This window comes from Verrucomicrobiia bacterium, from assembly GCA_019634635.1.
GTDB lineage: Bacteria > Verrucomicrobiota > Verrucomicrobiia > Limisphaerales > UBA9464 > UBA9464.
The window spans coordinates 172,089-229,759 of record JAHCBB010000002.1; the positions used below are offsets into that span (position 1 = coordinate 172,089).

Annotated in this window: 45 protein-coding genes (1 of these 45 only partly in view); 27 read left to right on the forward strand and 18 right to left on the reverse strand. The window is 66.3% G+C overall.

Annotation, left to right across the window (positions count from 1 at the left end; translation table 11 throughout):
* Positions 1 to 1,695, reverse strand: the 5' end (the start) of a protein-coding gene (locus tag KF791_02095) for a hypothetical protein (protein ID MBX3731367.1). 2,283 nt of this gene lie to the left of the window's left edge; the window shows 1,695 of its 3,978 coding nt (coding positions 1-1,695); its start codon is at positions 1,693 to 1,695; its stop codon lies off the left edge, out of view.
* Positions 1,696 to 2,104: 409 nt separating this feature from the next.
* Between KF791_02095 and KF791_02100 the strand changes: the two genes are divergently transcribed.
* From KF791_02100 to KF791_02125, 6 genes are all read left to right on the forward strand, one after another.
* Positions 2,105 to 4,435, forward strand: a complete 2,331-nt coding sequence (locus tag KF791_02100) for an ATP-dependent helicase (GenBank protein MBX3731368.1) — start codon at positions 2,105 to 2,107, stop codon at positions 4,433 to 4,435.
* A gap of 85 nt (positions 4,436 to 4,520) precedes the next feature.
* Positions 4,521 to 5,627 carry a tRNA-dihydrouridine synthase family protein gene (locus KF791_02105; protein ID MBX3731369.1) on the forward strand — a complete coding sequence of 369 codons (1,107 nt, stop codon included), beginning with the start codon at positions 4,521 to 4,523 and terminating at the stop codon, positions 5,625 to 5,627.
* 322 nt (positions 5,628 to 5,949) lie between these two features.
* Positions 5,950 to 6,513, forward strand: a complete 564-nt coding sequence (locus tag KF791_02110) for a flavodoxin domain-containing protein (GenBank protein MBX3731370.1) — start codon at positions 5,950 to 5,952, stop codon at positions 6,511 to 6,513.
* A gap of 125 nt (positions 6,514 to 6,638) precedes the next feature.
* On the forward strand, positions 6,639 to 7,322 hold the full coding sequence (locus KF791_02115) for a TIGR00730 family Rossman fold protein (protein ID MBX3731371.1): 684 nt from the start codon (positions 6,639 to 6,641) through the stop codon (positions 7,320 to 7,322).
* A 38-nt stretch (positions 7,323 to 7,360) separates the two neighbouring features.
* Positions 7,361 to 8,623 (forward strand): insulinase family protein, encoded by a 1,263-nt coding sequence (locus tag KF791_02120; GenBank protein ID MBX3731372.1) that lies wholly within the window; start codon positions 7,361 to 7,363, stop codon positions 8,621 to 8,623.
* 155 nt (positions 8,624 to 8,778) lie between these two features.
* A complete protein-coding gene (locus tag KF791_02125) occupies positions 8,779 to 10,119 on the forward strand; it encodes a PQQ-like beta-propeller repeat protein (GenBank protein MBX3731373.1) in 1,341 nt (446 codons plus the stop codon).
* A gap of 258 nt (positions 10,120 to 10,377) precedes the next feature.
* On the opposite strand, the gene KF791_02130 is transcribed toward KF791_02125, so the two are convergent.
* Complete coding sequence (locus KF791_02130; GenBank protein ID MBX3731374.1) at positions 10,378 to 11,241, reverse strand: ABC transporter substrate-binding protein; 864 nt, start codon at positions 11,239 to 11,241, stop codon at positions 10,378 to 10,380.
* A gap of 104 nt (positions 11,242 to 11,345) precedes the next feature.
* Here KF791_02130 and KF791_02135 point away from each other — a divergent pair, with 104 nt between their 5' ends.
* Positions 11,346 to 12,539 (forward strand): NAD(P)/FAD-dependent oxidoreductase, encoded by a 1,194-nt coding sequence (locus KF791_02135; GenBank protein MBX3731375.1) that lies wholly within the window; start codon positions 11,346 to 11,348, stop codon positions 12,537 to 12,539.
* A gap of 11 nt (positions 12,540 to 12,550) precedes the next feature.
* Here the strand turns inward: KF791_02135 and KF791_02140 are convergent, their stop codons facing one another.
* Positions 12,551 to 13,444, reverse strand: coding sequence for a hypothetical protein (locus tag KF791_02140; protein ID MBX3731376.1), 894 nt, complete (start codon positions 13,442 to 13,444; stop codon positions 12,551 to 12,553).
* Between the two features lie 132 nt (positions 13,445 to 13,576).
* Between KF791_02140 and KF791_02145 the strand changes: the two genes are divergently transcribed.
* Positions 13,577 to 14,479 carry an SUMF1/EgtB/PvdO family nonheme iron enzyme gene (locus KF791_02145; GenBank protein ID MBX3731377.1) on the forward strand — a complete coding sequence of 301 codons (903 nt, stop codon included), beginning with the start codon at positions 13,577 to 13,579 and terminating at the stop codon, positions 14,477 to 14,479.
* Positions 14,480 to 14,494: 15 nt separating this feature from the next.
* Here the strand turns inward: KF791_02145 and KF791_02150 are convergent, their stop codons facing one another.
* Entirely contained in the window at positions 14,495 to 16,345 is a 1,851-nt protein-coding gene (locus KF791_02150) for an ABC transporter permease subunit (GenBank protein MBX3731378.1), read from the reverse strand.
* 327 nt (positions 16,346 to 16,672) lie between these two features.
* Between KF791_02150 and KF791_02155 the strand changes: the two genes are divergently transcribed.
* A complete protein-coding gene (locus KF791_02155) occupies positions 16,673 to 17,458 on the forward strand; it encodes a threonine/serine exporter family protein (GenBank protein MBX3731379.1) in 786 nt (261 codons plus the stop codon).
* A complete protein-coding gene (locus KF791_02160) occupies positions 17,455 to 17,973 on the forward strand; it encodes a threonine/serine exporter family protein (protein MBX3731380.1) in 519 nt (172 codons plus the stop codon). The genes KF791_02155 and KF791_02160 overlap by 4 nt, the downstream gene beginning before the upstream one ends.
* Positions 17,974 to 18,016: 43 nt before the next feature.
* Here KF791_02160 and KF791_02165 read toward each other — a convergent pair whose 3' ends face one another.
* The 9 genes from KF791_02165 to pheA form a co-directional block, all read right to left on the reverse strand.
* On the reverse strand, positions 18,017 to 18,703 hold the full coding sequence (locus KF791_02165) for a sulfite exporter TauE/SafE family protein (GenBank protein MBX3731381.1): 687 nt from the start codon (positions 18,701 to 18,703) through the stop codon (positions 18,017 to 18,019).
* Between the two features lies 1 nt (position 18,704).
* Positions 18,705 to 19,202, reverse strand: coding sequence for a FixH family protein (locus tag KF791_02170; GenBank protein ID MBX3731382.1), 498 nt, complete (start codon positions 19,200 to 19,202; stop codon positions 18,705 to 18,707).
* Positions 19,203 to 19,211: 9 nt separating this feature from the next.
* Positions 19,212 to 20,705 carry a cytochrome c oxidase accessory protein CcoG gene (ccoG, locus tag KF791_02175; GenBank protein ID MBX3731383.1) on the reverse strand — a complete coding sequence of 498 codons (1,494 nt, stop codon included), beginning with the start codon at positions 20,703 to 20,705 and terminating at the stop codon, positions 19,212 to 19,214.
* Positions 20,698 to 21,291, reverse strand: coding sequence for a c-type cytochrome (locus tag KF791_02180; GenBank protein MBX3731384.1), 594 nt, complete (start codon positions 21,289 to 21,291; stop codon positions 20,698 to 20,700). Before KF791_02180 ends, ccoG begins: the two co-directional genes overlap by 8 nt.
* Positions 21,284 to 21,484 carry a hypothetical protein gene (locus tag KF791_02185; protein MBX3731385.1) on the reverse strand — a complete coding sequence of 67 codons (201 nt, stop codon included), beginning with the start codon at positions 21,482 to 21,484 and terminating at the stop codon, positions 21,284 to 21,286. Before KF791_02185 ends, KF791_02180 begins: the two co-directional genes overlap by 8 nt.
* 7 nt (positions 21,485 to 21,491) lie before the next feature.
* Positions 21,492 to 23,633: a cytochrome-c oxidase, cbb3-type subunit I gene (gene ccoN / locus KF791_02190; GenBank protein MBX3731386.1), complete on the reverse strand. Its 2,142-nt coding sequence runs from the start codon at positions 23,631 to 23,633 to the stop codon at positions 21,492 to 21,494.
* The gene (ccoS, locus tag KF791_02195; protein MBX3731387.1) at positions 23,623 to 23,820 is read right to left on the reverse strand and encodes a cbb3-type cytochrome oxidase assembly protein CcoS; all 198 of its coding nucleotides are present in this window, start codon (positions 23,818 to 23,820) and stop codon (positions 23,623 to 23,625) included. Before ccoS ends, ccoN begins: the two co-directional genes overlap by 11 nt.
* Entirely contained in the window at positions 23,817 to 26,288 is a 2,472-nt protein-coding gene (locus KF791_02200; GenBank protein MBX3731388.1) for a heavy metal translocating P-type ATPase metal-binding domain-containing protein, read from the reverse strand. The genes ccoS and KF791_02200 overlap by 4 nt, the downstream gene beginning before the upstream one ends.
* Before the next feature lie 213 nt (positions 26,289 to 26,501).
* Positions 26,502 to 27,563, reverse strand: coding sequence for a prephenate dehydratase (gene pheA / locus KF791_02205; protein ID MBX3731389.1), 1,062 nt, complete (start codon positions 27,561 to 27,563; stop codon positions 26,502 to 26,504).
* A 122-nt stretch (positions 27,564 to 27,685) separates the two neighbouring features.
* On the opposite strand from pheA, the gene KF791_02210 reads away from it, so the two are divergent.
* Both KF791_02210 and KF791_02215 read left to right on the forward strand, forming a co-directional pair.
* Entirely contained in the window at positions 27,686 to 29,269 is a 1,584-nt protein-coding gene (locus KF791_02210; protein ID MBX3731390.1) for a beta-lactamase family protein, read from the forward strand.
* Positions 29,270 to 29,525: 256 nt separating this feature from the next.
* Positions 29,526 to 30,482: a CPBP family intramembrane metalloprotease gene (locus tag KF791_02215; protein ID MBX3731391.1), complete on the forward strand. Its 957-nt coding sequence runs from the start codon at positions 29,526 to 29,528 to the stop codon at positions 30,480 to 30,482.
* Between the two features lie 170 nt (positions 30,483 to 30,652).
* On the opposite strand, the gene KF791_02220 is transcribed toward KF791_02215, so the two are convergent.
* Both KF791_02220 and KF791_02225 read right to left on the reverse strand, forming a co-directional pair.
* Entirely contained in the window at positions 30,653 to 30,835 is a 183-nt protein-coding gene (locus KF791_02220) for a hypothetical protein (protein ID MBX3731392.1), read from the reverse strand.
* The gene (locus tag KF791_02225; protein MBX3731393.1) at positions 30,805 to 30,972 is read right to left on the reverse strand and encodes a hypothetical protein; all 168 of its coding nucleotides are present in this window, start codon (positions 30,970 to 30,972) and stop codon (positions 30,805 to 30,807) included. The genes KF791_02220 and KF791_02225 overlap by 31 nt, the downstream gene beginning before the upstream one ends.
* A 382-nt stretch (positions 30,973 to 31,354) precedes the next feature.
* On the opposite strand from KF791_02225, the gene KF791_02230 reads away from it, so the two are divergent.
* Together KF791_02230 and KF791_02235 are read left to right on the forward strand one after the other, a co-directional pair.
* Entirely contained in the window at positions 31,355 to 32,101 is a 747-nt protein-coding gene (locus KF791_02230) for a glycosyltransferase family 25 protein (GenBank protein MBX3731394.1), read from the forward strand.
* A 61-nt stretch (positions 32,102 to 32,162) separates the two neighbouring features.
* Positions 32,163 to 34,499, forward strand: coding sequence for a c-type cytochrome (locus tag KF791_02235; GenBank protein MBX3731395.1), 2,337 nt, complete (start codon positions 32,163 to 32,165; stop codon positions 34,497 to 34,499).
* A 154-nt stretch (positions 34,500 to 34,653) separates the two neighbouring features.
* Here the strand turns inward: KF791_02235 and KF791_02240 are convergent, their stop codons facing one another.
* The 3 genes from KF791_02240 to KF791_02250 form a co-directional block, all read right to left on the reverse strand.
* Positions 34,654 to 35,619: an ATP-binding cassette domain-containing protein gene (locus KF791_02240; protein MBX3731396.1), complete on the reverse strand. Its 966-nt coding sequence runs from the start codon at positions 35,617 to 35,619 to the stop codon at positions 34,654 to 34,656.
* Between the two features lie 6 nt (positions 35,620 to 35,625).
* Positions 35,626 to 36,573 (reverse strand): ABC transporter ATP-binding protein, encoded by a 948-nt coding sequence (locus tag KF791_02245; GenBank protein ID MBX3731397.1) that lies wholly within the window; start codon positions 36,571 to 36,573, stop codon positions 35,626 to 35,628.
* 161 nt (positions 36,574 to 36,734) lie between these two features.
* Positions 36,735 to 38,105, reverse strand: a complete 1,371-nt coding sequence (locus KF791_02250) for a hypothetical protein (GenBank protein ID MBX3731398.1) — start codon at positions 38,103 to 38,105, stop codon at positions 36,735 to 36,737.
* A gap of 194 nt (positions 38,106 to 38,299) precedes the next feature.
* On the opposite strand from KF791_02250, the gene KF791_02255 reads away from it, so the two are divergent.
* The 13 genes from KF791_02255 to KF791_02315 all read left to right on the forward strand — a co-directional run bounded on the left by KF791_02255 (position 38,300) and on the right by KF791_02315 (position 57,620).
* Positions 38,300 to 40,765: a DUF1549 domain-containing protein gene (locus tag KF791_02255; GenBank protein MBX3731399.1), complete on the forward strand. Its 2,466-nt coding sequence runs from the start codon at positions 38,300 to 38,302 to the stop codon at positions 40,763 to 40,765.
* Positions 40,766 to 40,789: 24 nt separating this feature from the next.
* Positions 40,790 to 42,292 carry a DUF1501 domain-containing protein gene (locus KF791_02260; protein MBX3731400.1) on the forward strand — a complete coding sequence of 501 codons (1,503 nt, stop codon included), beginning with the start codon at positions 40,790 to 40,792 and terminating at the stop codon, positions 42,290 to 42,292.
* A gap of 92 nt (positions 42,293 to 42,384) precedes the next feature.
* Entirely contained in the window at positions 42,385 to 43,128 is a 744-nt protein-coding gene (locus tag KF791_02265) for a hypothetical protein (protein ID MBX3731401.1), read from the forward strand.
* 84 nt (positions 43,129 to 43,212) lie between these two features.
* Entirely contained in the window at positions 43,213 to 44,202 is a 990-nt protein-coding gene (locus tag KF791_02270; protein MBX3731402.1) for a TerC family protein, read from the forward strand.
* Complete coding sequence (locus tag KF791_02275) at positions 44,199 to 44,888, forward strand: exopolysaccharide biosynthesis protein (GenBank protein MBX3731403.1); 690 nt, start codon at positions 44,199 to 44,201, stop codon at positions 44,886 to 44,888. The genes KF791_02270 and KF791_02275 overlap by 4 nt, the downstream gene beginning before the upstream one ends.
* The gene (gene recJ / locus KF791_02280; GenBank protein ID MBX3731404.1) at positions 44,885 to 46,612 is read left to right on the forward strand and encodes a single-stranded-DNA-specific exonuclease RecJ; all 1,728 of its coding nucleotides are present in this window, start codon (positions 44,885 to 44,887) and stop codon (positions 46,610 to 46,612) included. The genes KF791_02275 and recJ overlap by 4 nt, the downstream gene beginning before the upstream one ends.
* A 182-nt stretch (positions 46,613 to 46,794) precedes the next feature.
* Complete coding sequence (locus KF791_02285) at positions 46,795 to 48,363, forward strand: MFS transporter (GenBank protein ID MBX3731405.1); 1,569 nt, start codon at positions 46,795 to 46,797, stop codon at positions 48,361 to 48,363.
* Positions 48,364 to 48,621: 258 nt separating this feature from the next.
* The gene (locus KF791_02290) at positions 48,622 to 49,881 is read left to right on the forward strand and encodes a formylglycine-generating enzyme family protein (GenBank protein ID MBX3731406.1); all 1,260 of its coding nucleotides are present in this window, start codon (positions 48,622 to 48,624) and stop codon (positions 49,879 to 49,881) included.
* Positions 49,882 to 50,020: 139 nt separating this feature from the next.
* Positions 50,021 to 50,179, forward strand: a complete 159-nt coding sequence (locus KF791_02295; GenBank protein ID MBX3731407.1) for a hypothetical protein — start codon at positions 50,021 to 50,023, stop codon at positions 50,177 to 50,179.
* A gap of 3 nt (positions 50,180 to 50,182) precedes the next feature.
* On the forward strand, positions 50,183 to 54,229 hold the full coding sequence (locus tag KF791_02300) for a hypothetical protein (GenBank protein ID MBX3731408.1): 4,047 nt from the start codon (positions 50,183 to 50,185) through the stop codon (positions 54,227 to 54,229).
* A gap of 285 nt (positions 54,230 to 54,514) precedes the next feature.
* Positions 54,515 to 55,150 (forward strand): hypothetical protein, encoded by a 636-nt coding sequence (locus tag KF791_02305; protein ID MBX3731409.1) that lies wholly within the window; start codon positions 54,515 to 54,517, stop codon positions 55,148 to 55,150.
* Between the two features lie 340 nt (positions 55,151 to 55,490).
* A complete protein-coding gene (locus tag KF791_02310; GenBank protein ID MBX3731410.1) occupies positions 55,491 to 57,398 on the forward strand; it encodes a leucine-rich repeat domain-containing protein in 1,908 nt (635 codons plus the stop codon).
* A gap of 60 nt (positions 57,399 to 57,458) precedes the next feature.
* Complete coding sequence (locus KF791_02315) at positions 57,459 to 57,620, forward strand: hypothetical protein (protein MBX3731411.1); 162 nt, start codon at positions 57,459 to 57,461, stop codon at positions 57,618 to 57,620.
* Positions 57,621 to 57,671 lie beyond the last annotated feature (51 nt).

The window sequence follows — 57,671 nt, forward strand, 5'->3', positions numbered from 1 at the left end:
GCCCCCGGTGGCCAACAGCAGGCCGTCGTCAAGCAATAGGTGATAGGCGGTTTCGGTCCCGGGAATGGTCCCGATTCTCGCCGGCCGTGCGGGGTCCCGGATATCGAAAACATCTACATCGTTTCCGTACCGGGCCACGAATGCATGGCCGTTCGTGACGACCAGCGACGAAGCGCGACCACCAATCGGAATTCGCCCGACGATGTGGGACTCAATCTCGGTGGCGTTGACGACGCGTCGGGCGGTGACCGGTGAGATTTCGGAAGTTCCCTGCTGACGGGCCAACAGCACCACTGGCCCTTGGTTCGTCACGAACAATTGGCCGTCCTCCCACCGCGCCGGTCCTGACTCGACGGCGATGTCCACGGGCAGGCCACTGGTCGCGCGGATTTTGAACCCGCCGGCGGTGCCGGGCCGCACCCGGTCGAGATCGGGCGATTCCCAATGCAGATGCTGGGGAATCCGGCGCTGGACTTGCAGCGTGTGCACACCCCTCCCGGTACCCACGGCCACCAAACGGTCGCCATCAGACGAAATCCATAGTGGCCCGGATGCAGCCGCCGCATGCTGAAGCCAGTTTTCATGTCGGCCAAGCACCTCGGGCACCGCAGGCTCCCTGAGACCAAGCACTTCGATGTTTCCATAGACATCGGCAAGGTAAAGGAGTCCGCCGACCCAACGCATTGTTGAGATGCCCGTTGCCCCTCCGCGAAAACGATGGCTGCCGATTTCGTGGATCCTGGTCGGATTTTGGACATCAAAGACCCTCAGGACGTTCCGGTGGGCGGCCACCAGGCGGCTGGACGAAATTCCGATCAACTGGGAGATCCCGCGAAACGTCAGGGCTCCAATCCGCCTCGGGTCGCGGGGATTCGAAATATCCAGCACATGAATGCCACCGCCGATGGCCAGATAAAGGCGGTTGCCGACGACGGCGACCGATCGCACCTCGGAGAACTCCCACGAGACCCAGGGAATCTCGTAACGCCCGATAATGGACACGTTCGCTGGGTTTCCAGCGTCAATCAGGACCACCTGGTTGAACTGAAAGGCGGCGATGACCAGGCTGCCGGACCGGGCGAATTCCACGACACGGTCCGGAGCGGAGAATCCGGCAAGGAATCGAGGGTTCCCGGGGTCCTCAAGGTTCACCATCCGGAGCCCTGAAGATGCAAACCCGGCAAAGGCTGGGTATCCGGAGGCCTCGAGCGTCAGGAGCCGGTCGGTCCGAATCTCGCCCATCCGGTCCATGAAGCCGTTACGAGGGTAGGTCGTGAGGCGGAACCCACCGAGGGCGTCGGACACCACCAAAAACCTGCCGGCATCGAGGACCGCATTGACGTCGCGACCAAATCCGGAACCCGGCATCGGTCGAAGTTCCACGCGAAACTCATTAAAGGTCCGCATCACCAACGCTTTGTCGAAGTCACCGTTGCCGGGTTGCTCGGCAACCACCGTGACGACATCCACATTCGTCACCCAAAGCATCCCGTCGCGGATGACGGCAGGCCCTTTGACGACGCGGAATTCGACCGGCAGGCCGCTGGACGCCTCCGCTTCCAAACGATGCCCGGTCCCCAGCGGAAGGACCGGCTGGTTCGGACTCCCCCATTGGAGCATTTGGGGAATACTTGCAATCCCAGTCCCCGTGACCAGCAAGCCCGTCGCCAGGGAGAAGAGGAATCGGAGCATCATTGTCTCAGGGTCCTTTCAGCAGTGAATACCGAGCCAATAGAGGTTTCGCAAATGCAAACTTGCCAAGCCGAGAGGACCCGGCCAAAAACGCATCTGAGGCACTGTTGGCACTCGGGAGCTTGGTTGTGTTGCGGACTTCCGGAACAGCCAAAGGACGGCCTGTTCCTCAGCGCAGACGTCAGGGGAGTCAGTGGGGATCTGTATCATTGACAGTTCAGCGAGGTGTCGCCGGTTTTGCTGCAGCTCGGGCTAAAACGGCGGAGGGCCGCGCGTACTCCAGGGCGCTTCGCGCACACCGACGCGAGGCCGCGCCATCCGGGTTGGGCGACACCGGGGCGGTCCTGGTGACCCGGACCACGTCACCGGGAAGCCGGAAGGCCCTCGGTAATCGGACGGCTTGGGCACCTCCATGTCGAACGAGTTTGGCTGTCAGGCGTCTTCAGCATTCAGCGGAAGGCTTGCGCCGGGAACGGGACTCCAGGCGGTACACTTTTTTTTGTTCTGCACACCGGGACGCTTGCGGTTGACTGGAGCTCCTGTGCCGCGCGAATACGCCCTTCGAGCCCCGGAGGCCTCTGCCGAGCTTCGGATAGACTACGCTCGTGAGCTGAACCCCCAGCAACTGGCGGCGGTCACCGCCCCGCCGGGGCCGGCCCTGGTCCTGGCCGGGGCCGGGGCCGGCAAGACGCGCACGCTCACCTACCGGGTCGCCTGGCTTTTGGAGCAGGGGGTTCCCCCGGAGCGGATCCTCCTGCTCACGTTCACCAACAAGTCGGCGCGCGAGATGATGCAGCGGGTCGGCGAACGGGTCGGGGGCGATCTGACGCGGTTGTGGGGCGGCACCTTCCATTCGGTCGGACTGCGCATCCTGCGGCGTCACGCCGACCGGTTGGGGTACCGTCCGGACTTCACCGTGGCCGACCGGGAGGATTCCCGGGACCTGATCGCCGCGTGCATCGAGGATGCCGGTGTGGACGTGAAGGCCCGTCGCTTCCCGAAAGCGGAGGTGCTTGGGGAGATCTTCTCGATGGCCCTCAATACGGCGCGGCCGCTCGCGGCGTTTATCGAGGCGGAGTACGCGGATTTCGTCCCGTTCACCGATGTCCTTGCCGAAGTGGCCCGCCGGTACACCGCGCGGAAGCGCGACACGGGACTGATGGATTTTGACGACCTGCAGGTGCTCTGGCTGCGGTTGCTCCAGGAGCACGAGGACCTGCGGGAGCTTTACGGGCGCCGGTTCCAGCACCTGCTGGTGGACGAGTATCAGGACACCAACCATCTGCAGTCGGCGCTGTTGGACGTGCTGACCGCAGGTCATGGCAACCTGATGGCGGTGGGGGACGACGCCCAGAGCATCTATTCATGGCGGGGCGCCAACTTTGCCAACATCCTGGGATTTCCCGAGCGGCACGCGGGCGCCCGGGTGTTCCGCATCGAGACCAACTACCGGAGCACCCCCGAGATCCTGTCCGTGGCCAATGCCGCACTGGCGGCGAACACGCGCCAGTTCCCGAAGCGGCTGCAGCCGGTGCGTCCCAGCGGACCAAAGCCTGCGCTGGTGGTCTGCAATGACGGGTCCGAGCAGGCGGCCTTTGTGGCGCAGCGGGTGCTGGAGCTGCGGGACGAGGGGCGGCGTCTCGATGACCTTTGCGTGCTGTACCGGTCGCACTTCCACGCGCTGGAGCTGCAGCTCGAGCTGACCCGGCGGAACATCCCGTTCCTCATCACCAGCGGCCTCCGGTTCTTTGAACAGGCGCATGTCAAGGACGTGGCGGCGTATCTCAAGCTCGTGACCAATCCCCGGGACGAACTGGCGTTCAAGCGGCTGGTGCGGATGCTGCCGGGGATTGGCGGCAAGGGGGCGGACAAGCTTTGGCGTCGGTTTGCCGCGGAGCTGGGACCCCTTCCGGAACCCGCGGCGAGTCCGGTGGTGTCCGACAACGACGGTGGTGCGGATCCGGTTGCCGGGGACGCCCCGCCGGTTCCCGTGGCACCCGCCCTGGCGAAGATTTCCGACGCCGTGCCGAAGCGCACCGCCGCGGCTTGGGCGCAGTTCGCCGCCACCCTGTCGCAGTGCGAGGCGCCGTCCGTCCGGCGCTCACCGGCAGCGCTCATCCGGTTGGCGGTTGAGGCGGATTACGCCGACTACCTCAAGGCGACGTACGAGAATGCCCGCAGCCGCCTTGAGGATCTCGATCAACTCGCCAACTACGCGGGACAGTTCCAAGGCTGCACCGAGTTTCTGTCCCAGCTGGCCCTGCAGACGAATCTCGAAGCCGGGGAGGAGGGAGGTCGTTCCGGACGCGACGATGAGGAGCGCCTGCGCCTCTCCACCGTCCATCAGGCCAAGGGACTCGAGTTTGGGGTGATCTTCGTGATCATGCTCTGCGACGGGATGTTTCCCGGTTCGAGGTCGCTCGATTTTCCCGATGCGCTGGAGGAGGAACGCCGCCTGTTTTACGTGGCGACGACCCGGGCCCGCGATGAACTGTATCTGCTGTACCCGCTGATCCGGATGGTGCAGGGCGGGATGACCCTCCAACAGCGGTCCCGCTTCCTTGGAGAGGTTCCCCAAGATCTCATCGAGGAGTGGCAGCTGCGGCCCGGCATTGCCCGGAGCCCGGGCAGGGCCGCGTTTGAGCCGGACCCCAACCCCGATCCCGATCCCGATCCCGACCCTGATCCTGATCCTGAACTGCAGCCGGATGCCGGGCCGTCGTCCGGGGACGACCCGTTCTGACGCCGACGTGTCCCACGACTCCCCACCGGCCGGCGGCCTCGACGCCTTGCTGCGGCGTCCGGCCCCCTTGCTGGCCCTGGCGCCGATGCAGGACGTCACGAACCTGCCCTTCTGGCGCCTCCTGTCCCGTCGCGGCGGGCCCGACGTGTACTGGACCGAGTACTTCCGGGTGACCGACACGTGGCGTCCGGAGAAATGGATTCTCGAAAGCATTACCCGCAATCCAACCGGGCGGCCCTGCATTGCGCAGTTGATCGGCAATGATCCCGGGGCGCTCGCGCGGGCGGCGCGGGAGTTGCAACGGCATCCGGTGGCCGCCATTGACCTCAACCTCGGCTGTCCGGCGCCCGTGGTGTATCGCAAATGTGCCGGAGGGGGGCTGCTGCGCGACCCGCAGCGTCTGGACGCCATCCTGGGCGCGCTTCGCGACGCGGTGACGGCGCCTGGCGTGCGATTCACCGTGAAGACACGGCTGGGCTTTGACCGGCCGGACGGGTTCGAGGCCCTGCTGGGCCTCTTTGCCCGGCATGCGCCGGACCTGGTGACCGTCCACGGCCGCACCGTCTCCGACGGCTATCGGGGCGATGTGCGGCAGGAATGGATCCGGCTGGCGGTGCGGGCGTTGAAATGCCCGGTTCTGGCCAACGGCAATGTGGATTCGGCGGCGCGGGCGCGTTCCCTCCTCGCATTCACCGGGGCCCGTGGGTTGATGATCGGGCGCGGCTGCATTCGGAATCCGTGGCTGTTCGAGCAGATCCGGGCGGATATTGCGGGGCGACCGGGTCCCCGGCCCACCGGCCGGGACGTCTTTGGGTATATTCAGGAACTTTGGGAGGCGACCGAGCCTCCAGGCTCGAAGGAACGGCTCCAGGTGGAGCAGATGAAGCGTTACCTGAACTTCATCGGGCAGGCGGTGGGTGCGGACGCCGGTGCTGCGGCTGCGTTCCTGCACCGGATCCGTCGAAGCACCTCGCGGGTGGAGTTCTTCGAACTGTGCCGGGGCGCGCTGGACCATGACGAACCCATCGCCCTGGTTCCGCATGCCGGGGTGGTCGCGGCACGCAATGAGGAGTCGGGTTCCCCTATGGGGATGGAGCGGGTGGGCGAACGAGTGGCTGACCCGGCGGCTGACCCGGTGGCTGACCCGGCGGCTGACCCGGTGGCTGACCCGGTGGCTGACCCGGTGGGGTGAGGCTCCCGCCGAACCGTGCGTGTCGCTTGGAAGTCGGGCCTGCGGGGACTCCACGCGCGGACGGCTCGCCGGAGTCTCGCCCCACCGGGAGGGGGGGCCATGTGGGTGGATCGAGTGGGGTGAGGCTCCCCATGATCCGTGCGTGTCGCTTGGAAGTCGGGCCCGCGGGGACTCCGCGCGCGGACGGCTCGCCGGAGTCTCACCCCACCGGGAGAAGAGGACGGGCTGAGGGGTCTCCAAGTACGAACAGCCCGGGCGGCCTCCCATTCGCAGAACCTGCTGCTGGCCTTTGGGGCCCGGGAATGCTGGCATCGGGGCTGCGATGAACCGAATTCTCGTCCTGTTCGATTCCAAGACCGGCAACGTGGCCCGCATGGCAGCGCTCATCGCCGAAGGGGCGCAGTCCGTTCCGGACACCGAGGTGCGTGTCCGTTCGGTGGAGGATGCGGCCGCCGCCGCCGCGGATGTGCTGTGGTGTGACGGACTGGCGGTGGGCAGCCCGACGAACATGGGAATCCTGTCGTGGCAGATGAAGCGCTTCTGGGATGAAACGATGGGGGAGCACTGGATGGCTGTGGACGGCAAGATTGCCTGTGCCTTCAGCAGCGCTGGCGGCTGGGGTGGAGGGATGGAGTTGGCCTGCCAGTCCCTGCTGACGGTCCTGATGAATTTCGGCTTTCTGGTGTTCGGGGTGACGGATTATTCGGGACGTCACATGACCCTTCATTACGGTGCCGTTGCGGCGAAGGAGCCCCGCGAGGAGGAGACCCGCGAGTCCTGCCGGATCCTCGGCCGGCGCCTCGCCGAATGGACGGCGGCGCTGGTGCATGGGCGCCAGGACCAGCACCCGCTGCGCAAGTCCACCCCGCGCATGCCCCCGGGGTGAGCGGCTCCGCCCCGGGGCGCCGCGGGCCGGTTCAATCCCGAGGTTGACCCGGCCCCTCGAATCCGAGATCGGCGGCCGAAATTTCCCGGGTCGCCCGGCGGCGGCTCCCGCGATAGGGTTGGCGGATGTCTGAAACCAAGGCGGCCCGCCTGGCTGAGGATCCGTGGAGGGTCTTCAAAATCATGTCCGAGTTTGTGGATTCCTTCGACACCCTGTCGCACCTCGGCGCGGCGGTCACCGTGTTCGGGAGTGCGCGGACACGTCCGGACGACCCCTACTACAAGGCCACCGTAGCCCTGACGGAGGGGTTGGCGCGGCAGGGGGTCGCCACCATCACCGGCGGCGGCCCGGGCATCATGGAGGCCGCGAACCGCGGAACCTCGCATGTCAAGGGCGTGCCCAGCGTGGGCCTGAACATCGAGCTGCCCTTCGAGCAGAAGGGCAACCGCTACGCCAATGTCTCGATCAACTTTCACTACTTCTTCACCCGCAAGGTCTCCCTGGTGAAGTACAGCATGGGTTTTGTGTTCATGCCCGGTGGATTCGGAACGCTCGACGAACTCTTCGAGGTCGTGACCCTGGTCCAGACGCACCGCATCCCGTCCTTTCCCCTGATCCTGTTTGGAAAAGGCTACTGGCAGGGGCTGCTGGACTGGATGCGGGAGGTGCTGGAGCCCGGGCAGTTGATCTCGCCTGGAGATTTGTCGCTGTTGCGGGTGACTGACGATTCAGCCGAGGCGGTGGGATGGATCCTGGAGTACCGACGCAGCGTGGGCGTACCCGAGCAGGTGCCTGCGGCGTTTCGCTGAAGCGGCACGCGCCTTCCCGTTTCATACGCCCTGATTGAATGTACCGGTCCACGCGCTTCGAAAACGGATTGACCCTCCTGAGTGCCCGGCTGCCCCGCCGTGCCAGTGTCGCCCTCGGCATCTGGGTGGGGGTGGGCGGCCGTCATGAACCGGCGGCGGCCAACGGCATCTCCCATTTCATCGAGCACCTCCTGTTCAAGGGGACGGCACGCCGGAGTGCCGCGGAGATCTCCCAGGCGGTCGAGGGGATCGGCGGCTACCTCAATGCCTTCACGGACGAGGAGCACACCTGCTTCTACGCACGTGCGCAGGCTGCCCGCATGCCCGCGCTCCTTGATGTGCTGCTCGACCTGTTCCTCGACTCGCGATTCGCGCCGCGCGAGATCGCGAGGGAACGCGATGTCATCCGGGAGGAAATCGCCATGTATCTTGACCAGCCGGCCGAGCGGGTGCACGACCTCCTCAATGCCCTTCAGTTCCCCGATCATCCGCTCGGACGCCCGGTGATCGGAACTCCGGAGACGCTCGGAAGCCTGCGTCGGCCGGAGGTTCTGGACTACCTGAGAACCCGTTACGTCACGGGTGCCACGGTGATCGCCGCCGCCGGCGAGGTGGACCACGGCGATCTGGTGCGCCGGGTGCGCCGGCATCTGCGCCGGTTCCGGCCGGGTCCGCGCCCGGAGTTTTTGCCGGCGCCACCCCAAGCGTCCGGTCCGCGCGTTGGTGCGGTGGCGATGCCGATCGAGCAGGCCAACTTCAGCCTGGGCATCCGCACCTGCTCGCGTCACGACCCCCGGCGCTTCGCGGTCCGCCTGCTGAGCGTCGTGCTCGGCGAGAACATGAGTTCGCGTCTGTTTCAGGTGATCCGCGAGCGGCATGGGCTCACCTACAACATCCAGTCCAGCATCAGCCTCTGGGAGGACTGCGGCGACCTGGTGATCTCGGCCGGGCTGGATCCCGACGACCTGGAGCGGACCCTGCGTCTGGTCCGCCGGGAGGTGAACCGGATGACCGCGCAGGCGCCGGATCGCGCGGAGTTTCGCCGGGCGCGGGACTATCTGCTTGGCCAGCAGGACCTGCTGCTGGAGGGCACCGAGCACCAGATGATGACCCTGGGCGAGCAGTGGCTGGCGTATGGGCGCATCTTTTCGCCCGGACAGATCCGGGACCGGCTCGCCGCGGTGACGCCTTCGGAGGTGCTCCACGCGGCCCGCGAGTATCTGCGCCCGGAGCACTGCAGCCTCGCTCTGGTGGGTCCCCGGACGCAGACCGCCGGCCTGGAGCGGTTGCTCCCGGGCTGACCCTTGGGCTTGCCGCCACGAGGATCCATCGTGGTTTTGGTCCTGCGAATGCTCATCCGCCTTCACGCACCGTATGCTGACCCGTCGCTTTCAGCCCTCGAATTGAACGTGGCGGTTCCGGCGCGCCCGCGGTAGGCATCCCCTCGAGTTTCTCCATGCAGAATTTCCGGTTCCATCTCACACGGATCATTTTATGGGGCTCCGCGACCGTCGCTGCGATTGCGGCGTCCAACAGCCCGGTGGACCTGTCCCGATCATGGGCGCAATGGCGTGGCCCGCTGGCCAACGGGGTCGCGCCGCATGCAAGCCCGCCATCGGAATGGAGCGAAACCCGGAACATCCGATGGAAAATCCCGCTGCCGGGGCAGGGGCACGCGTCGCCCATCGTGGTTGGGGGGCGGGTCTTTGTTCTGGCGGCAGTGCCGGTTGGGGAAGCGCAGACCCCCGTCTTCGATTCAGCCCCGGGCGTTCATGACAGCGTGCCGGTCACGCACCGGCACGCGTTCGTTGTGCTGGCCGTCAATCGTCGGGACGGGGACATCCTTTGGCGCACACCGGTGACCGAAGCCTGGCCCCACGAGGGAGGACACACCACCGGCAGTCTCGCCTCGAACTCACCGACGACGGATGGCGAACGCTGCTATGCCTTCTTTGGTTCGCGCGGCCTCTACTGCCTGGATCTCACGGGTCGTGTGCTGTGGCAGAAGCACCTCGGCACAATGCAGACGTTGCATGCCCATGGGGAGGGAAGTTCCCCCGTGCTGCATGGCGACTGGCTGATTGTGAACTGGGACCACGAAGGCGACTCGTTTCTTCACGCCTTCGACAAACACACCGGCGAACCCAGGTGGAAGGTTGCCCGTGATGAACCCACCTCCTGGTCCACGCCCCTGGTGATTGAGCATGCGGGCAAACCCCAGGTTGTCATCAGCGCGACGCGGCGGGTGCGCGGTTACGATCTGGCCACGGGGTCCCTCCTCTGGGAGTGCGCCGGCCTGACCGACAACGTGGTGTCCTCACCGGTGCATCACGACGGACTCGTCATCGCGGGCAACAGCTACTACCAGCAGGCCATGCTTGCCGTCCGGCTCGACGGCGCGAAGGGCGATGTCACCGGAACGGATCGCGTGGTCTGGCGGCTGAACCGGTTGACACCCTACGTCTCCTCGCCGCTGCTCTATGGCGACACGCTGTATCACCTGCGCCACAATCAGAATGTCCTGGTGCGCCTCGATCCGGGGAGCGGGCGATTCCGGGGCGATCCGCTCCGGCTCGAGGGACTCCACGACTTTATCTTTGCGTCGCCGGTGGGCGCGGCGGGCCGCGTCTATGTCACGGCGCGCGACGGGCGAACCGTGGTGTTGCGGCATGATCGTGAGAACGCCGTCCTCGCGGTCAACGTGCTGGAGGACCGCTTCAGCGCGTCGGCCGCCCTGGTGGACGGAGAGCTGTTCCTGCGCGGGGAACAGTTCCTCTATTGTGTGGCCGAGGAATAGACGGGGTTTGGATTTGGTGCTTCGCCCGGGGCAAGATTCGGGGCTTCCGGCGTCGCGACTTGCAGGGTACCCGATTTGGAAATCATCACCTGATGCGTGACCGGCAAATCCTTCCGCCCGTTCCTTCGTGGCCCTGCAGCACGGAAGAACCCTGATGCGGAATTGCTGTAGCGACGGGTGCGTTGGAAGGGAAGCGGTCCGGATTGTCCCGGCCCGCTGCGGAAATCCGGCGTGTGGCCCCGGGGCTTCCCCGGCCACTCAGCCGGACCCGGAGTCCACGAATTCCAACGGCGGCGCCTTGGGCAGGACGCCGAGGGCCTGGCCGCGGGCGAGGAAGCGGCGGATGCTCTCGCGGCCGCGTTCGCCGTAGTCGAGGGTCCAGTGGTTCACATACATGCCGACGAAGCGGTCCGCGAGGTCCCCGCCCATGTCGCGGGCCCATTGGAGCGAGTGGGCGACGGCGTCCGCGCGATGCTCCAGACCGTGACGGATGCTGGCCGTCAGGATGTCGCTGACCCGGCGGCGGAGGTCAGGCGCATGCCGTTTGTGAATTACATTGCCGCCCAGGGGCAGCGGCAGTCCCTCGTTGGTGCGTCCCCACCACACCCCGAGATCCTCGCAGAGAACGAGTCCCTCGTTCCGGTAGGTGAGTTGTCCTTCGTGGATGATCAATCCCACGTCGGCCGCGCCCGAGCGGACCGTTTCGAAGATTTTGTCGAAGGGAACAACGACGTGCTGGATCTCCCGGGCGGGGCGGTCGAGCCAGAGTTGGAGGGCCAGAAAGGCGCTGGTCATGGTGCCGGGCACCGCGATCCGCCTGCGGGCCATTTCCTCGCGGGTAAAGGACTGCCTGGCGACCAGCATGGGTCCATAGCCATCGCCCATGCTCGCACCGCTGGGCAGGAGCGCGTAGGAGTCGCTGACGTGGGCGTAGGCGTGAATGCTGATGGCGGAGATGTCGAGTTCCCCGCGCGTGGCGCGCTCGTTCAGCGTCTGGATGTCCTGGAGGATGTGCTCGAAGCGGAGGCCGGGCGTTGGCAGCAGGTTCTTCGCGAGGGCGTAGAACATGAAGGCGTCGTCGGGATCCGGGGAGTGACCGAGCGTCAGGGTCTGCGTCTGCATCCGACCCCGACGCTACGACGAACCGCCCGCAAGTCGAGTCACGGACATGCCTTCGGGATCCGCGTGACCTCGCGCCCGCCCGGGTGCGAGGCTGCCGGCAGCGCGTGGAACCGTTTGACGTCATTGTGCTGGGCGCAGGGGCCGCGGGCCTGTTCTGCGCGGCGACGGCGGGTGCCCGCGGACGCCGGGTCCTCGTGTTGGAACATGCCGCGCGACCGGGCAGCAAGATCCTCATCTCCGGGGGCGGCCGGTGCAATTTCACGAACCTCCACGCGGCGCCCATCCACTTCCGGACCTCCGGCAGCCCGCATTTCGTCAAGTCCGCCCTCGCCCGGTACTCCCCCGCAGACTTCGTGGCCCGGGTGGAGCGCCACGGCATCGCCTGGCATGAGAAGAAGCTGGGTCAGTTGTTCTGCGACCGCAGTTCACGAGACATTGTTGCGATGCTGGAGGCGGACTGCGCGGTGGCGGGAGTGGACCTCCGGTTGGAGTGTGGGGCGCTGGAGGTCCGCCGTGACCCCGGCCCGCCAGGCCTGCGCTTCGGGGTCCGGTCACGCCTGGGCCACTTTGGTTCCCGTTCGGTCGTTGTGGCCACCGGGGGGCTGTCGTTTCCGAAGCTCGGGGCAACCCCCTTCGGTTATACGCTGGCAGAACAGTTTGGGATCCGGGTGGTCCCTCCAAGGCCGGGCCTGGTGCCACTTTGTTTCCCGCCGGCGGAGCAGGCGGTGTTTTCGGGCCTCAGTGGCGTGTCGCTGGATTGTGAGACCCGGGCGGGTCCCGGGGCGCCCCGGTTCCGCGAACACCTGCTGTTCACCCATCGCGGCCTGAGCGGGCCGGCCATTCTCCAGATTTCAAGCCACCTGGATCCCGAGGCGGGGTTGGCGGTGGATCTGCTCCCCGGGCAGCCGGCCCTGGAGTGGCTGCGGGATCCCTCCCGGCGAACCCAGACGCTCCGGCAGGCGTTACGCGGAATCTGGCCGGAGCGGTTCGCGCAGCTGTGGACCGAACGTCTTGCGGGGACGCGTCCGCTGGCTCAATGGCCCCGACGCGACCTGGAAGCGCTGGCGGAACAAATCCACGGCTGGAGACCTCTCATCTCCGGGGATGAGGGGTATGCCAAGGCGGAGGTGACGCTGGGCGGTGTGGACACCGCCGAATTGTCGTCCAAGACGATGGAGTCCCGCCAAGTCCCGGGTCTCCACTTCATCGGAGAGGTCGTGGACGTCACGGGCTGGCTGGGTGGGTTCAATTTCCAGTGGGCCTGGGCCAGCGCCCATGCGGCCGGAATGGCGGTGTAGCCCGGCGGGGATCAGCGCAATCCGGCGATCCCGTTTGGCAACGTGTACAGCGTGTTGACCTCTTCGGGCGCAAGGGCCCGATTGAAGACGGCCAGTTCATCCCAGAGGCCGAGGTAGCCAAGGCCAAGCATCATCAGGCTGCGTCCCTCCTCCCAGGTGTAGGTCTGGCGGCGCGGTCCGATCACGCCTGCCGGCCGCCCGTCCAGATAGAGGCGCGCGATGCCATCGTCGCGCCCGGTGTTGAAGTGCTCGAAGGTGAACACCACGTGGGTCCAGTGCCCGCCGCCGAACGGAGGCTCGGCGACCGTCACCAGGGGTTTTTCTGCTGGCGTCAGGTCCTCCCACTTGCGGTTCTCCGGATTCCAGACCGCAAGGTCCGCGTACGCCCCGAGGCGGAACGGGATGTCATTGGTCCGCCTCTCAAACTCCACGAAGAAGGCTGCGTCGTTCCAGGCGCGTGGGGTGATCTGGATCGGATCGCAGTAGCCGGAGGCCAGTTCGACCGCGGGGTTCACCCGCAGCCAGAAGGAGACGGTGCCGCTCCAGTTCTCGGCGCGGTAGCCCATGTTTTTCTCGGCGGAAAAGAACACGAGCGGACTCTCCCGGCGGGTGAACCGGAGGGCATTCCCGAACCGTCCCTCGCCCACGGCCAGTTGCACCCCGCCACCGGCGGGGAGACCCGGCCGGGCGTCGTCGCGCTGCTGCATCGAGGGAGCATTGGAGAGTCCGCGCGGGCCCGCGGCGACGTCGGCGTCCAGACCACGGTCGAAGGAGGCGTGGAACAGCAGCGAACGTCGCAGGGAGTCCGGGCGCCCGGAGTCGGTGGCACACCCGGCGGCGGTCACGAGGATCGCGAGCGCCAGGACTGCGGGCCGGAAGGGACCTGGGGATTCGGGGGAGTTCATGGGCATTGCGGATGGCTCTGATGCGACACCGATGTGGGGATTCTGACAACCCCTGAGCCGGCGAATTTTGGGCTGCCACAGACCGGATCCCGGGCGGTTGCGCGATGATGTTCCCTTCGCAAGACTGGGTGCATGTTTTCCAAAGCTCCTTTCGATGACGGCCGGCGTTCCGCCGGATGGCTGCTGGTTGCGATGCTGGGCCTTGGGGTCCACGTGTCCGGTACCGGGGCGCCGGTGACGGCGTCACGGGATCAGCCGTTTGTGAACTCGCTGGGCATGAAGTTCGTTCCGGTGCCGGGCACCCCGGTCCTGTTCTCGGTCTGGGAGACCCGGGTCCAGGATTTCGAGGTGTTTGTGGCGGAGACGAGCCACGAGGCAACCGAGGGCACGTATTCGCTGGGCACCAACCGATGGAAACAGACGGGCGACCACTGGCGTTCTCCTGGCTTTCCTCAGACCGGACGGCATCCGGTGTGCGGCGTCAGCTGGAAGGATGCGAATGCCTTCTGCGAATGGCTTTCAAACAAGGAGGGACGCACGTACCGGCTGCCCACGGACTCGGAGTGGAGCCTGGCCGCGGGCATCCCGGGCGAGTTCGGCGCGACCCCGAAGGAGCGCAGCGGCAAGATCCCCGGTCTGTACCCGTGGGGCGAGGCGCTGCCCCCGAATGTGAGCGGACTGCCGGCCGGCAACTACCCCGGCGCCGAGGCGGCGGAGACCCAATGGCCGGAGTCCTTCCGGGTCATCGAGAACTTCCGTGATCCGTTTCCCCGGACCGCACCGGTGGGCAGCTTTGATCCGAATGCCCACGGGCTCTACGACATCGGGGGCAATGTCTGGGAGTGGTGCATGGATCCGTTCGAGCCGGGAAAGGAGCATCGCACGGTGCGCGGTGCGTCGTGGGTGGACAACCTCCCGGACATCCTACTGAGCACCTACCGGCACTACGGGCGCCCGGAGTTGCGCAACACCAGCGTCGGATTTCGCATCGTCCTGGCGCCGGAACCTCCGCAGGATCCGCCGTCGGAGCCCTGAGTTCCCGGAGGGGCCTCAGCGGGCCTGCGGGGGTGCGAGACGCGGTGGGGGCATCACGGCGGGAGTCCCCTGGACCTGCAACGCCCGCTCCCGAAACCCGGAGGTCAGCTGGCGGCGGGACCATCCGATGAACGCGAGGTCTTTCAGCAACGCCAGGAGTCCATGGAAGCCGGTGACCAGGATCGGCATCCAGGCGATGGATGACGCGAGGAAACCCGCCGCGGGCCCGGCACCGCGGTTCATTCCGGTTGCGAAGAAAACCAGGGGAATGGAGATGGCGGTGAGAAATCCGATTCCAAGTGCCGGAAGCACCTGGACGAACAGGAGGGTTTTCAGAGCCGCTCCGGTAAAGTTTCGGGACGTGAGGCCCATCCACATGCCAAACCAACCGAGGGCAATGAGGTTGACGGCCGAGCCGACCAGCCCAACGGCGACGATTGCGATCACCCCTCCGGTCGCCATGGGCCCGCCCGGGGCGCCCGGGCCACCTGGCGTGACCGACATGGAAACGGTCACCGACCCGGTTCCGAGGACCACGCTGCCGCCGTTCGTGGCGGTTCCTCCTGTCGTGTTGGTTGTCCCGGCCGGTGCCGGGAGAACTACCGGAGGGGTCATGACGTTGAACTGCTCCCGCATGAGGACCCCGGATCCGGCGGCATTGACCAGCAGGATGATCAGAATCGGCGGCGCGAAGAGGCGCTTCCAGGCCGCCCAATGACCGGACACAATCGCGGGACCGGTGAGCGGTGTGGCGAGCAGAAGTTCCAACAGGCCGCTCCGGCGGGACTCGACGAGAAACCGGACGGCCTGGGTTGCCACCCCGATGTAGAGCAGCGGCACCGTGATCCCCGACACCACCTGCCATGCGATTCTCCCGATGGACAGGGCGCCTTCGCCGTCACCGAACCATCGCCAGAGTGCGGCCGACCCGGCGAGCGCGATCGCCATGGCCCAGAGAATTCGGGCAATCCAGGAATCGCGAACAACGAGCCAGGCGGCCGGGTTTTCTTCGAGCAATCGGCGGTGCCTTGACGGAAGCCCCAGGTTTCGTGAGGGCGCCCGGAACCCCGGCCATGGTGTCCGCCCGGACCGTCCTGATTGGCGATCCTGCCAGACCCTGGGAAGGATGCGCCCGGACAAAGCGATCATGGAACCGGCCACGGCCAGATTGAGCAACCACCCCGGCCAGAACGGGGCTGATCCGGTGCCCTGGGCATTGACCAGGAGGTTCGCGGGGCTGGTTTGGCGAAGGAGGTTGGTCATCCACGAAGCGCTCGTTCCTGCGAGGGAGTCCAGCATCGGGCCGCCGGCGACGAGGGTGACCAGCAGGACCAACGTCAGGCCCAGCGCCCGCTGGGCATCGCGCGACATGGAGGAAACCAGCAGCCCGGCCGCGAGTGAAACGGCCAGGGTGCTCCCGAGCGCGAGCGCAGACTTCCAGAATTGTTCGCCGCTGACCCCGCCCAACAGCAGGCTGCTGGCGATCACCGGCAGGAGGGCGAGCATGGCAGCGCCGGCACGCAGGGACGTGGACGCCAGCTTTCCGAACACGACATCATCCCCGCGCAGATCGGTCAGGAACAGCAGGCCCAGGGTGCCCTCCCGCTTTTCACCGCTGAGGCAGTCCGCAGTCAGGAAGGGTCCCGCCATCAGGGCCACGACAAACGTCTGCCAGGTGAGGACCTTGAAGAGCCCCGATCCGAGGACGGCCATTGGAAACATCGTGCGACTCGAGAGTGTGGCCAGGAGGAGAAATCCGGCACTGATCACGATCGCCGTCAGCGCCACCAGCAACCGCAGGCGTACCGTGACCGGCTGGCGCGCCGCAACGCGAAGTTCGCGGGAGGCCAGCGGGAGAAACGTCACGCCTTCCGGAGTATCAGGACGAACTTCGAGCGGCAAAGGGATAGCCACATGACAAAGCGATGAATGGCGCTCTTGTGCATCTGCCATGCCCGGGACCCTGGACTTCCCGCTCTCATCCCCCGTCCCGCAGCCTTGACAGGTGGCGGGGTCTCCGGAGCCTGAAACGGTGATTGTTGAGGGAGGAGGTGCGTGGAAAGGGCGAACCGGTGCCGGAAGCGGGCGCCAGCCGGATTCGGGTTCCGGTCCCCTGTTCCGGGCCCGCAACCGTCTGATGGCGCGCGGCGGGATTCATCTGCAGCCGCGTTCCTCCGGACCCCGGAGCCGCGAATGAATGAACCTTCTGAGAAAGCCGGTGTGGATCCCGCCGTTCTGGGCGGTCTGCTGCTGACCGTTGGCGGTATTCTTCAGGGGGCCGGTGCGAGCAGCGGACGGGTCCGGATCACCCTGGCTCGCATGGCCTCGGCGTATGGTTTTGAGTCCAGGATCGCCATCACGCCACGGTCCGTCGTCCTGGCGCTGCAGTCCTCCGACGGCAGAACGGTCTTCAACGGGACCGGGGGCACAGACCAGCAGGGAGTGGATTTTGAGAAGGTTTCCGGGATCAGCGAATTGAGCTGGGCCGTCGCCGGTGATTCCCGGCCCCTCGATCAACTGCGGGAGGCATTGGATGCCTTGAATCAGGCGCGTCCGTATCCGCGTCCGGTCGTACTCGCCGGCGCCGGCTGCGCCGGTGCGGCCTTTTGTTTTACCTTTGGTGGCGGGGCGGTCGAGATGGGCATCTGTTTCATTGCCACGGTCTGCGGGTTGTATGCGCGTCAGCAAATGCATCGCTGTCGGTTCAACCAGTATTTGTGCGTTTACGGCGGCTCGGCGGTGGCTTCGATCGTGGCGGGAGCCTTCCTGAAGTCGGCGCTCGATGTGAAACCGGAGATCGCCTTCGCCACCTCCGTGCTGTTCCTCGTCCCCGGGGTGCCGTTGATCAATGCGTTCACCGACCTTCTGGACGGGAACACCCTCAACGGCATGGTTCGGAGTGTGCATGCGGTTGTGGTCTCCGTGGCCATTGCCTTCGGCATCCTGACCGCGTTGCTGATCTACCGGCTGCCCTTGTGATGTCCGGTCTCGCCAGCGTGTTCTTCAAGGCGGTGTGGTGCGGGGTGGGCGCCACCGGGTTCGGCATCCTCTTCAATGTGCCGCGTCGGGCGCTGGTCGCGCTGGCCTGTGGCGGGTGCCTGGCCGGAGGCGTCAAGTTCGGCGTGCTGTTCCTCTTCGACGGCGGGCAGATGGTGCTGGCGGCATTCCTCGCGTCGGTGGTCGTCGGTGCCGCCAGCCTGCCCGCAGCCCATTGGCGGCATGTACCCCCCATGGTCCTTGCCATCCCCTCGGTCATCCCCCTGGTGCCCGGTCTCTATTCCTATCGCACCATCCTGGGTCTCATGAAGCTGACCGGCCCCGTCGGCGCCGACTACCCGGACCTTCTCGCCTCCACGGCGCAGAGTGCGGCGCGGACCGTGTTCCTCGTCATGGCAATCGCCATCGGGGTGTCCATTCCGCTGCAGTTGTTGCGCAAGGATTCCGTGAAGCACCTGCGCCTGGGGCGCACGGTTCGGGATGCGGCTTCGGATTGATCGAAGGTCCGCGGAGCGCCGGGGGACACGGGTGCGACCGGGCTCAATGGCAGGACGCGGCCGCCGCGGCTGCCGGAGATGGCCCCGGGCTGACGTAGGGAATGCCCAAGGCCAGTCCCCGGAGAACGAGGAGGACCCCCACTGTCGCGACCGTGGCGGGGACCAGTCGGGTGAGCCGCAGCCGCAAGGCCATTGGAATCGCGTGACCCGAAAGGCCAATGCCAAGCATGACCGGGATCGTCCCGGCACCGAAAAGCGCCATGTAGGCAACGCCGTGGAGGACATTCCCGGTGGCGGCGGCCCCCGCGCACGCCGCGTACACGAGGCCGCATGGCAGGAGCCCGTTGAGGAGGCCCAGGATGCCCATGGACACCGCGGAGCGCTGAATCAGCACCTGCTGGAACACCGACTTCAGCCCTTGAACACCCCACGTGATCGCGACGCCAAAAAAGGGCCGGGAGGACAGCGCCAGTCCGACGAGCATCAGGACGCCACCGGTGACGGAGATCCACCGTTGAATCCCCGTGAGTGCGAGTGATTGCCCGAGCAACCCGAACAGCAAACCCATCAGGGCATAGGTGATCACCCGGCCTCCCTGATAGCAGAGGCGGCCCGTGGTGAAGCCGATCCGCCCGCTGCCGGTGGAGGGCAGGGCCAGCGCGAGGGGCCCGCACATGCCCGCGCAGTGCAGGCTCCCAGCAAGGCCAAGGGCAAAGGCGGTCCAGAGCATGTCAGGGAGCCGGTGGCGCAACGATCAGCGCCGATTCGTGGTAGTAGTCGCCGCCTCCCGAGGTCCAGGCGGCACGCACCCGCCACAGCCCCGGCTTCAAATGCCGGGTGTCCACCCTCTGGCGTCCGGACGCATCCGGCGCCAGCGGCACTTCATGGTCCAGGGAGGCGTCGCTGGGGCGGTAGAACTGCAGGCTGCCGGTGACTCCCTGCCGGGCGTGGGCGAACGGGAGCTCCAGCCGGACCGCTCCATCGCGACCATCAATCCGGACTCCCTCCGTCAGGGCCCGCGTGCGTTGCTCCCGCGCCATCTGCGCCTCATGCCGGAGTTCCTGCTCGTAGTAGTCGCGACGCACGAGGTCGGTGTTCAGTCGCAGGGCGAACACGGTGAAACCGGCAATGGTGGTCAGCAGGGTGGCGAAGAAGAGGCCCAGGGCGACCGGCCAGGGATTGATGGAGCCGGGGGAGGCGGTCGGGTCGGGCGTGATGGATGGGTTCATAAAACGGGATCAGGAACGAGGCCCGACGAACGAGGTCTTGATTGTTTCGATATGGCGTCCGCCGGCGTAAACGCCGATTCGAAGGGGGGTGTTTGGGCCGGGTAACAGCCCGGGATCGAGCTCCACCAGCACCGAGGTTTGCACAAGCCGGTCGCCGGGGGCGATCAGTTGAGGCGCCCCGGGAACCACCACCCGGGCCGGAAGATTCTCCACCCGGAATTCGACCGGAAGATCGCGGTGGGTCTTGTTGATCACCTTGACGGTGTAAAGGTTGCTGATGCGTCCGGCGGCCGTGGTCTGGAAGAGGGAGCCCGGGGCGCGAAGGAATGTGGTTTGCAGGTCGGTTCGCGTGAGGACCAGGAAGACAAAGAGTCCGATCAGGCCGCACAGAACGGTCGCATAGAGCTTCATGCGCGCGGTGAACCGGAGTGGCTCCCCACGCTGGATGCCGTTGAGCGAGGCGTACCGGACCAGGCCGCGGGGGAGATGCAGACGGTCCATGACGGCGTCGCAGGCGTCCATGCACGCGGTGCAGTTCACGCACTCCATCTGGATCCCGTTGCGGATGTCTATGCCCGTGGGGCAGACCACGACGCACTGGTGGCAGTTGACGCAGTCGCCATGTCCGGCGGCACGCCGCTGGTCCGGGGTTTCGTCACGACGCCACGGTGCCCGGACCTCGCCACGCCGGTGGTCGTAGGCCACCACCATGGTGTTCTCATCGAGGAGCGCCGACTGGAACCGGCCGTACGGGCAGATGAACGTGCAGGCCTGTTCACGAAACCGGGCAAAGATGGCGTAGAACACCAGCGTGAACCCCAGCATGAAGCCAAGGCCGATCCAGTGCTGGCGCGGGTCGTCGGTGATGATCTGCAGCAGGGCGTCGCTGCCAATAATGTACGCGAGCAGGGTGTTCCCGATCAGGAACGAGAGGGCGAAGAAGATCCCGTGCTTGAACAGCTTGATCCGCAGCTTGCGTGCGGACCACGGGGCCGCGTCGAGCGCCCGCTGCGCCACGGAATCCCCCTCGATCCAGTACTCCAGCTTCCGGAAGACCATTTCCATCAGGATTGTCTGGGGACAGGTCCACCCGCACCACAGGCGTCCGAAGGCGGTCGTGAAAATCATGATGCCGGCAAAGAAGGCCAGCATGGCCACCGCGAAGAGGATCATGTCCTGCGGCCAGAAGATGCGCCCGAGGATCGAGAAGCGGCGCTCGACCATGTTGAGCATCAGCAGGGGGTTGCCCTGGATGCGGATGAACGGTCCGGTGAACAGGACGATGAGCAGCACCCAGCTCAGCCAGGTGCGCCAGCGGTACCAGCGTCCGGACGGCTGTCTGGGATACAGCCAGCGACGGCTTCCGTCGCGGGTTGCCGTCGCCAGATGCTCCCGGAAATCGTCCCAGTCCACCGGACGCGTGACGCTTCGCGGGGGCGCCCCGGGGTCGTCCCCGCCGTTGCCCGGGGTGTTCACGGGATCCAGGGGCAGGCGGTCACTCATATTCCTCCGCCGGGACTGCTGGGGCGAGGTCCTCGCGCTGCTTCGGATTGGGCGGCGAGGTCCCGCGCAGGGTATAAATGAAGCTGGCGACGGCCTGGATGTCGCCGGGGGTGAGCACGCCCTTCCATGTGAGCATCCCCTTCTCCGGAACGCCGTTGATGATGATCTTCAGGCTGTCGCCATAGGTGTCGCCGTGGATCCAGTAGTCATCGCAGAGGTTGGGGCCCACAAGACCGCCGCCGTCGTCCCGGTGGCACGGGGCGCAGTAGGTCGTGTACACCTGGCCGCCCCGCGCGAGGATCGCGGCGTCGGAGGACGGCTCCAGGGAGTCCAGCGAGGCTTCGAAGCCGGCCTGTGCGGCGTTCTTGATGGCGTCCCCGCGGATCATCGCCTTGTGGTAGGCGGCGATCTGGAGGTCGCCCCGTCCGAACACATGGTAATATCCGAGGTAAACTGCCGAGAACACAATGGTGAGATAGAACAACCACACCCACCAGCGGGGGAGATTGTTGTCGAGCTCCTGGATGCCATCGGCGTCGTGGTCCAGCAGCAGCGGATCTTTCGGGGGGTCCTTGGGGTCATTCATGGCGGGAGCCTTCTTGCCTGGGGTCCTGCGGTTCGCCGTCGTCGAGGGGCAGGCGGCCCATGGCGGCCATCAGCGAGCGCCGTTGGAGCAGCGCCCAGAGGAGGGCGCCGCAGAAGACGGCGAAGAACAGGCCGATGGAAAGGACGCCATAGAGGCCGATGCCTCCAACATGGCTGAGCACGTTGCGGATCATGGGATGTTCAGGGCGCGGTGTTGGGGGCGGCGGCGACGGCGGGCTCCGAGCGGATGTCGGTTCCGAGGCGCTGGAGGTACGCGATCATGCCGAGGATCTCGGCGTCGGGGACCGCATTGGTGATGGAGCCGAGCCGCAGGTTGGTGATGATCCTGGCGGCCTGAACCTGCAGGTCGCGCTGGGCGTCGCCGTGTTCGTATCCCTGCGGGTAGGGTACGCCAACCTTGCGCAGCGCGGCGATGCGTGCCGGGAGCGCATTGGTGTCGAGGCGTTGTGTGAGGAGCCAGGGATAGGGGGGCATGATGGACCCGGGCGACGTGGATCGCGGATCCTCCATGTGGTTGTAATGCCACGCATCCGGATACTTGCCGCCCTGGCGGTGGAGGTCGGGACCCGTGCGTTTGGATCCCCAGAGGAAGGGGTGATCGAACACGAACTCGCCGGCCTTTGAATAGTCGCCGTACCGTTCGGTTTCGAACCGGAACGGACGGATCATCTGTGAGTGGCAACCGACACAGCCCTCGCGGATGTAGAGGTCGCGCCCCAGAACCTCGAGCGGCGTGTAGGGCTTCACACTGGAGAGGGTCGGCACGTTGCTCCGGATGAGATACATCGGCACGATCTCGACCGCCCCGCCGATCAGGATCGCCACAAGGGTCAGCCCCGTGAACAGCGCGGCCCTGGACTCGAGCGAACGGTGTCCGTGCTCGGGTTTCGGCGGCGCCTCCTCCACGACGGCCTGGGCGGCGGTCTCGGGCTCGAAGCTGCCCTGGCGGGCCGTCCGCCACAGATTGTATACGCCCACCAACGTCCCCGCGAGGTAGATGCTGCCGCCCAGCGCCCTCAGGCGGTACATCGGGATGAGTTGCAGGACGGTTTCCAGGAAGTTTGGGTACTGGAGGAATCCGTCCGGTGTGAACTGCCGCCACATCAACCCCTGGGTCACGCCGGCCCAGTACATGGGGATGGCGTAAAACATGATCCCAAGCAGGCCGAGCCAGAAGTGCCAGTTGGCCAGCTTCACGGAATAGAGGGGCGTCCTCCAAAGCTTCGGGAACAGCCAGTAGAGCATGGAGAAAATCAGGAACCCGTTCCAGCCGAGGGCTCCGGTGTGGACGTGGGCGATCGTCCAGTCGGTGTAGTGGGACAGCGAATTCACCGACTTGATGGAGAGCATCGGACCTTCGAGGGTGGCCATGCCATAGGCCGTAACGGCGACCACCATGAACTTGAGCACCGGTTCCTGGCGCACCTTGTCCCACGCCCCGCGGAGGGTCAGGAGCCCGTTCAGCATGCCGCCCCAGCTTGGCGCCACCAGCATCACGCTGAACACCATGCCCAGCGACTGGGCCCAGTCGGGCAGCGCCGTGTACAGCAGGTGATGGGGTCCCGCCCAGATGTAGAGGAAGATCAGCGACCAGAAATGGATGATCGAAAGCCGGTAGCTGAAGACCGGCCGGTTGGCCGCCTTCGGCAGGAAATAATACATCAGCCCGAGAAATGGCGTTGTGAGGAAGAACGCCACGGCGTTGTGGCCGTACCACCACTGCACCAGGGCATCCTGCACCCCGGCATAGATCGAATAGCTCTTGAAGGCCCCCGCCGGCACCTCCAGGGAGTTGACAATGTGGAGCACCGCGACGGTGACCGCGGTGGCGATGTAGAACCAGATGGCGACGTACAGATGGCGCTCACGGCGCCGCACGATGGTCCCGAGCAGGTTGATGGTGAAGACCACCCATACCAGGGTGATGGCCATGTCAATCGGCCACTCCAGCTCCGCGTACTCCTTGCTGGTGGTGAACCCCAGCGGGAGGGTGAGGGCGGCCGCGACAATGATGCCGTTCCAGCCCCAGAAGTTGATCCAGCTGAGGCGGTCGCTGAACATCCGCGCCTTGCACAGCCGCTGGAGCGAATAATAGACGCCCATGAACATCCCGTTGCCCACGAAGGCGAAGATCACGGCGTTCGTGTGCAACGGGCGCAGGCGTCCGAACGTCACATATTGGAGGTTTAGATTCGCCTCGGGCCAGAACAGCTGGACTGCGGCGAGGAGCCCGGCCGCCATGCCCACCACGCCCCAGACCAGGGTGGCGATGGCGAAGGCCCGCACGATGCGGTTGTCATATTGGAACGTCTCAGTCTTCATGTGGAATGGGTTTTCCGGGTCTCGCCGGCGCCGCGGGTGGTGGCACGGGGGCGTCGTCTCCAAGGACCCGCAGCGCCGGCGTGCCGGTGTCCTCATACTGGCCGGATCGGACGGCCCAGAAGAACGCGCCGAGAAATGCCGCGGCAAACAGCAGACTCAGGGGAATGAGGAGGAGGATCACACTCATGCGGGCTCCTCCGGCCGGCCCAGCCCGGCCCGACGTCCGAGCCAGTGGGTGGCCCCCACGGCAAACACCGCGACGGTGACCGAGCTCACCGGCATGAGCACGGCGCAGACGACCGGCGAGAGGTTGCCCGACGCGGCGACCGCCACGCCCGCGACGTTGTACAGCGCGGAGATCAGGAAGCTCATCCGCACCACTCCAACCGAGCGGCGGCTGAAGCGCAGGAGTTCGCGGGTGCGCACCACCTGGCGGGCATCGAGGATGACGTCGCTGGCGGGCGAGAACGCCCCGACCTGTTCCACCACGGCCACGCCGACATCACCCTGTCGCAATGCACCCGCATCATTGAGTCCATCGCCAACCATCATCACCGTGCGGCCCGCCTGCTGCAGCGCGCGTATGAATGCCAGCTTGTCCGCCGGACTTTGATTGAAGTGCAGCGCGGCGCCCGGGGAGAACAACGCGGCCATGCGTTCCCGATCCCGGTCGTGGTCCCCGCTGAGCAGCGCCGTCCGGTATTCCGGCGCGAACCCGCGGAGGAGTCCGTCCACCTCGGGACGCAGGCTCGCGGTGAAGACAAAGCAGCCCCGCGGCCTTCCGTCGAAGGACACCCGGACTGTGGACCCAGCGCCGCCCGGCCACGCCTCCGCCGGACGGAACGGGGCCTGGACCCAGGCGGCCGACCCGAGGCGGATGGTGGTGCCGCTCACAACCCCTTCCACCCCGCAGCCGGTCGTTTCTGCGAAACCTTCGACCACCGGGAGCGGACCCGGAGGTCCGGACGGTTGCGTCCTGAGCCAGTGCGCCATCCGGGCGGCAAGGGGATGCGCCGACTGGGCGGCAAGCGCGGCGATTTGTGCCGCTTCGGCGGGCGACAGCGGTTCACCCTGGAAGCTCACTTCGCCGGAGGCCGGACAGGTCAGCGTCCCGGTCTTGTCGAAGACCACGGTGTCCACGCGGGCCAGGGCCTCCACGACGCCTGCGTTGCGCAAATGGATCCGGCGCCGGCCCAGAACGCGTGTGGCGGCGCCGAGGGTGAACGGGGCCGCCAGCGCGAGGGCGCATGGGCAGGCGACAATGAGAACCCCGACGAAGGACCGCACCGAGATTGTGGGATCCACGAGGGCCCAGTACGCCGCCGAGCCGGTCGCAATCCCCAGCACGATCCACGTGAACCGGCGGCTGTACCGGTTGGTGAGCGTGCTGAACGTGTCGTCCTTGTCCTTCCGGAACGCGTCCTGGTTCCACAGGGAGGCCAGGTAGCTCTGCGACACCGGTTTCACCGTTTCCACCTCGATGGCCCCGCCAACCTGGCGTCCGCCCGCATACAGCAGTTCTCCGACCGCCCGGGGCACCGGGGCGGCCTCCCCGGTGACAAAGCTGTAGTCCATCAGGGCATTGCCTGAAATCAGACGGGCATCGGCGGGAACGAGTTCGCCGTGGCGCAGCATCAACCGGTCGCCAACCTCGATTTGCGCCAGGGCAACCCGTTCCTCAGTTGACGTTCCGTCTGGTGGGCACGGCCGCGACCGCAGGACCGACAACGGGAAGAACGCAGTGTAGTCCCGGTCGAACTGGAGGCGGTCGAACGTCTTTTGCTGGAAGAGGCGTCCGCACAGGAGGAAGAACAGCAAGCCTGCCAGCGAATCGAAGTAGCCCTCGCCGCTCCCCGTGACCACCTCGAAGACGCTCTGGGAAAACAAGGCGGCGATGCCCAGCGCGATGGGCACATCCAGGGTCATCCGCCGCAGCCGCAGGCTGACCCAGGCGGTTCGCCAGTAATCCAGCGCGCTGAAGCCGACGACCGGAAGCGCCAGCAGGAGGCTCAGCCATCCCACCAACATTCGAAACGCGGGGCCGCTCGCGGAATCGAGCCCGAAGTACGACGGCAGGCTGAACAGCATCGTGTTGCCGAAGGCGAAGCCCGCGACGCCGATCTGCAGCCACAGGCGGCGCGCCTCCGGACGCTTCGGGCGGCGGTCCAGATCGGCGAGCGTCAGGTCGGGCGGATACCCCAGCGCCGCCAGCAGTGCTGCCAGGTCGCTCAGCTTCACGGCCCCGGGGTCTGCGGCAACCGACAGCTCCCGTCGCGCGAAGTCCACCCGGGCGGGTCCGATGCCGGGTTTGAGGCGGTAGAGATTCTCCAGCAGCCAGACGCAGGCGACACAGTGGATTGCGGGCAGCCGGAAGGTGACCCGGAACTGGCGGTCGTCGGTGAAATCCACGACGCGTTCACGGACGGCTGGCTCGTCAAGATACCGGTAGGCCTCCGGGCCACCGGACGGTGCGACCGGGTGCTGCGGCGCCTCCTGCAGCGCGTAAAAGTGCCCCAGCCCTCCATCCTGAAGGAGCTCGAACACGGTCCGGCACCCCTCACAACAAAAAGTGGCGTCGCCTGCCGTCTGCCGGGCCACACCGCAGGGACTGCCGCAATGGCGGCAGTCCACCCGGGCGACCGCCGACACTTGCACGGGGGGCGCTGGGGCGTGGAGGGCGCCTGTCGGAGCGGATGGGGCGAGTGCGGTCACGAAGTGTTCCTGACGTGGGAACACAACCGTGGGGTGACTTCGCCCGCTATACGCCGCTTGCCAGAGGCTCCACCGATTCTGCCATTAGCCCGATCGGCCTCAATCCCGGCGTTCCGCTAATGGCGCCGCTGCCCGGTGGGATGCGCGGGCCGCGCTTCACTCCGCGTTGGGATAACTGCCCAGCACCTTGACGAAACTGCAGTGGTGTCCGAGCAGCTCGATCGCCTTGGCCACCCGTGGCTCCCCGGAGTGGCCGTCGCAGTCCACAAAGAAGAAATACTCCCACGCCTTCCGCTTGCTGGGACGCGACTCGATCTTGGTCATGTTCAGGCGGTAGCGGCGGAAGGGGGCGAGCGCCTTGTGCAGGGCGCCCACCTCGTCCCGGATGCTGAACATGATGGACGTGCGGTCGCGTCCGCTGGCGGGACCGCACTGGCGGCCCAGCACCAGGAAGCGCGTCGCGTTGGCGGCGTTGTCCTGAAGGTCCTGCTCAAGGATCGGGAGCCCGTACTGTTCCGCCGCCAGCTGGCCGCACAACGCGGCCGATGTCCGGTCCTTGGCCGCCAGTTCGGCGCTGCGGGCGTTTGAGGTGGTCTCCACCAGTTCGGCGCGCGGGAAGTTGCGCTGAATCCATCCGCGGCATTGCGCGAGGGTCTGCGGGTGCACGTAGAGCCGCTGGATTGCGGTGCGCGCGACCCTTGCGGCGAGGCAGTGCGAAATGCGCAACACCACCTGGGCGACGATCTTCAGGTCGCTGTCCACGAACATGTCGAGGGTGTGGGTGACCACGCCCTCGGTGGAGTTCTCCACCGGCACGACCCCGTAGTCGGCCCGAAGCTTGGAAACCTCGCTGAACACTTCGGTGATCGTCTGCTGGGGTGCATAGCGCAGGCTGGCGCCGAACCGCTTCAATGCCGCCTGGTGCGTGAACGTGGCCTCGGGTCCCAGGTAGGCGATGACCAGCGTCTTTTCCAGCGACAGGGCGCTGGACATGATTTCCCGGTAGATCGCCTCGAGGCTTCCGTTCGTGATCGGACCCTTGTTGAGCTTGCGGATGCGCTGGAGGACGGCCCGCTCGCGGTGCGGGGCATAGATCTCGTCGCCAGCCTTGAGCTTGATCTGGCCGATCTCCAGCACATGCCGCGTGCGCTCGTTCAACAGGCGGACCACCTCGGCGTCCAGCCGGTCAATTGCCTGGCGGTGTTCCTGAAGGCTCATGCGTCCCGACAGCCTGCCCGACCGGCCGGCGGGGGCGAAGCCCGAAACGTTGTCGGATCGGCTGGGGCTGGCCTGGCGGGTTGGCATTGACCGCCGACGATCCAGTGGAAGAGCCTGCGTTGATGTCAATGGCGCGGGGCCGGCTTCGCGTTGCGCTTGCCCTGGCGGCGACGGTCTCCACCGGAGGGTGGGCCGCGCCGCCGGTGATCCCCGCGGCGGTCAGGTCCAGCGCGCGCCAGCGGGTGGACTACGGCTATGCGCCGGGCATCGTCATCGCCATGGTGAACGCGGAGGGGCGGACGTACTTCACCCATGGCCGTCGCGATTGGTCCCCCGAGTCGCCATTGGCGGATGAGACCACCCTTTACGAGATTGGCTCGGTCACCAAAACCTTCACGACCGCCCTTTTGGCCGAAATGGTGTCGCGTGGCGAGGTGAGCCTGGAGACGCGGGTCCAGACCCTGCTTCCCCCGGGGGTGGGGATGCCCGCGAATGGCGGGGCCGACATCACGCTGTTGCAGTTGGCGACTCACCGGTCCGGTTTGCCCGCAAATCCACCCGACCTGCTGGAGACCGGGGCGCCGTTGGACAATGTGTTTGAAAATTACTCGGTCGCGCATCTGCATGCCTGGCTCTCGGGGGCGACGCTTGGCCGCAGTCCCGGCGCCGCATTTGAGTACTCCAATCTTGGGATGGGACTGCTTGGGCACGCCCTGGCCCTCAGGGGAGGGGTTGAATTTGAAGCCTTGCTGGTGGAGCGGATCCTTGAGCCGCTGGGTTTGGCGGATACCCGGGTCAATCTCTCTCCCGGTCAGATGTCCCGCCTCGCACCGGGGCATTCCGGAGTGGTTCGCAGGCCCCCGTTCCGGATGAATGCGCTGGGGGCGGCGGGCGCGTTGCGCTCGACCGTTTCCGATCTGGCGACCTATCTGGAACATCAGATGGGACTGCGGTCGGGTCCGCTGAGCGCCGCGCTCGCCTCCACCCAGACCTTCCGTGCGATGAGCGACATGCCTTCGGTCGGTTTGGGGCTGGCGTGGTGGCGGTGGAATTTTTCGGACACGATCGTGCAGCACGGTGGGGACACCCTTGGGTCCACTGCATTCATCGCCTGGCGGCCGGCCACCGGCGTTGGAGTGGCCATCCTGTGCAATGCACGGGCGAACGCAGATGTGGCCCTGCTGCAAATCGGCTTCAACTGCCTCACCAGCGAGGTGTCCGTGAACACCCCTGCGGCGCCCGCCACGGTCGCCGAGGCGACATTGCGAAAATACGTGGGCCACTATGGACCCGCGGATGCGGGGTTCACCGCCACCCTGGCGCTCGGACGCCTCGTTCTCGCGTACGCCGACCAGCCTGCGTTCACTCTTTACCCGCAGAGCCATGTCTTTTTCCGCGCGCCGGACGTCGCCTCATCCGCCATCTTCGTTCTCAACCCGAACGGAGGCGGCGAGACGCTGCGGTGGACTCAGGGCGGGACCACGACGGTTTACTCGCGGATGCGGCGCCCCCCCGCGCTGACGTTCACCGCCGATGGCAGCCCTCCGGCGCTGACGCTTGCCGGCGAGGGGGATGCCACGTACACGTTGGAGCGGTCCGTTGACCTGGCGAATTGGGAATTTGTAAGGGATTGGACGGTTTGGGAGGGCCCGGTCCGGCCAGACATCCGAGGTGAGATGGACTTCTTTCGCCTTCGCACTCCGTGATTCGCCAACGGAGAATCAAGATTGGACAGTACGCTCCAGCATCGAGGTTCCCAACGGGCCGGAGACGGCCGGATCCGGGGAGGCGCACCGGGTGGAGTCGGGTCGGCGAACTCGGGACAAGCGGGAGGCGGGACGGGCGTTCTCCGGAGCCAGGTTTTTTGCCGGCGGCCTGCCCACCGGATGGTGCGGGTGTCCCGATTGTTTGCAACCGCTTGACGCTGGACCTCGGGCGCTCTTGGCTGGCCCGACGTACGTGATGAGCGTGTTCCTTAATCCGGCCGAGGGCCGACTGCGTGCTGGCTGGCGGCTGCTCCTTTTTGGCATCGGGACCCTCGTGGCCGCCCTGGCGGCGGGCTGGATCCGGTCTTTGGACGCCGGTTCTCTCTACTGGCGCCAGGCCGCCGCCGCGGCAGGTGGCGCGCTGCTGCTGGCCGCCGCTGCGTGGGTCCAGGCGCGCTGGGTGGACCGCCGGCCCTTCGCTGATTTTGGACTGTTCCGGGGCCCGGAATGGATGGGTCGCTTCCTGTTCGGTCTGGCCTTGGGCGCGATCCTGCTCGGAGCCCTGTTTGGGGTGGAATGGGCTGCGGGTTGGATCCGGATCAAGCCGCCCGCAGCCCGGGTGGGTGCCGGCGCGGACCCCGCCGTGTTGGTCGCGCAACTGATCCAGTGCGCGGGCATCGCGTTGGTGTGGGAACTGGCGTTCCGGGGTTGTGTGCTCCGCAATCTTGCCGAGGGATTCCGGTCGGAGCAGACGGGTCCCGACCGGGCCGTCGTCCTGGCCTGGCTTGCGAGCGCCGGGATCGTTGGGGTGTTTCAGTTCCTGGAGGAATTCACCACCCCGCTGGGAATACTAAATGCCGCCGTTGCCGCGCTCGTCGGGGGGGTGGCTGTGGTGTGGACCCGCTCCCTGGCCTTGCCGCTGGGATTTGCGATCGCATGGCGGTTTGTCCAGGGACCGGTGCTTGGCTTCCCCGACCGGGGCAGCCATGCCGGAAACACGGTGATGGACATCGCCCTGGGCGGTCCCGTGGTGCTGGCTGGAGGCACCTACGGACCGGAGGGCGGCTTACTGGCGACGCTGGCGCTCGCCCTGGGGGCGCTTGGGTTTTGGTGCTGGATCCGCTGGCGGGACGGCTCCGTCAAGGTTCAGGCGGCGCTGTCGGAGTACCATGGGCAACCGGGGGAGGGACGCCGTTCCGTCGTCCCCGAATAGGTTCGGGCCCGCGACGGATGGGGTCGGCGCGTGGTGCCCTGTGACCCGGCGGTCGCGGATCCGAACAGGGCCGGTGCGACGCCAGCCCACCCGAGGAGGGAACGGTGCGCGTGACTTCAGTGCGGCGGCGCCGGGTGCCGGCATGAACGGGCCGAGCTGCCCCGAGAATCTCAGCGGGGCTTCTCCGACAGGCGGACCTTCGCAAGATAGATGCTCGTCCGGCCTTCATGCGAGGAGTAATAGCTAACCCAAAGGAGGTCCTCGTGCGGAACCATCCCGGCGTAGCTCGTATCGCCGCCCGAGGGCAGGGCCAGAAACTCCGTCAGCCGGCCGGCCCGGGATCCACCCAGCACAGGGCCGTGCGCACCTGCGGTTCATGGAGGCGGCACGCCGCGACCAGCCGGCCATCCGGGAGCTGGATCATATGGGGCCCGCCCAGGGCGATGCCGAGGTCCATCCAGCGCCACTGGGTAAAGGGCTTCCTCGCCACACCCAGCAGACCCGTCCGCGGCGTCCCGTCCCGCCGCAGCAGGCAATAGGCGGTGTCGAAACACGCAAAACCAGCGGTCGCGAAACCGGACGAGGTCGGTGAAGGCGTTGTGCGGAGCTTGATCCCAGATCTTCCGAACCTCGACGATGGCCGCGGCGCTGTCTGCCCGAGCGGTGAGGCCGGCGAGCAGAAGGCCAATGTGCGTGATGCAGACCAAAGGATTCATCCGAGGGCTCGTGGGCAGACCGCCGCCTGGCGGTCGGACGGCGGCTCCCCGTCATTCGAGGCCCGGAGTCCGGCCAGGTCCGGTGCGAATGCGCTTTGGCCATTCGATGCCGGACACCGGAAGGCAGCGGCGGGACGCATCAAATCCGCAACCGTCATGAGTGCGCGCCCATCCCTTTTCCACGTCATCAGTCTGGACCCCGGTGGCGCGCGGCATCGCGACTTTGCTGCAAACAATGCCCATTTGGGGCGTCCCGAGGTGTTTCAGGCCATCCGGGGGGCTGATATCCCGCTGGCGGAGCGGGTGGCCTCGGGATTGATGACCGCGGACCTGACCGCCTCGGGCTCGGTGACGGAGGGGAGCGTGGGCTGCGCGGCCAGTCACCGCGCCCTCTGGCGCCGGATCGCGGGCTCGGCCCAGGGAGCCATGATCCTTGAGGACGACGCCTTCACCCATCCGGAATTGCCCGACTATATTGCGGCCCACCGGAAGGCCCTCGACGACGCCGATATCGTGCTGTTCGGCGTCAACATGGACTCAGTCCTTGCCACCGTCAGCCCTCAGGGTGTCACCAGCCGTTCGGGCCTGGCACCGAAGTATCCAGACGCCGGGTGGATTGAGTCCGCCTTTGGCGCGACGGCGCTGGCCGACGTGCGGCGGCATCGCCTGCTCAACGCTTTCGGGCTGTGCTGCTATTGGCTCAGCCCGTCCGGTGCGCAGCGGTTGCTCGATGGATGCTACCCCTTGACCCTGGAACCGACCGAGATCCCCGGCGTGATGACGCGCTATCCGGGCTCGGCCATTGATACCCGGCTCAATGCGTTTTTCCCGCGGGTTGAGGCGTATGTGACCCTGCCATTCCTGGCCTACACGCCCAATCTTGACTCCTCGACCTTGACCTGACCACCCGATCCCGGCGCATTCGGGTTCGCCCCGGACCAGTCGGACTGACACCCTTTCCCGAATGAAGTTTCGGGGCGTCCTCATTGGCATTACTGCAATGGTTTTGGCGGGATCCTTGTCGTGTGGGCCTGCCGCGGCGCAGGAGTTGAAGCCGGGCAACAGCGCCGATGCCGAAGCGAAGTCACCGGAGCAACAACAGGCCGCCTTCCGGCTGGCTCCAGGATTTCAGATCGAGCTGGTCGCCAGCGAGGAGACCGGGCTGCCGAAGCCGGTGTCTGTTGCGTTTGATGACTCCGGTCGGATGTGGGCGGTCACCGCAACGGAGTATCCGCGGGATCAGGATCCGGAGGTCTGGAAATCACCCGGACGCGACCGGGTTGTGATCTTCGACACCCCCCTCGCCCCCGGGCCGCACACCGCCCGAACGTTTGCGGACGGCCTGGTGATGCCGTTGAGCGTGCTGCCCCATCGCAACGGCGCCATCGTCGCCCAGGGACCGGAGATCCTGTTCCTTGAGGACTCCAATGGCGATGGGCGGGCCGACCGCCGCCGGGTGCTCCTGCGGGGCTTCGGAGTTCAAGATACCCACACGCTTCCCCATCAATTGGAACCTCTGCCGGGGAATTGGGTCGTCTTTTCTCAGGGGGTCCTCAACAGCGGGACCGCGGTGACTTCCACGGGCGCGCAGGTGAATTTCGACAAGACGGTGATCGCGCGGTTTCGTCCGGACGGCTCGGAATTGGAGATTCTTGGCACGGGCCTGAACAACATCTGGGCGTGGGTCCAGGATCGGAATGGTCGGGTCTTCTTTCATGAGGCCAACGACCTCGGCTATAGCCTGGTGCCCTTCGAGCGCGACACCTCTTATCCGAGTTTCATCAAACGACTGGTGCATCCCGACGCCCCCTATCATCCGCCCACCGCACCCCATCTCAGCTTGGGCGGGACCGGATTTTCCGGGCTGGCGTTGTCCGATGACCGCTCCGGGTCGTTTCCTCCCCCGTGGAAGGACGTCTTTTTTGTCGCCAACCCAATCACCCGGAAGATCAACACGGTGGCCGCCAGCCTGGACACCAACGGGGTGTTCACATTCCGGCAGCTCCCCGATCTGGTGACCTCTGAGGATGAATTCTTCCGTCCTGTGGCGTTGCGGTTCGGTCCGGACGGCTGCCTTTATGTCGTGGATTGGTACAACCCGATCATCTCCCACAACGAGGTGGACCGGAATCATCCGGCCCGGGACAAGACCCGCGGGCGGGTGTGGCGGGTGCGGCATGAGAGCCAGACCCGGCGCTCTGCGCCTGATGTGGCCGCGGCGCCGAACGCCGCGTTGCTCCGTCATCTCCAGGCGCCTGGCACCTGGGAGATGCGGGCGGCCTGGCACCAGATCGTTGAGCGCGGGGTCCGGGAACTCGTGCCCGGGCTCATCACGTTGATCCGCGATCCCGCAATCCCGGATGATGTGCGGATCCACGCGGTGTGGTGCTTGGAAGGACTGGGGGCGTACGACCCCGGACTGTGGCGCGAGCTTCTGGCCAGCGGGAATCCGGACGTCCGGCACGAAGCGGTGCGCGCCCTTTCCTCGCTCCGGCCGCCCGCGGAGTCCGTGTTCAACCTGTTACAACCCCTGGCCGACGAACCGGCCTTCAGGGTGCGCCATGAGATCATCCGCTTCTTCCGGGACTGTCCGGAGCCGGTGAGCGATGCGCAGCGCGCCTGGCTGGCGCGGTGGCGGACGGATCCGGACCTGACGCAGACCATCAAGGGCTGGGAGCGGGACTATCTGGCTCCAGGCGGAGTCTATGAATCCGCTTTTCAGAACCTGCTGCTCCAGATGGTGGACGAGAAGGAGCATCCACGATTCCCGTCCCCGGTCTCCACACGCTGGTCCCAGGTCCTGGGACAGCGTCCGCCCCGGTCGGCCGAAGATCAGGAGCGGCTCAGCGATCGTCTTCGAAATCTCTTGAAGGCCGTGACGTCCGAAGCGGCATCGGACGGCGCCCGCGGGCGGCAGTTGTTCGAGGAACGCTGTGCGGGCTGTCATGCGATCACCGGTGACGGCCGCGGGTTTGGCCCCTCGCTGAGCGGTTCGCGAAACCGCACCCCGGAGGCCGTGCTGACGGCGATTCTGGATCCGGGCCAGGCCATTGAGGGCGTTTTTCGCACCTACCGGGTGGAGACCGTGGGCGGCGATGTTTTCGAGGGGTTTTTCGGAGAGGAGACCCCGGAGGCGTTGACCCTGCGATTTGCAGGGGGAACGCAGGAGGTGATTCCGGTGCAGGATATCCGGGCTGCGGGCTATGTGGACGGTCTGTCGGTCATGCCGGAAGGGTTGCTGGACTCCCTTTCGGATCAGGAGGCGGTGGACCTCGTGCGTTATGTGCTGTCCCTGCCGTAGATCCCGACAACTGAGCCGCGATGGCAGGTACCGACCGCGGCCTTCGAATGACATGGAAGGGGCGGGCCTGGGGATTTGCGATTCGTGGCGGGCCGGGTCTTCAGAGCTCAAAAGGTCGGGGCGGATGGACCTTGGAGCGAAAGTTCTGCCGGGCTCACCCAGCGAGGTGGCAGGCGACTTCGCGGCCGCCCGAGAGCCGGCGTAATGCCGGTCGTTCCGTTCGACACCGCGGTTCGGCCACCGGGCAGCGCGGATGAAACGGGCAGCCGGGAGGCGGATGGATTGGCGAAGGCACATCCCCGCCCAGCACGACGCGCTGGCGCTTCGAGTCCGGATCCACGACGGGCACCGCCGAGAGCAGTGCCTGCGTGTAGGGATGTCCCGGTGCGCGGCAGAGGTCCCGCGCGCTTCCGCTTTCCACCACCCGGCCCAGGTACATCACCAGGACGCGCTGGCAGAGGTGTTCCACCACGGCCAGATCGTGCGAGATGAACAGGTAGGCCAGTCCGCGCTCGCGCTGGAGGTCCTGGAGCAGGTTGATCACCTGGGCCTGCACGCTGACGTCCAGGGCGCTCACTGGTTCGTCGCACACAATCAGCTTTGGCTGGACGGCCAGGGCGCGCGCGATGCCGATGCGCTGCCGCTGGCCGCCGCTGAACTCATGCGGGTGGCGGTCCGCCAGGACGGGGTCAAGCCCCACGCTTTGGAGCGATTCCCCGATGCGGGCCCGGCGGGCGGCGGCGTCCGGTGCGAGGCGATGGATGTCGAGCGCCTCGCCGATGCTGTCGCCAACCGTCAGCCGGGGGTTCAGCGAGCTGAAGGGATCCTGGAAAATCATCTGGAACTGCCGTCGCAACGGACGGAGCGCCCGCTGGCTCAATGGCGTGAGGTCGGTGCCGGCAAACACCACGCGTCCGCCGGTGGGATCCACGAGTCGCAGCACGGCACGGCCCAGCGTGGTCTTGCCGCAGCCGCTTTCCCCCACGAGCCCGACCGCCTCGCCCGCCCCGACGGTGAACGACACTTCATCCACGGCGCGGACGTGGCCGCGGGTGCGTGCGAACACGCCCTGCTTCACCGGAAAATGGACCTGGAGATCCTGGACTTCGAGGAGGGGCATGTCGGTTCAATCCTCCCAGAAGGGACAGCGCACGAGGCGCTCACCTGCCGCCGGACCCAGATGCGGCTGAAGGGTCGAACACCCGGCGCGGGCGACGGGACACCGCGGGGCAAAGCGGCAGCCGGGCGGCCAGTTGCCGGGGCCGGGCACGTTGCCGGGAATCGCCTGAAGGCGCTCATGCTGACGGCCGATCTCCGGTACCGAACGCATCAGCGCCTGCGTGTAGGGGTGCAGCGGGCGGCGCAGGAGATCCGTCGCCGGGGCCTCCTCGACGATCTGGCCGGCGTACATCACGGCCACGTGGTCGGCCAGGTCGCCGACGAGGCCGAGATTGTGCGTGATGAGCAGGATTGCCATGCCGAGCTGCCGCTGGAGGTCGCGCAGCAGCTCGATGATCTGGGCCTGGATCGTCACGTCGAGCGCGGTGGTCGGCTCGTCGGCCACCAGCAGCTTCGGTTCGCTCGCCAGCGCCATGGCAATCATCACCCGCTGCTGCATCCCCCCGGAAAGCTGGTGCGGATAATCCCGCGTGCGGCTCCCGGGCGCGGGAATGCCCACAAGCTTCAGCAGGCGGAGGGCTTCGTCGTCCGTTGCCTTCGCCGGACGGTGAAGCCTCAGAGACTCCAAAATCTGCGATCCGATGCGCATGACGGGATTCAATGAAGCGCCCGGTTCCTGGAACACGTAGCTCACCACGCCGCCCCGGATGCCTCGCAATTCCGCCGCCGACAGTCGCAGCACGTCGCGGCCCTGGAGGAGGATTTCACCGCCGGCATAGCGCGCCGGCGGGGTGGTCAGCAACCGGGCGATGCTCAGCGCCGTGACGCTCTTGCCGCAGCCGCTTTCGCCGACGAGGCACAGGGTTCGCCCCTCGTGAATGGACAACGAAACCCCATCCACGACTCGGGTGGTGCCAAAATCAATCTGGAGGTTGCGAATATCGAGCAGGGGCATGGAGATTTGCGGGAGAATGCGGGTCTCCCGTCGGCGCCGGACCGACAGGCTTTGTCTGACAGGAGCAAGATGCAAGGTTCGAGCGGGACCGGGCCAGGGCCACTGCCGTGGCCTCGGGTCGGGCGCTTCCCGCAAACCCTGCCCGGGCCGGTCAAACGCAATCACCGGGTCCGCACGAAGGTTTCATCCACACCGGCATTCAGTCCCTTCGGGCGCTGGCGACGGGAGAGGCCGCCGTCGTCCTGGCCGTCCGTTCCCACCCCATAGACAACATACCCCGGGTCCTGCCTGCGGTACTGCAAAGGGTTCCCCGTCACGGGATCCATCGGCACAAAGGGGAGGTCCGCAGGCACCAGCAGTTCCAGGGACTCCGGACACGCCCCTTCGTGGCGCAGACGCCACAATTCGACGCCGCAGGCTGCTGCTGCGGCGTGCAGCCGGGAGACGTCCGCCAGGTGCCGGTCAAAAGTCCGGCCGATGGCGGACACGAACATTCGGGCAAACGGCATCCGGTGGCTGGACCGCTCGAAGCGGGCGGTTGCCGCCTGGACCCGCTGCCGGCCGGCGGGATGTTCGCTGAGAGGTGCCCGAGACACCTCGATCACTTCGAGGAGGTAGTCCAGCCCGACCCGGCGGTCCCTCGATTGGAGGCCAAGGCCCCAATAGAGCTGCAGGGCGGCGTCCCCGATCCAGTTGGGTGCCCCTCCTCCCGGAGCGTTGAAGCCTCCGGCACCCGTCAACTTGCCCGGGCTCATCCGCAGGGCGTCGGTGAAGAAGATGAGCTCTCCGGCCAGACCGCGGGTCGGTTGGGCCGTCGCGGCTGCATTCAGAAAGGCGTCCCGCAGTCCCTCGAGGAGCGGCGGGGACAGGGCGGTCCGGTTGACCACGTGTTCGGCGGCACTCGTGCCGATCCCCCGGATCGCCACCGCCACCAGGTAGGAAATGAGCACCGGTTCCTGGCCGACAGTCTCGGCGAGGCGGAGGCAGGTGAGGATGGCGGCGACGGCGTCGTCGGGACGCCCTTCCTCGGCCGCCAGGTGGGCTTCCATGGCCAATACCTGGGCGGCAGCTTTCAGGGGCGCCAGATGCGGTAAAAGCGTCAGGTAGCCCTTGGTAAAATCCGTAGGGTACCGGCACCCTGGCCGCTTCAGTTCCTGGTGGAGCGCGTGAATTGGTTCGGCGTGAAGCTCCAGAAACTGGCGCGCTGCGGCGCGCGGTTCCGCAGGCAGGGCGTCTCCGGGGTCCGGGAGCTTTGCGGAGCCGATCCAGATCAGGTCCGAGTCACGCCGGGCTGCGCTGAGAACGGCCGCTGAATCGAGGATTTTGGGAGCGGCGTTGTCCCCGGGCGGCACCGTGGCATACCACACATCCAGCGCTGCGGGCGTGGTGGGAAATCCCATCGCGCGGAACCGGGCAAGCCGGGGATCCTCCCGGACCGGGCCGTAGCGAACCCACAGCGTCCAGCCTGCGACGGCCACCGCCAGCGCCAGCGCCGCGAGGATTGGCCATGGCAGCGTTCGCACGGGCTTCATACCCCAGCGGTACACCGTGCCGTGTCCGCTGCGCAAGGCGCCACCTTCGATCTGGGATGCGGAGATCGTCGGGCGTGTTCCGGGACTGCGGCAGACCCATGGGTGTCAGCATTCGTGCTATTGCGGGAGTTCGCCGTTGCGGTGCCCGGGGAAATTCGCTCGCAGACCTGGGTGAGCGGCCGTACGATCACGTCATGGCTGGGCCTCGTTTTGTCGCCGTGATTTGGATCCTGGTCGCCGCGGGTGTTTGGCGGCTGGCCGGGGCCGTGCCGCCGACCGTGGAGGCCATCGCCCAACTGCCCCCGGCCGCCGCCGGACCGGTGGACTTTGAGCGCGATATTCGCCCGATCCTTGAATCGAGTTGCGTCAACTGCCACGGCCGCGGCAAGGCCAAGGGAGACTGGCGTCTCGACACCCGTGAAACCCTGCTGCAGCCGGGGGCCTCCGGCCCGGCCGTCATTCCCGGCCGCAGTGCGGCGAGCCGAATGATCCATCTGGTGGCCGGCACCGACCCCGAGGATGTCATGCCGCAAAAAGGCACCCGCCTCACCGCGGAACAGGTGGGTCTGCTGCGGGCCTGGGTGGATCAGGAGGCACCGTGGCCCGAGGATATCAGCTTTGCCCGGCCCGCCGATCGCAACCTCGTGCCCCGGCGTCCCGACCTTCCCGACGGAGGAACCGGACACCCGCTGGACCGGTTTATTGAGGCCTATTTCCGTCAGGCGGGGGTGTCGCCGGCCGGGGTTGTGGACGACCGGACTTTTTGCCGACGGGTGTCCCTGGACGTTCTGGGTCTCCTGCCGACCCCGGCGGCGTTGGACGCCTTCGAGGCGGACCCGGCTCCGGACAAGCGGGCGCGGTGGGTCCGGAGCCTTCTGGCCGACGGGCCGCGCTATGCCCAGCACTGGCTCACTTTTTGGAACGACCTGCTGCGGAATGATTACCGGGGCACCGGGTACATTGACGGAGGCCGGAAGCAGATCAGCTCATGGCTCTACGCCGCGCTGCGGGACAACAAGCCCTACGACCAGTTTGTCCGCGAACTGGTGAACCCGACCGAGGCCAGCGAGGGGTTCAGCCGGGGCATCGTCTGGCGGGGTACGGTCAATGCCTCCATGACCCCACCCATGCAGGCGGCGCAAAACATCAGCCAGGTGTTCATGGGGGTGAACCTCAAGTGTGCATCGTGCCACGACTCCTTCATTGACGACTGGCAGTTGAGCGATGCCTATGGACTGGCCGGCATTTATTCCGAAGAACGGCTTGAAATGGTGCTATGTGACAAGCCGACCGGCCGGATCGCACCGCTCCGATTCCTCTTTCCGCAATTGGGCGCGGTGGACCCGGAGGCGCCACGGGACCGGCGTCTGGAGCAACTGGCCCGGCTCATCACGGGTCCGGACAACGGCCGTCTCTCCCGCACGATCGTCAACCGCCTCTGGGCGCGCTTCCTGGGCCGCGGTCTCGTGGAACCTCTTGATGTGATGCAGCATCCGGCCTGGGATCCGGACCTGCTGGACTGGCTCGCTGAGGACCTTGTGGCCCATGGCTGGGACCTCAAGCGGACCATGGAGCAAATCCTGACCTCCCGGGCCTATCAGTTGCCGGCGGTCAGCCTGCCGGAGGCGCCGGACGAGGCGTTTGTGTTTCGCGGCCCGGGAATTCGCAGGCTGACGGCCGAACAGTTCCGGGATGCGCTTGGATCCGTCACGGGTGTCTGGCCCGACCGCCCCGAGGGCGGGCTGGATGCGCTCCTGGTGGAGCCGGGATCGGCGGAGCCGCTGCCGGCGTCGCCCTTCTGGATCTGGTCGGATGCCCATGCCGCAACCAGCGCGCCGCCCGGCACCAACTGGTTCCGGCGCCCGCTCGTTCTCGCCAACGTCCCGGGGGAGGCCACGCTCCACGTGCAGGTCGACAATGCGGTTCGCGTCTTTCTCAACGGCGGCCGCATCCGGGGCGTCGAGGCCGCGGACTGGGACCGGCCGGGCATTTATGACCTCCGGCGTGGACTGAGGACGGGCACCAACGAACTCGTGCTTGAAGCGGTCAACGGGGGCGACGCACCGAATCCGGCGGGGCTGCTCGCCTACGTGAAGCTGCGCCCGGACGCCGACGGTGGCGGAGACCCTCTGGATGTCGCTTCGGACGCCGCCTGGGGAGTTTCGGACCGGCCGGTGAATGCGGCGGCCCCGGATGAGGGCGTTGTGTGGCGTCCGGCGCAGGTGCTGGGGCCTCCGGGCATGGAGCCGTGGAGGGCTGTGGATACCCTCGCCCGCAGCGTGGCCGGACGCCCGGTGTATGGTCAGGTACGCGCCTCGCTCACGGCGGCCGACCCCCTGATGCTGGCGCTGGGTCGGCCGAATCGCGAGCAGGTGACCACGGTGCGCCAGTCGGCCCCGACAACGATCCAGGCGCTGGAATTGACCAACGGTGAGACGCTATCAACGCTGCTCCATCGGGGCGCGGAGCGCCTGCTCGCCGGTGGCACCGATGGGCGGCAGTTGACCGAGCGGCTTTTTGTGCGCGCACTCTCGCGTCCGCCCAATGCGCAGGAGCTTGACCTGTCCCTCGGGTTGGTGGGCGAACCCCCGCGGCGGGAGGGCGTCGAGGATCTGCTGTGGAGCCTTGCCATGTTGCCGGAGTTCCAGTTCATTTTTTGAGAAACAGGTCCTGATCGCATGCCCATGAAATTTCCCGACTACAGCCGCCGTGAATTCGTGCAATCGCTGGGCGCCGCGACCCTGGGCGCCCTGGCCTGCGGTCCGACGCGGATCCTCGCCAATCCGGAGGCCGGAGCGCCGCCAGCGACGGCCGACACCCTGATTGTGCTCTGGATGGCCGGGGGCATGGCGGCCACGGAAACCTTCGACCCCAAGAGGTACACGCCATTTGAGAAGGGCATGGATCCCAACACCGTGCTCTCCACGTTTCCCTCGATTCCCACGGCGGTGGATGGCATCCGGTTCAGCGAGGGGCTGGAACATCTGGCGCGCGTGATGGATCGCGGGACCTTGATCCGCAGCTACACCGCGGGCGATCTCGGCTTCATCCTGCATTCGCGGCATCAGTATCACTGGCACACCGGCTATGCGCCGCCGCAGACGGTGGCCTGTCCGCACCTCGGCGCGGTGATTTCGCGCACGCTCGGGCCCCGGGATCCCGCGGTCCCCGCGTTCATCAACATCGGCCAGCGTCTCGATGTGGGTGAGGGCGAGGAACTGAAGGCCTTCACAACCGCCGGGTTTCTTGGAAGCGAACATGGGCCGTTCAACGTGCCCTTTCCGGACGCCGCCAAGGATGTGGTCACACCGCCGGGGGGCATGAGCCCCTCGCGGTTTGAGAGCCGCGACCGGTTCTACCGCCGGCTGGTGGAGGCCTCGCCGGTCGGCCAGCTGGGCAGCGGCTTCCAGCAGGAATCATTGATGCGGTCGCTGGACAACGCCCACCGGCTGTTGAGCTCTCCGGCGGCGCGGGCCTTCGACCTGACCCTGGAGGATCCCGCCACCGTGGCGAAGTACGTGCCCGGCGGATGGGATTTCTCCAGCCGTCTCGGGGGTGAGTTCACTCGGGAGGGCAGCTACGAGCGGGCCAACATCCAGCGTTTCGGGCTTGGCTGCCTCCTGGCGCGACGGCTGGCCGAGGTGGGGGCGCGCTACATCGAGGTCACCACCGAGTACATCCCCTTCCTGAACTGGGATACGCATGAGCACGGCCATGAGAAGCTGGTGAACATGAAGCGGGCGATTGACGGGGCGATCGCCCAGCTGGTCCTGGATCTTGAGGCACGGGGCCTGCTCGATCGCACGCTCATTGTCGTCGCCAGCGAATTCAGCCGCGACATGATGCAGGAGGGGAAGCCGGACAAACCCATCAAGGATCAGGTGCCGGTGCCCGACCGGATCGAATCCATGACCCATTACGGCATGCACCGGCATTTCACGGACGCCGGTTGTGTGCTGCTGTTTGGCGGCGGCATGCGGCGCGGCCATCTGCACGGGGTCACCGCCGATGAGCGGCCGTGCAAGACCCTGCGCGACCGGGTGGTCATCGAGGACCTCCATGCGACGATCTACCGGGCCATGGGGATCTCTCCGAAGCTCGCGTACGAGATCGAGAAGCGGCCCTTCTACGTGACCCGCGATGGCGTCGGCCAGCCGGTGGCCGGCCTGTTTGCGCAGCCCGTCTGACCCGCGCCGGTGCGTGGGCCATCCGGCCAAATATGCGGGTCCGGCTCCAATTCCCGATTGCGACATCCGGCTGGCGGTCGTAACTAAAGGACGTGGATCCCTTGGTGGCAGGACTCCTCGCCTCGCTGGGCTGTGTACTCGGTCTCGCATTTCTTTTCTTCGTCGTCTATCGCCGCCACCTGCGGCGGTTGCGCCGCCGGCATTCGGGAACTCCCGGCGGGGACGCCGCCGGCGCGGAGCCACCGCTTCCCTTTCAGGTGCCGCAGCGCTGGATGACCGTCCGCAGCGCCAACACGGGCTACGTCCGCGAATTGCTCGGAGTCGCTGACGAGGTGGCGGTGCCCTGGGCCGAGGCCCTGGGGCGTGCGCGGGAGCCTTTCTTGTTTGTTTCAGCGCCGCTCGACGGCTGGACCCTGGTGGTGGGAGGGCGGCTTCCGGATCCGGCGCAGGACATTGACGCCCTCTACCGGTTTCTGCACCGGCTGAGCCGGGAACTTGGCGAGGTTCAGTTTTACTCGAGCGACCGCGTCGTGCATGCCCACGCCTGGGCGCGACTTGATGACGGGCAGGTGACCCGCGCCTACGCCTGGGCCGGTGAGACGCAGTGGAACGAAGGGCGTCCAATGCTGGAGGAGCGATTGCTGGGTCTCCGGTGTCGCGAGTACTTCGAGGAGCAGGAACCGGTCCCTTACGGAGAGGTCTCCCCCGAGGTCCGGAATGCGGAACGGGTGGTCCTCCTGTCGAGGCGGTGGAGTCTGGATCCGGTCGCCGCCAGTCACCGGCTGCTGCGGATGGAAGGGGTTCGGTCCAAGGGCGGGGACGGTCCGCGTGGCTGAAATTGTCACTCTGCCTTAACAAATCCGGCAACGCGGCTGGCAACGGCGCGCCTCTCCGGTAACGTCCGCGGCGTGTTGTCCGCCATGCACCCAGGGTACTGGCTGGCGTTCCTGCTCTTCGTTCTCGTCGCCCTCGCGCTGGACCTCGGGGTGTTCCATCGCGACGGGCATCGCGTCGGATTCCGGGAGGCGCTTGCCTGGACGTCGGTCTGGGTGGCGTGCGCCCTGGCCTTCGCCTTCGTGGTGGCTCCGCGGTGGATCCCGGGCTGGACCCCGGCCGCGACGGCATCCTTCGTCACCGGCTACGTGGTCGAATTGTCGCTGTCCATGGACAACGTCTTCGTGATCGCGGTCATCTTCCGGTACTTCCGCGTGCCCAACGAATGGCAGCACCGGGTCCTGATCTGGGGGATCCTGGGCGCCCTGGTGATGCGGGCGGTGATGATCATGGCCGGGGCCGCACTGATCGCACGGTTCCACTGGACGCTCTACGTGATGGGGGTGTTCCTGGTGTACACCGGCATCCGGATGCTGCGGAGCTCCGGGGGTGCCGATGCGGTGGATCCCGAGCACAATCCGGTGGTGCGGCTCGTCCGCCGGTTCCTGCCCGTCGCGCCCAATTACGATGGACAACGGTTCATCACCATCCACGGCGGGCGCCGCATGCTCACGCCGCTGGCGCTGGTGCTTGTGGTGGTGGAGACCACCGACGTGGTGTTCGCCCTCGACTCGATCCCGGCCATTTTCGGCGTCACCACCAACCCGTTCATCGTCTTCACGTCCAATGTGTTCGCGATTCTTGGATTGCGATCGCTCTACTTCGTCCTGGCGAGCCTCATGGACTATTTCAAGCTGCTCAAATACGGCCTGGCCATCGTGCTCGTCTTCATCGGCCTGAAAATGCTGGCGGACCACTGGCTCAAGGCCTGGCTCGGGGAATACCTGGTCAATGTCTCCCTGGGTTTCGTGATCGGAACGATCCTCACCTCCATGTTGGTGTCGGTGATCCTGGGCCTCCGGGAGCATCCACACGGCGCACCGCCGGCTTCGCCGCCACCGGATCCGTCCCGATGAGCGCCGGCATTCCGTCATGCGATCCGGCCGCGGGATTCATTCCGTTATCAGCGCAACTGGCCGATCTGTTTCGCTCGGAAGGGGCCGCCGGGCTCACCCTCAACCAGCTTCTGGAGCGCACCGCGGACCGCGGACCCTACGGACTCATCATCCTGATGTGCCTTCCGTTCATGGCCCCGTTCGCCATGCCCGGGGTCAGCAACGTCTTCGGGGTGGTCATCGCAATGCTGGCGTGGCGGATTCTCCGCGGCGAACCGGCGCGCCTGCCCCGCCGGTTGGGCAACCGCAGCGTGCAGGGACGCGTGCTGGCCCGGGTGGTCGCCGCCAGCATCCGGGTGCTGGGCTGGGTCGAGCGCCTGACGCGTCCGCGCGGTCCCGCGTGGCTCCAGGGATCACAATTGCGCCAGTTCAATGCCCTCGTGCTGGCCTACGGCGGACTCCTCCTCGCGGCGCCGATCCCGCCGATCATTCCCGTCTCCAACCTGGCCCCGGCCATCGGCATCCTGCTGGTGGCCGCCAGCATGATGGAACGGGACGGTGTCATGATCTGGGCCGGCTATGCCGCGACCCTCGGGGCCACCGTGTACATTGGGGTGATGGCGGTCGTTCAGTTCCAGCTCTTCGTGATGCTGTGGCACCGGTACGCGGATTCCGTCGCGGACTTCCTCCGGAGGCTGCTGACATGAGATGCCGATGGATTGTGGCGGATGCCGATCCCGTGCGGGTGCGCCCTCTCGAGTGCGACCTCGGCATCGGACGCCTCCTGGCGCGCTGTCTGGTGCGGCGCGGCCTGGACGATCCGGCGGCGGCCCGGGCGTTTCTTGAGCCCCGCCTGAAGCGGTTGGCCGACCCGTGCGGGCTGCCGGACATGGCCAAGGCGGTGGACCGTCTGCTGGCCGCCAGGGCCGACGGGGAGCCGCTGGTGATTTTTGGTGATTACGATGTGGACGGCGTGACGGCAACCACGCTGCTGGAGACGAGTCTCTCGACGCTGGGATGGCGGGTGGACCATTACCTCCCGCATCGGATGGACGAGGGCTACGGGTTGAGTCAGACGGGCGTGGAGAATTGTCTGGAGCGATTCCCGGTGAACCTGCTGCTGGCGGTGGACTGCGGCTCCACGGCCGCGCAGCAAATTGCCTGGCTGGCGGCGCGCGATGTGGATGTGGTGGTGCTGGACCACCATCAGGTGAGCGACCCGCCCCCGCCGGCGGTTGCCGTGGTCAATCCGCAGCTGGCGGCGCCCGGAATGCCGGATCACCGGGAACTGTGCTCCGTCGGACTCGCCTTCAAGCTGCTTCATGCGCTGCTGCGGCAGGGGCGCGACCGGGGGTTGGACGGCTTCGAGCGGTTTGACCTCAAGCCCTTGCTGGACTTGGTGGCGCTTGGAACTGTGGCCGATCTGGTGCCCATGATCGGGGAGAACCGGATTCTGGTGACTGCGGGCCTCAAGCGACTGGAGACCACGACGCGTCCAGGCCTGGTGGCCTTGAAGGATGTGGCCCAGACGCGGTCGCCCGTGGGCGTCTACGAGGTCGGGTTCCAGCTCGGCCCCCGGCTCAACGCCTCGGGCCGCATGGAGACGGCCGAGGCATCCCTCGAACTGCTGCTGGCACCCGACCTCGAGACGGCCCGTCCACTGGCCGAGGCCCTTGATGGGACCAACCGCGACCGCCAGGCCATTGAGCGACGCATCGCCGGTGACGCGCTGGCGCAGATCCGGTCGAAGTTCCGGGCCGAGACCGACCTCGTGATCGTCGAGGGGGCCCTCGACTGGCACATTGGCGTGGTGGGGATCGTGGCGGCCCGGGTGCTGCAGGAGTTCTATCGTCCGACCATCATTTTCGGCGGGGACCATCAATTCTGGCGGGGTTCCGGGCGGAGTGTGGCGGGATTCGACCTCGCGGCGGCCCTGCGGGAATGCGACGACCTGCTGGAAAAGCACGGAGGACATGCCATGGCGGCGGGTGTGACCATCCGGCCGGGGCATCTGGATGCCCTCCGGGAGCGCTTGAACGCCGCCGCCCGGAAGGTGCTGCGTCCGGAACTGTTGCTGCCGGAACTTCATCTGGACGGCGAAGTGCCGTTGCGCGAGCTCAGCGTGCCCGCGGTGACCGAGTTGATGCGGCTGCAGCCGTTTGGTCAGCGCAACCCGGCCGTTCAGGTGGTCATCCCCCGGGTCACCCTGGCGGTACCCCCGCAACGTCTCGGACGGGAACAGCAGCATTGGAAGCTCCGGGTGACCGACGGCGAGGCGCATCTGGACGTCCTGTGGTGGGGCGGTGCGGAGTCGGGCACCCCGCCGCCCTCCGGCGTTTTCGACCTGGCGGCCATGCCCCAATTGGAGACCTACAACGGGCGGACCGCCGTCCGTTTGAAGTTTCTCGACTGGCGTCCCTCGGAAGCCTGAGGTCCAACCGCCGTCCGCGAGGCAACCTGGAACGACTTGCGAAACCTTTTGTGGACCGAATTTCCGGGGTTCGCTTAACTCGCGCGCGTTCCACGACAATCTGAATCAGGAGTTCGAACATGAGCAACGTCAGCAACGAAGGCATCGCGTCCAACGCCAAACGCCTCCTCTTCGCCGGGTTTATGGCGATCCTTGCCGCCGGCATCGGCTTTGCCATCCGCGGCGGCATTCTGGCCGATTGGGGACGGGAGTTTGGCTTCACGGCTTCCGAGCTGGGCCTGATCGGTGGCGCCGGGTTCACCGGGTTCTGCTTCGGCATCATTGTCGGCGGCCTGGTGGCGGACCGGATCGGCTACGGCAAGCTGGTGGTCGCCGCCTTCCTGCTGCACATCCTGTCCGCCTTCGTGACCTTCGGTGCGAGTGCCGGCATGGCGAAGACCACCGCGTACAACTTCCTCTTCGTCGGCACGTTCATCTTCGCCCTGGCCAATGGCACCCTGGAAGCGGTGGCCAACCCGCTGGTGGCGACGCTGTTTCCCAACAACCGCACCCATTATCTGAACATCCTCCACGCCTCCTGGCCGCTGGGGCTGGTGATCGGCGGTGCCATGGGCTGGATCCTCGGTGAACGGTTGGGCGTGGGCTGGAAGATCCAGCTGGGCCTGTTTCTGATTCCGACGGCGGTGTACGGTTTCCTGTTTTTTGGACAGAGTTATCCAAAATCCGAGGCCTCTCAAAAGGGCCTCAGTCTCGGGCAGATGTTCAAGGACGTCGGCCTGCTTGGGGCCGCGGTCATCGCCTTCATGCTGTGGCTGTTCTTCAAGGACAACCTCGGCGGCATCCTGGGGTCCCTCACGGGCAACGAATTCTTCGGCGGTTCGGCCTGGGCCATCCTGGCCATCGTGGTCGGGGTCGTCGCGTTCCTCTGGTTCTCGAGTCTCAGCGGCTTTGCCATCGGGGCCTGGCTCCTGTTCGTCCTGTTCATCACCCACATCATGGTGGGTGCGGTCGAACTCGGCACCGACCAGTGGATTCAGAACATCACCGGCAACATCCTGACTTCCGGCGAGGGCAGGATCCTCTTTGTCTTCACCTCATTGACCATGTTCGTGTTGCGCTTTTGCGCCGACTTCATCGAGAAGCGCATCGGGCTGTCGCCCATCGGCATCCTGCTGGTGTGCGCGGTGCTGGCCACCGTCGGCCTCAACCTGACCGCGGGCATCACCACCTTCTTCGGCGCGCTGCTGGCGCTCACCGTGTACGGCATCGGCAAGACGTTCTTCTGGCCCACCATGCTGGCGGTGGTTTCGGACCGCTTCCCGCGCACCGGCGCCGTGGCGATTTCGATCATGGGCGGCCTCGGCATGATGAGCGCCGGTCTGATCGGCTCCCCCGGACTCGGGTACGCCAAGGACCGCTTCGCCGGCGAGGCCCTCCAGGCGTCCGACCCGGCGGCGTTTGCCGAGTACAGGGCCGACCGGCCGTCGAAGTTCCTGTTCTTCAGCGATGCCTATGGACTCGACGGCATGAAGTTGGGCGCGGCGAAGGAGACGCCCGCCAACGAGCGCACCGCGGTGAAGCAGGCCGTGGTGACCGCGGACCAGAACGGCGACCGCAAGACCTTGAGGGCCGACTCGTTCATCCCCGCGGTCATGGCGGTGATCTATCTCCTCCTGCTGCTCTACTTCAAGGCCATCGGCGGCTACAAGCCGGTGAGCATCAACAACACCCTCGGCACGGCCGAAAGCTGAGGCGAAGCCGCCCGCGCCGGCATCCCCCCCGCCAAACGGGCGGCCTCCTGAAGGGAGGCCGCCCGTTTTCGCTGTCCCAAGAGGGTCGCGCATGGAACGCGATCGCACCAAGATCTGGGACGGTCTCCCGCACGTCCGTAATCTCCCCCACTGCGGGTGTGTGAAGTCGCTTTATCGCGTTATCGGCAAGCCGACTCCGTGGTTGCCTTCGCCCGACGTTTCGGGAGAGGGTGGCCATAGTTCAAACTCAGAGCGACCATGCGTCTCCTCTCCTTCCTGTCTCTTCCGGGCGGTCTCACCGGGCCCGCTGCCGTCCGGGATTTCTTCGCCGGGTTTCGCGATTGGGGCCTGCTGGCCCTCTGGCTCGGTTGGCTGGGCGCGGCTGCGGGGGCGGAGCCGGAGGTAAGGAATGTGCGGGCGGCGCAGCGGGCGGGGACGGCGCTGGTGGATGTGTACTACGATCTGGTCGGGGCGGGGGCGCCGGTGACGGTGGAGGTGGCGGTGTCGGCCGACGGCGGGGCGAGTTACGCGGTGGCGGCGAGGACGTTGAGCGGCGCGGTGGGGGAGGGTGTGGTGGCGGGACTGAACCGCCATATCGTGTGGAACGCGGGATCGGACTTGGCCGATTTCGTCGCACCGGCGATGCGGGTGAAGGTGACGGCGCGGGCGGGGCCGGGCCCAGCGCCCGACGGCTTCGTCCTTATTCCGGCGGGAAGCTTCCAGATGGGGGACAGTTTTGGCGAAGGTTGGGAAGGTGAACGTCCGGTGCATACGGTGTCGGTGAGCGCGTTTTACATGGGGAGAACGGCGGTGACGAAGTCGCAGTGGGATTCGGTGCGGGGATGGGCGGTGGTCAATGGCTACACGGACCTAGTCCCCGGCGGTGGAAATGGGCCCGACCATCCGGTGCATAGCGTGTCATGGTATGACGTGGTGAAGTGGTGCAATGCGCGGAGCGAACGGGAGGGACTGCCCCCGGTGTACCGCGTGAATGGAACCGTGTATCGGACGGGTGAGCGTACGCCCACCATCGAGTACGCAGCCCACGGCTACCGGCTGCCGAGCGAAGCGGAGTGGGAAAAGGCGGCGCGGGGCGGCCTGAGCGGCCGGCGGTTCCCGTGGGGCGACACGATCAGCCACAGCCAGGCGAATTATGCAAGCTGGGACGGCTACAGTTACGACGTGAGCCCGACGCGAGGCGTTCATCCGGCCTACCAAAGCGGCGGTTCTCCCTTCACGAGCCCGGTGGGATCATTTGCCTCGAATGGCTACGGAATTTACGACATGGCGGGGAACGTTTGGCAGTGGTGCAATGATTGGTGGGATGGCGACTATTACGTCAACTCTCCGGGCGTTGATCCGCGGGGTCCGAGTTCGGGCGGGTTCCGGGTGTACCGGGGCGGCGCCTGGTACTACGACGCCGACTACTGCCGCTCCGCCTGCCGCAGCTACAGCTTCGGCCCGTACTACCGCTACTACGACGTCGGTTTCCGGCTCGCCCGCAGTTCAGGTCCCTAAAGGCCTGAGCTCAAGCCGCGCGGGGCGGCGAGCCGGAGCCGGGCGGAGCCGGCGCAGGCCGCTGCCCCGCGCGGTGGGGAGGCGCCGGGGGTGGGTCTTCCCCCGGCTCGGAAACGAAAAAATTTTTTAAGAACAAACCGTGGCCTTTGCATTCTTCCAAATCCCCGCGATGGGGGGTGGCGCGGCCGGGGAGGAGTTGAACCGCCTCCTCCGCAGCGGCCGCATCGCCTCGGTGCGCAAGGAATTCGTCCCCAACGGTGACGGCTCCTTCTGGGCCTTTTGCCCTTTCCCCAACTGACCCATGAATTTGTCCCTCCGCCCCCGCCTCCCATGGATCCTCGCCTGCTTCCTGGCGCTCGTCTGCGTCGCGGGCCGTGCGGCGGAGTCCAATCTCTTTCCGCTGGACACGCGCCTCGGGATCACACTCACCGGACAGGTGGTGGACGGCACGGCGCCTGGCGGTCCGTATCGGCCCTTGGGCGGGGCGACGGTCAGGGCAGGTGGGGTGAGCGGGACCACGGGCGGCGACGGCCGGTTTGCGCTCAAGGCGTCGCTTGCGGGAGCGGCGGAGCTGACCGTGGGCGCGGGGGGGGTTATGCCGGTGATCCTTGGGCTCGGTCCGGCGGAGAGCGGCGAATCGAGTCGGGATATGGGGATCATCCGCCTGACGCGATTGACGGATGGCCCGGTCGTCGAGTCCCTGCGGTTGGAGCCGCATTACTTTTTTCTGCATGGCAGGGGTCTGGCGACCGAGGCGATCGTGCGCGTGAACTGGCAGGGACACGAACCGGACTTCGTCCGGCTGGTCGTCGGCGGGCGGGAAGTCGCCCGGCGCCCGGGAGGAACGAGCGGGATGGTGCGCATTCCTCTGGCGGTGGACGCGGTGTTTACGGGCTCGCTCCGGGAGCAGTCGCTGGAGGCGGTGGCGGTGACGAAGCAGGGGCTGACGTCCCGTCCCGTCAGGGTGTCCGTCTTGGTGTTTCCCTGGCCGGCTTTCCTCGAGGCCCTGCGTTCCTTCAGCGAGCAGACCCCAACGCGAAGCATCGTGCTGGACTTTAATCTGATCAGCCGGGAGCAGGTGGTGACCCTGCCGGTGCTGGGTCGTTTTGGCTTCGAGTTCGGGCTGGGGATGAGTTTTGACTACGCCTTGACGGATGGTTCATGGGAGGCCGCAGTGGGGATGCAGACCAGCGCCAGTCCGGGCCGACGGGGACGTCGTCCCACGATTCCCGGATTCTCCGGCTACGAACGCCCCCGGCTCTACATTGGCAACCGGGAATTCGAGGCGGCGGTCTTTGCCCAGGCCGCGGGTGTGGCGACACCGCAGCGGGGCATCCAGGTCGAGGAGATCCGCGGGGGATTCAGCCTGGGCGCCCGGCTGGAGGTCGGTCGCTACGGCCTGCTCGACCTGGTCGGGCCGGGTGCGACGACCGCGGTGCGTCATGCGCTGGGCGAAGAATTTGTGCGGGGTTTCTCGGTGCGCATTGATGCGCTACCGGAGATCACGGGATCGGCCATCTTCGCACCCCGCTGGCCGCTCGATTTGAAGGGCGGCGAGGCGGAATTGAAATTGGGACTCGAGGCGATCTACGCGCCGAGAGTCGGGAAGGCGGAGGCGTCGGTCTATGTTGGAGGCAGTGCGGCGGGCACGTTCGGTCTGCCGCAGCCGATTTTCCGCGAGGTGAACTTCAAGTCCTATGTCGGGCTCACGGCCAACGTCTGGGTCTTCAATACCAAGGCTGAGTATGTTTTCCTGAACTACAGCTACCCGGCCCGCCGCCTGTCGCTGGCAGCGCTACCGGTCGAGGGGGGCTATATCCTCCCCGCCGCGGCCAATGCGGGAGGCGGCTGGACGCTGGTGGAGCGGGCCTGGCGCGAGGCGGGGGATGAGTATTTCCTGGCGGTGCCGGCGGCATCAGGGCAACCGCTGACGGGTGTCGCCAGGGCGGGGGCGGGCTCCGGGGCGCTGGATACCTTTGCGCGCATGAGCGTGACGCCCTCGCCGGGCGCGGTGTATTCGCCTTCCCCCGCCGTCGGCCTGGCCCGTCGGCTTGCCAGCGATTCCAACCTGCCGGCGCAGGTGGAACTGCCGCTGCTCGGAAATGTCTTTGCTGACGCCGAACCCGCCCTCGCGGCCAGGGGCACTGAACTGATGCTCCTCTACGTGCGCGACACCGGTGCGGAGAATCCCGTGCAGTTCACCGGGATCGCCTTCACCCGCTTTGACGGCGAGAACTGGAGCGCGCCGGCGGCCCTGGCGGCGGATCCGCGCGCCCAATTCAACCCGCAGGTGGTCTTTGACGGCAACGGCGACGGCCTCGCGGTCTTCGAGCGGGTGAAGGATGCCGCGTTCGACGAGGCTGACCTTGGGGAATTCGCCGCGCGTTTGGAGATCGTCTGGTCGCGGTGGGATGCCTCCACGGGCACCTGGTCCGTTCCGGAAGCGCTGACCGACAATGCCATCCTCGACTTCAAACCCCGGCTGGCCGGCCCGCTTGCCGATGGCGACCTGCTCCTTACCTGGAGCCAGAGTGAAGGCAACCAACCCACCGGAACTGCCGCCGCGCCCCTGCGCGTGCTGACCGCCCGCTGGGACGCGGCGACCCAAACCTGGGGCGAACCCGCCGTGCTGGTGGACCAAATTGCGGGTGAGTTGGGCGACACACTGGCCGCCGGGGGCGACCGGGCGGTCTATGTGTGGAGCCGCGACCTGGACGGCGATCTGGAGAACTCCGCCGATGCCGAGCTGTTTTACCGCAACTTCGACGGGGTCGCGTGGGGACCGGTGACGCGCCGCACCACCGACAGTGTGGCCGATCGCAATCCCCGCGCCTGGGTGGATGCCGCCGGCCGGGCCTTTGTCGTGTGGAATCAGGCCGACCGGCTGATGCTGGACCGGGATTTTGCCGGGACACCCACGGTGGTCCGCGAGGCGGCCGACAGTCTGGGGGTGGCCGACTTTGCGCTGACCGGCGGGCCGGGGGGCAACGTGGTGTTGATCTGGCAGGAAATGAGCAACCACGGCTCCGACGCCCGTTACCGCGTCTATGATCCCGCCTCGGGCTTGTGGAGCCTCGACACGCTGCTCACCACAGACCGCGACCTGGAACGTTCGTTTGCGCCCGTATGGGACGCGGCGGGCAATCTGACGGTCGCCTACAACGCGGTCGCCATCTCAAGCGAGACCGTGGCGGTGACGGTGGAGGGCGGCGAGGTAATCGAGGTCGAGGGCGTGCCCCAACCGGGGCAGGTGGACCTCCGGGTGGCAAAACGCGCGCTGGTGCGCGATCTGGAAGTGGTGCCGGACAGCCTGCGCGTGGAGGGGGAACGTTTCCTCCCCGGCGACCAGGCGACGCTCCGGGCCACCGTCCGCAACTCCGGCAATGTCGCGCTGCAGGGGGTCGTGATGCGATTCCATGACGGCGATCCGGACGACGGAGGCCCCCTCATCCACGGGGTGACGTTGCCCGGGTGGCTGTTGTCCGGAGAGACCGCGGAGATTGTCCACCCCTGGACGCTGCCGGAACCGGCAGCGTCCCGACGGGTGGTGGCGGTGGTGGATCCCGCCGGGGCGATCACCGAGTTTTCCGAGGAGAACAACAGGGCGTCGCTCCTGGTCGGCGGCGTGGATCTGGAAATGAACTACCGCTCCGGCACCGTGCTCCGCGACGGCGCGGTGCGCATCGTGGTGGGCGTGGTCAATCGCGGGGCGCCTGCATCACCCGTGACCGATGTCCGCTTGGAAAAGAGCGGTGCGGATCCCGCCGCAGCCCCGCTGGCGGTGGCCGTGCTCGGCCAGATCGCGCCGGGCGCCGAAACGACGGTCATCCTCGAACTCCCGGCCGGAAGTCATGCCGAGGGCGAGACGGTTTACCGTGCGGTGGCGGATGCCGAAGGGCTGACCGGTGACGTGGCTGCGGGCAACAACGAAACCCGATTCGCGCTGATGCTGTGGATTGATGACGATGGCGACGGCATGCCCCGCTGGTGGGAGGTTTTGCATGGCTTGAACGATTCCGATCCGGACGACGCTGGTCGCGACGACGACAACGATGGTTTCACGAATCTTCAGGAGTATTTGAGCGGCACGAATCCGCGCGTGGCTGAGGACTTTTTGCGCGTGGGCGAGTTCCACGTTGTCAACAGGCCGGTCGGTGGCGGTGTGGTGGTCACCTTTGCCTGGGCGAGCGCTGCGGGAACCTCTTACGATGTGGAGCGATCCTCCGATCTGATGGAGTGGGAGACGGTGGTCGAGAACGCGTCTGCTACTCCTCCACTCAACGTGTTTGAGGAGGAACGACCTGCCGGCCTCGGGCAAAGCTTCTACCGGCTTCGCGTCAGGCCTTGATCGGGAAAGGACCCCGGAGACTGTTCACCGCGGAGGCACCGGGAGAAGGAGTGGGACAGACAGAGTGCCAAACGGCAGGGACAGGACATCTGTCGGGTCCTTGGCTCGCCGACGGGCAGATTGTTAAGGATGGGCTGTGGTAAATTTCGGCTGGCCCATTGATGTTGGATTGGTCAGTGCTGCAGTGGCTCGCGGCACCGCCCCTCTTTTCGAGGATTGACCGACCAATTGAAGCTGGTATGAGGACTTGTGGTCTCGCTTGAGACCTAGTCGGTAAGAATATTCATGGAGCGCTCGCCAAAGTCCTACGTCGCAAAACTCCGAGAGAACAGCGGCGATGCCGTCAAGTGGATTAGAGAGGATCCGCGTGGATTCTCGGTGTTCGTGGTGGTCGGGCTCTTGGTTGTCGGGGTCGCCTATGGCCTTCCGTTGAAGTCGGTAAACGCCAAGGTCAATGCTCTGCAGAAGGAACACGACGCGCTGGCCATCACGGTAGCCAGCCACGTCCGGGATCCGTCCACGAGCCGCACTCTCAGCTCGATAGCGAAGTCGAAGGCCAAGGACTTGTTGAAGGATGTTCCACCCATGCAAGTGACCGTCACTCCGACGGCGGCCTGCACAGAGTCCGAAGCACTCGCCCAGGAGTTCGCCGATTTTTTCAGGGGACTTGGCTGGACCAACGTGGTGATTGGCCAAATACCGGCCGGGGGTGTGGAAGTGCGTGGCGTCGTCCTCACCGGCAGGAAGCAATATACCGATCCCATTCCGGAAGCGTTCGAGAAACTCGCCGGCGCATTCCCAGGCGAAACCCAGAATCCCAGCTTTCGAGAAACGGATCCTGAATGGCAAGTCCAACGGAATTGGCTCCGGATTTGGGTTGGTCGCAAAGAGCTCCCAGATCGGGGAAATGTCCAGCGGTGAAGATGGCGGTATCCGGCCGACTTTCATCGGACTAAAAGCATCATGGCCTGGCTTGCTTCAGCGGGCGACGCATCAGCGCAGCGACTAACCCGACTTTCGATACTGGCGGGAGGTAGATTGGCGAAATTGCTGGGGATTCCGGCTGAAGGCCGGCGTAGGTCTCCACTACGGTCCGAATTTGGGTCCAGGTCCGGATGGAAATCCGGGCACGGGTATCCGGAATTCCCCGCCTCTCCCAAGAGTTTGAGATCCGCGCCGCGTCGTCCTTCCGTGGGATCCTGATTGGCATGGGGAATGCTCTGTGAGTGGTGCTCAGCAAACCGCACTCCTCAACTCCGCCATGCACCTCTCAACTCCTGAAACCCGCGGACGCCGAACCACCCGTCTCTGGCTCTCCACCCTGGTCACCCTCTCACTGTGTTTTCCGGCGCGAGCCCAGTTTGATTACCGGGTGGAAGACGGCGGCATCACCATTGTCCGCTACACCGGCGACGGAGGGGCGGTGGACATTCCTTCCACGCTGGATGGCCTGCCGGTCCGCGCCATCGGCGGATGGGCATTCCAATCCCAAACGGCCGTCACCGAGGTGACGATTCCCGACACTGTGGCGCGCATCGGCACCAATGCCTTCCTGCGCTGCACCGGTATGACTCACTTCTCGATTCCCGACGGTGTGGTCACCATTGACGACGGCATCCTCGCCGACTGCATCGGCCTGACCAACATCGTGGTCAGCCCTGCCAATCCCGCCTACGCCAGCCGGGATGGGGTCCTCTTCGACCATACGCTGGAGATTCTCAAGCAGTTCCCCGGCGGCCTCGACGGGAACTACGTCGTTCCTGAAGGGGTGCACGAAATCGCCCCAATGGCGTTTGCCGGCTGTACCGTCCTCACCGGGGTGACCGTGCCCTCAGGAGTGACCACGATGGGCGGCCGGGCCTTTGCGGGCTGCGCCCGCTTGGCGGAGGTCCAATTGAATTCTGGAATTTCCAGAATTCCCGAGGATGCCTTCGCCTCATGCGTGCGGCTCGCCAGCATGACGGTTCCCGAAGGGGTCACAGAAATAGGACGTTTGGCGTTTCATGGCTGCATTGCTCTGACGAATCTCGTGTTGCCGGAAGGACTGAAAACACTGGGAGGCTCGGCATTCCGCGACTGCACCGCGCTGACCACAGTTTTCCTGCCTGGCAGTCTGGAGGCCGTAGACGGGGGGGCTTTTTCAGGATGCCTGAGCTTGCGAACGGTTCGGTTCGGTGACGGACTGGCCACCATCGGACGGGAAATGTTTGCAGACTGCAGTGCTCTCGACGCGGTCGAGATTCCCGACTCGGTGCTCCAGATTGGGGATGCGGCCTTCCACGGCTGTCGTGCCCTCGCTACAGTCCGCCTCCCGGCCGGCCTGACTGCCATCGAGTGGGGCCTGTTCGCCGAGTGCGTCTCGCTCACCCAAATCGTCATTCCGGACTCGGTTTCTCAAATCGGCCCCTACGCCTTTTCCGGAACCGGACTGGCGAGTGTTGCCATCCCGTCCCTCGTGGAATCCATCGGCGTCGGAGCCTTCAGCGGGTGTCCCGAACTCGCGAACATCACGGTCAGCCCGTTGAACACCTCGTTTCGAAGCGTGGATGGGGTTCTGTTCGACCATTCCCTCCAGACGCTGCTCCAATTCCCGGCCGCGCGCCGCGGTGAGTACGCCGTTCCAGACGGGGTCGTCCTGCTCGGTCAGGAATCTTTCTCGAAATCGGCTTTGGGGAACCTGCTGATTCCCGGGAGCCTCTCGGAAATCGGGCAGTTCGCCTTTGCAGCCTGCCTGAACCTGACCCGCATTACCATCCCGGGCGCAGTCACCCGGATTGGGCATGAAGCCTTCGCAGGCGCCACCAATCTGGTGGCAGCCTACTTTCTTGGGGATCCGCCCAGCGCGGAACGCCTTTTCCCGATTGATCCGCCTCCGACGGTGTATTACATGCCCGGCACGATCGGCTGGAGTACTCACTTCGGCTGGGCACCCACCGCCCTTTGGGTTCCGGTTGCCTCGAATTCCCGATTTACCGGAGGCCAGTTCGCCACATCCGTTGACGGTCCTGTGTCCGTCGTGCTCGTCTTGGAGTCCCGCCCCAGCCTGGACACCGCCGCTCCGTGGCAGCCGGTGGCGACCAACACGATCCCGGGCACGAGTCAGTCCCAGTTGACCGACACCAGTGCCGGCGAGTCCGCCATCCGATTCTATCGCGTGCGATCACCCTGATTGGCCTTGTGCGACTTCCCGTTGATTGGGAGGGACTAAAAGGGCCTGAGCCTCGGGCAGATGTTCAAGGACGTGGGCCTGTTCGGGGCTGCGGGCATCGCCTTTATGCTGTGGCTGTTCTTCAAGGACAACCTCGGCGGCATTCTAGGGTCCCTCACGGGCAATGAATTCTTCGGCGGTTCTGCCTGGGCCATCCTGACCACCGCGGTTGATTTCCAATGATGCCATTCATTAGCGCTTGACAGAATGTATCACTGTACGGTAACAGACAAA

Bases quoted from the DNA above. Each gene is read 5' to 3' on its own strand.
- KF791_02235 (MBX3731395.1), top strand. From the start codon at position 32,163: ATGAAGTTTCGGGGCGTCCTCATTGGCATTACTGCAATGGTTTTGGCG.
- KF791_02185 (MBX3731385.1), bottom strand. From the start codon at position 21,484: ATGATCCGCAACGTGCTCAGCCATGTTGGAGGCATCGGCCTCTATGGC.
- KF791_02170 (MBX3731382.1), bottom strand. From the start codon at position 19,202: ATGAACCCATCCATCACGCCCGACCCGACCGCCTCCCCCGGCTCCATC.
- KF791_02260 (MBX3731400.1), top strand. From the start codon at position 40,790: ATGAAATTTCCCGACTACAGCCGCCGTGAATTCGTGCAATCGCTGGGC.
- KF791_02145 (MBX3731377.1), top strand. From the start codon at position 13,577: ATGTTTTCCAAAGCTCCTTTCGATGACGGCCGGCGTTCCGCCGGATGG.
- KF791_02240 (MBX3731396.1), bottom strand. From the start codon at position 35,619: ATGCCCCTCCTCGAAGTCCAGGATCTCCAGGTCCATTTTCCGGTGAAG.
- KF791_02315 (MBX3731411.1), top strand. From the start codon at position 57,459: ATGTTCAAGGACGTGGGCCTGTTCGGGGCTGCGGGCATCGCCTTTATG.
- ccoS (MBX3731387.1), bottom strand. From the start codon at position 23,820: ATGAGTGTGATCCTCCTCCTCATTCCCCTGAGTCTGCTGTTTGCCGCG.
- KF791_02215 (MBX3731391.1), top strand. From the start codon at position 29,526: ATGAGCGTGTTCCTTAATCCGGCCGAGGGCCGACTGCGTGCTGGCTGG.
- KF791_02255 (MBX3731399.1), top strand. From the start codon at position 38,300: ATGGCTGGGCCTCGTTTTGTCGCCGTGATTTGGATCCTGGTCGCCGCG.
- KF791_02300 (MBX3731408.1), top strand. From the start codon at position 50,183: ATGAATTTGTCCCTCCGCCCCCGCCTCCCATGGATCCTCGCCTGCTTC.
- KF791_02180 (MBX3731384.1), bottom strand. From the start codon at position 21,291: ATGAATGACCCCAAGGACCCCCCGAAAGATCCGCTGCTGCTGGACCAC.
- KF791_02290 (MBX3731406.1), top strand. From the start codon at position 48,622: ATGCGTCTCCTCTCCTTCCTGTCTCTTCCGGGCGGTCTCACCGGGCCC.
- KF791_02275 (MBX3731403.1), top strand. From the start codon at position 44,199: ATGAGCGCCGGCATTCCGTCATGCGATCCGGCCGCGGGATTCATTCCG.
- recJ (MBX3731404.1), top strand. From the start codon at position 44,885: ATGAGATGCCGATGGATTGTGGCGGATGCCGATCCCGTGCGGGTGCGC.
- KF791_02115 (MBX3731371.1), top strand. From the start codon at position 6,639: ATGTCTGAAACCAAGGCGGCCCGCCTGGCTGAGGATCCGTGGAGGGTC.
- ccoN (MBX3731386.1), bottom strand. From the start codon at position 23,633: ATGAAGACTGAGACGTTCCAATATGACAACCGCATCGTGCGGGCCTTC.
- KF791_02155 (MBX3731379.1), top strand. From the start codon at position 16,673: ATGAATGAACCTTCTGAGAAAGCCGGTGTGGATCCCGCCGTTCTGGGC.
- pheA (MBX3731389.1), bottom strand. From the start codon at position 27,563: ATGAGCCTTCAGGAACACCGCCAGGCAATTGACCGGCTGGACGCCGAG.
- KF791_02285 (MBX3731405.1), top strand. From the start codon at position 46,795: ATGGCGATCCTTGCCGCCGGCATCGGCTTTGCCATCCGCGGCGGCATT.
- KF791_02250 (MBX3731398.1), bottom strand. From the start codon at position 38,105: ATGAAGCCCGTGCGAACGCTGCCATGGCCAATCCTCGCGGCGCTGGCG.
- KF791_02230 (MBX3731394.1), top strand. From the start codon at position 31,355: ATGAGTGCGCGCCCATCCCTTTTCCACGTCATCAGTCTGGACCCCGGT.
- KF791_02210 (MBX3731390.1), top strand. From the start codon at position 27,686: ATGTCAATGGCGCGGGGCCGGCTTCGCGTTGCGCTTGCCCTGGCGGCG.
- KF791_02310 (MBX3731410.1), top strand. From the start codon at position 55,491: ATGCACCTCTCAACTCCTGAAACCCGCGGACGCCGAACCACCCGTCTC.
- KF791_02130 (MBX3731374.1), bottom strand. From the start codon at position 11,241: ATGCAGACGCAGACCCTGACGCTCGGTCACTCCCCGGATCCCGACGAC.
- KF791_02165 (MBX3731381.1), bottom strand. From the start codon at position 18,703: ATGCTCTGGACCGCCTTTGCCCTTGGCCTTGCTGGGAGCCTGCACTGC.
- KF791_02110 (MBX3731370.1), top strand. From the start codon at position 5,950: ATGAACCGAATTCTCGTCCTGTTCGATTCCAAGACCGGCAACGTGGCC.
- KF791_02125 (MBX3731373.1), top strand. From the start codon at position 8,779: ATGCAGAATTTCCGGTTCCATCTCACACGGATCATTTTATGGGGCTCC.
- KF791_02270 (MBX3731402.1), top strand. From the start codon at position 43,213: ATGCACCCAGGGTACTGGCTGGCGTTCCTGCTCTTCGTTCTCGTCGCC.
- KF791_02100 (MBX3731368.1), top strand. From the start codon at position 2,105: ATGTCGAACGAGTTTGGCTGTCAGGCGTCTTCAGCATTCAGCGGAAGG.
- KF791_02120 (MBX3731372.1), top strand. From the start codon at position 7,361: ATGTACCGGTCCACGCGCTTCGAAAACGGATTGACCCTCCTGAGTGCC.
- ccoG (MBX3731383.1), bottom strand. From the start codon at position 20,705: ATGAGTGACCGCCTGCCCCTGGATCCCGTGAACACCCCGGGCAACGGC.
- KF791_02305 (MBX3731409.1), top strand. From the start codon at position 54,515: ATGGAGCGCTCGCCAAAGTCCTACGTCGCAAAACTCCGAGAGAACAGC.
- KF791_02140 (MBX3731376.1), bottom strand. From the start codon at position 13,444: ATGAACTCCCCCGAATCCCCAGGTCCCTTCCGGCCCGCAGTCCTGGCG.
- KF791_02105 (MBX3731369.1), top strand. From the start codon at position 4,521: ATGCAGGACGTCACGAACCTGCCCTTCTGGCGCCTCCTGTCCCGTCGC.
- KF791_02245 (MBX3731397.1), bottom strand. From the start codon at position 36,573: ATGCCCCTGCTCGATATTCGCAACCTCCAGATTGATTTTGGCACCACC.